The sequence below is a fragment of the Flavobacterium suzhouense genome (assembly GCF_042684765.1).
Classification (GTDB): Bacteria; Bacteroidota; Bacteroidia; order Flavobacteriales; family Flavobacteriaceae; genus Flavobacterium; species Flavobacterium suzhouense.
In genome coordinates this window covers 338,140-395,810 of the sequence record NZ_JBHUMD010000005.1, presented here as the reverse complement: position 1 = coordinate 395,810, position 57,671 = coordinate 338,140, and the positions used below count along the sequence as shown (strand labels likewise).

Here is a 57,671-nt window from a genome sequence, read left to right as displayed (position 1 = left end):
GAAGCGTTGATCTCGGTTTGTACTACAGCAGGATAGTTTAAAAATAATTCTTTCATTAGCGCCAGCTGCATATTGTCGTCATCTACGATCAGGATTTTCTTTCCTTTTAAGTGCGAATAATTATCATCTTCATCTTGTGATGCGTTTTCGCTGACAATGAAATTAGACTCAGAAGGCGTACACGGTATTATGATAGTAAATATTGAGCCCTGACCTTCCTCACTCTCAAGAGTAATTTGGCCGCCAAGAAGTTCAATTATTTTTTTAGAGATAGTAAGGCCTAATCCGGTACCTCCAAATTTCTTTTCTATACCGGAATGTGCCTGAGTAAACTCCTTGAAAACATCATCGTGTTTTTTTCTTGAGATTCCTATACCGGTGTCAATTACTGAAATAGTAATGTTTTCTCCGTCGATCTTAGCTGTAACTTCAACTGATCCTTCAGGGGTAAATTTAATAGCGTTGCTGACTAGATTGGTCAGTACCTGCTTAATGCGGTAAGGATCTGAAATAAAATTTGCATTTAGGTCTTCTGTAATGTCCCAGTTGAGCTCAATGCCTTTATTTGTAGCCATTGGTTCGAGGGTTTTACAGGTATTCTCTATAACATTTTTAATGTTAAAAGGTGTCTTTTCTATAGATATCCTGTTGTTTTCAAGTCTTGAAAAATCTAAAAGATCATTTACTAACTTAAGGATATAGTTTGCCGATTCATTAATGTTATTAAGATACTGCTTTTGTTTACCGGTTACTGCTGTGTCTTTAATAAGGTCATGGAAACCTATAATGCTGCCAAGAGGAGTTTGCAGGTCGTGCGTTACAGTAGCCATTAGCATGGTTTTGGTTCTCAGGAGTTCTTCATTTTCCTGGTTTAAAATCTCAAGTTGCCTTCTGTACTTTTGGTTTATACTCAAATCACGTATAATAATCCATGCAAACGTAATTAAAATGAGTAATGCCAAAGCTCCTATCCATGCAACGTTCTCAACCAGTTTTTGCATGCTTAACTGAGATTTTCTTATTTGCTGATATGACTTTTGCAGAAACTCTTCTTCAACTGATGTCAGGATTTTTCTTAACTGATCTGATATAATACGGTTTTCATCCAGTAAATGTTGTTCCTTCTCAAACATCATCCGGTCTTGTTCTTTCTCTTTTAAAATAAGGTCAATAAGTACTTTTGAGTATGCCATCGCCAGAGAATCATTCGGTACGGTAGGTTTGCTTAATGCTTCTCTCAAACGAGGAGAAAGAATAGCGTTTACGGATTGTTTACCCGGGTATGATTTCGTAGCCTCAATGGATTTTTTAGTATTTACAATCGAATCTTTAGTATGGTAAATACCTTCAATGGCCTGGCTGATATTTTTTTTTCTGCCGTATTGTTTATGGTAGGCTATAATCTCGCTGATACTGTTTCGCTTGCGGTCTATCAGTAATTTTATAGAATCAAATTTGGCTATCTGTACAGGGTCAACATCCTTTTTAATGGAGTCAATTTCAAGGTGTATGTTGTCTATAAGGATGCTGTAATTCTGAAAATCGGCCTTTTTCTCGGTAAGGATAGAATTTCGTCCAATTGCCTCAGAAGCATAAAGATTTGCTATTGTAGTACTGATACGAAGAATCTTTTGTTCTTCGTTAGTTTTTGCAGGGTTGGCAAGTTTAGAAATCTCTGTGTATACAAGCCAAACGGATAATACTGCCATTGCTAATAGCAGTACGTATCCGGTTATAATCTTATATTTTACAGCTTTTGGTTTTTGTACCATCAGATAAAAGTAGTAGTTTTTAATATCTTATAAAAACGGTACAAAAATATTTAAAGTATAATTTTTAGCCTTAGCTTTTTACCATTATCCTTAAAAAATTGATTTCATCTTTAAGGTGCTGAATCTCTGCTCTCAGGCTTTCAACAAGGATGTTGTAAACTTCTTTATTCGCGCCATTTAGCATTTGGCTGTCGTCAGAGTCAATTTCGGTAATAGTTTCGTTAAACATGTAAGAGATGTTTACGTTAAGTATCCTGGCTATTTTAAGAAGCTTTACAACGTTTAGCCTTCTGTCATCTTTTTCAAGACGGCCATAGTTACTTTGTGTAACATCAAGCTGTTGCGCCATAGTTTCCTGAGTTATGCCTTTATCTTCTCTTAGTTTTTTAATTCGTTGCCCAATAATGTTCATAAAAGTTATTTTTAAAGATGCTTAATAAGTAAGGTTTGACATAAAAGTAGAAAAGAAGAGTACGTCAGAAAAAGTATCGGACAAATATTCGATATAATGCACTTTTTTCCCCACGAACGGTAGATAAAAAATAATTATATATCTATTTTTTGATAGTTATAAATTAATTATTCTTCAAGGATTACATTTTATGAAGGTAATGTGTTGATGCTTTATTTGGGGAAAGAATATTTAGAGAATGATTTTTTTATCTCGTAAAAATTGTTGGTAAGTCTTTATTTTTAAGTCTTTACGGATGGGTGTTTCTGTGACTGGTTTCAGGCTTTGTATAATGGTGTGGAATGTTTATTGCTAAAGGGAGGTTGGCGTAATATAAAAAAGTGTATTTTTTTTAATATTTAATAAATGATTTTTTAACCGGTCTGTTTTAGATGAGACTGGTTATTTTTTTGCTTTATAGTAAGCATAAAAAAACCCGCATTTGCGGGTTTTTATTATTGTGCGATAATCGATCTTGAAATTACGATTTTCTGTATCTCAGATGTCCCTTCGTATATCTGTGTGATTTTTGCATCACGCATAAGTCGTTCTACGTGGTACTCTTTTACATATCCGTTACCTCCATGTATCTGTACGGCTTCGATGGTTGTATCCATAGCAACCTGAGAAGCGTATAGTTTAGCCATAGCGCCACTTAGATCGTAGTTATTGTGTTGGTCTTTGTCCCATGCAGCTTTAAGGCAAAGGTGGCGTGCAGCTTCGATAGAGACAGCCATGTCTGCAAGTTTGAAAGCGATTGCCTGGTGGTTGCAGATTTCTGTACCAAAAGCTTTACGCTCTTTAGAGTATTTTAAAGCTAACTCGTAAGCTCCTGAAGCAATACCCAAAGCCTGTGAAGCGATACCGATTCTACCGCCGGCTAATGTTTTCATTGCAAACTTGAAACCAAATCCTTCTTCACCAATCCTGTTTTCTTTAGGAACCTTTACGTCAGTAAACATTAACGAGTGAGTGTCAGATCCACGAATACCAAGTTTTTGTTCTTTCGGACCTATTTCAAATCCTGGCATGCCTTTTTCAACAATAAGTGCATTGATACCTTTATGTCTTTTGTCAATATCTGTCTGAGCGATTACAAGGTAAACATCTGCAGTACCACCATTAGTGATCCAGTTTTTAGTACCATTTAAAAGATAATGGTCTCCTTTATCAATTGCAGTTGTTTTTTGCGAAGTAGCATCACTACCTGCTTCCGGCTCAGAAAGACAGAAAGCACCAATTACTTCACCTGTAGCAAGTTTTGTAAGGTATTTTTGTTTTTGCTCTTCAGTACCAAACGTCTGAAGACCCCAGCAAACAAGAGAGTTGTTTACCGACATAACTACTGAAGCTGAAGCGTCAATTTTAGAGATTTCTTCCATTGCCAGTACATAAGAAATTGTATCAAGGCCGCTTCCCCCATATTTAGGGTCTACCATCATACCAAGAAATCCAAGTTCTCCCATTTTTTTAATTTGTTCAGTCGGGAAAATCTGTTTCTCGTCTCTTTCTATTACACCAGGAAGTAATTCGTTCTGTGCAAAATCACGCGCAGCTTGTTGAATCATCAGGTGCTCTTCAGTAAGTTTAAAATCCATAATAATTAAATTATATTTTTTGTTTTATTGCGTCCAAATGTAGCTATTAAATGTGAATTTTTCAATATGAATGCGTAATTTTAGCCTCGCGATGAAAGAAAACTATAACGTTATAGGAGTAATGTCAGGAACTTCGCTTGATGGCGTGGATTTGGCACATATTTTTTTTACCAATAATACAGGTAAATGGGAGTTTGCAATAGCGGAAACTATTACAGTTCCATATTCCGATCTATGGGTAAAACGCCTTAAAGAGGCTGTAGGGTATAGTGAAGATGAATTAACCCTTCTTAATAAAGAATATACTGCATTGCTTGGCGGTGTTATAAAGTCATTTATAGAGGGTAATGGAATTAATGATCTAGATGCTGTTTGTTCTCACGGTCATACTATATTACATCAGCCGCATAATGGTTTTACGTTGCAGATAGGTAATCTTCCTGAAATCGCTTCTATTATTGGAGTGAAGACTGTTTGCGATTTCAGGGTGCAGGATGTTCAGCTCGGGGGACAGGGTGCTCCATTGGTACCGATAGGAGACAGACTGCTTTTTTCCTCGTATCGCTATTGTCTTAACCTGGGCGGCTTTTCAAATATTTCCTTTGAAGAGAAGGGCCAACGTATTGCTTTTGATATCTGTCCGGTAAATACCGTTCTTAATTATTATGCTAACCAATTAGGTTTGGAGTATGATGACAGGGGATTGATAGCTGCAAAAGGGAAGATGTTGTTGCCGCTTCTTTCAGAATTGAACTCGCTTGAATTTTACAAACTTCCGTATCCCAAATCTTTAGGGTTTGAATTTGTTAAAGAAACAGTATTGCCCTTAATAGATAGCTATAATGCTTCTGCGGAGGATAAAATAGCAACTTTTACTGAGCACGTTGCCCAACAGATAGCTAATACAATTATGAGTATAGGTCCGGGAGAGCTTTTGGTAACGGGAGGAGGTGCCTATAATGATTTTTTAATCGGAAGGCTAAAACAATTGCTTCAGGATACAGTGATAGTTGTTCCGGATGATAAAACCATACAGTTTAAAGAGGCGCTTATTTTTGCGCTCCTAGGTGTATTAAAGTTGCGAGGTGATGTAAATGTCTTAAGTAGTGTAACAGGAGCGGCACACGATCACAGCTCTGGTTCTGTATATGAGTCTTAAAGTATTCCCATTTTCTTAATTGCCTCAATAAGTTCGTGGTCGTCACCGCCTTTTCCCTGAAGCAGCATGTTTTTCATTTGTGCTTTTCTTTTTTCAATAGCGCTTAAGGAAAGCGGTACATAATTAGGGATGTTTTTGGTTAAAATGCCTTCCGAAAGGCGCATAAGTATTTGCTTGTCGTAATTGTCAAGTTTGTAATTGTCAAATACTTTGTCCTTTAAAGACTTTACAATTTTATTGCTGAGATATGTGTCACCTCCATAGATTATCTTAAATGCATTTAGAAACTCATCTATATCAATGTCACTTTTGCATAATATTCCCTGAGGATTGATTTCTTTAATGAGTCTGTCCACCAGCGATGCTTCACTATGCATTGTTAATATAATTATGATACAGTCCGGAATTGTTTTTCGGATAAGTACTCCTAAATCAAGTCCTGAAAATATATTTTGCTCCGGATAAGGAGGAAGGCTAAGGTCTAGGTAAGCAACGTTAAATACCGTACCGCCGTTTTGAGATGCAGTAATAAGCTTGTAGGCCTGTTCACAATCTAGTGCTTTAGTGAAAATAAGATTGTGATCTTCGAACTCTTCGTCCGATAGTACATTTACATATCCGTTAACGGTCATTGGATGATCGTCAACAATTAAAATATTTAAATCTTCTCGCATAAGCTTCTCATGGTTCCAACAAAATTAACAAAAATTACGGGAAAACCGTAAAATTGTCAGGTCAAATGTTTTTAAATTGCGCAAAATTTTCTCTGTTAAGAAGTGCAATATTCATACCTGATAGTAGATGATAACAAAGATAATGCCAAGGAAACCTTAAGGAGATTTGAGGATTTCCCGGAATTCTATTGCGTTGGAGTTGCTGAAAACAGAGAGGATGCAATCAATAAAATTCTGGAGCTACAGCCGCAGTTGGTTTTTCTGGAAATCTGTCCTAAAAACAAGAAAAGTAACCTTTCTTTGGGTATCATATCTGAGTTGTACCGTTATATAGATAATGTTCCATACTTTATTGCTTTGACGGCTTCCCCGAAATATGCATTTGAAGCAATTCAGGCAGGGGTGTTCGATTATTTATTGACGCCACTAAATCAGTTCGATTTAAGAAAAAGCCTTTTGAAGTTCCAAAAGACAAACCCTGCTATAGCAAACAGTACTATTTGCATAAAATCATACGGAGATTATCAATTTGTTTCTTTGCACGATATAGTTTATTTGAAAGCTGATAATAACACCACTGATTTTCACCTTCAAAACGGGCGCAAACTTACGGCGTATAAAACCCTGAAACATTATGAGGCTAATTTGCCATTTTATTTTTTCAGGATTCACAATAGCTATATTGTGAACAGTAACTTCATTTCAAGAATTAATACCGGTAAATCATTATGCTACTTGAATAATAGTGATTTGTCTATCTCTTTCTCTAAAACTTTTAAAGATAATATTGATACTATTATCAGGAAGATAGCTCCCGATTATCTTTAAAGATTCAGCTTTCAAGAGTTTTAACTAAAAATTAGTACGTGTTTTTAACCTGTAATTTTTTTGTAGACTCTATTCATTTGTTTAGTAGTGTTTTGTGTTGATGTTTTAAATTGTGTTGTTTTTGTTAATTAACATTTTTTTTGGATTACAATTCTTCATTTACCCTTCAAATCGGTCGAGTTACTCGTGTATGGATGTGTTCTACTAAACCTGCTGTAAATCATTGTGTCAGTAAGGTTTTACTGAGTAGTTTTGCTTCAGAATCAAACGGGAAATACGAGGTTCTGAACAAAGAATTTAAAAAAATCATAACATCTAATAAAAACCTTACTATCATGAAAAAAATTATCCTTACACTTTGCTTAGTTGCTTTTGTTGGCTCATCTCTAGTTTCTTGTTCTGCTGATGACAGCGAAATCCAGGATACTAAAGCAGGATCTTTTGATATAACTCTCCCTATTGATAATGGTGATAAAGATCTTCCAAAACCTCCAATCAGAGCGTAACTATATAATATAAAAATCATTATTTTTGAGGCTGCAGTTTATAATAAACTGCAGCCTCAAAAATTATAATGATACGCCAACTTCAATTATTATTAATAGGGTTATTGCTTTTTGCCACTTCATGTAAAAAAGCAACTGTCCAGAATGGAAGCTCTGATAGCCATTTGGATAGTATGGTCATGTTGTCTCGCAGAGATGATATAGACAGGGAAAAAAGAGTAGCCTATGCTGATACGCTTTTTAATGCTGTTTCCGATAACAGAAATGATTCTCTTACCCGCTATTATATGAGGGAGGCGGTAGTGAGTTATTATAATCTTGATGAATATGATAAGTCAATACATGCCAGTAAAAAGGTTTATGACTTTGGTAAAAGAGCCAATGATACTTTATCGATGGCTAAAGGACTTCACTTTACAGGTGTTTCTTATTATGGAAAAGCAAATAACGATAGTGCTCTTTATTATTATAAAGATGCAGAAGATTTATATGTAAAGTTTAAAGGAGCAGAGGCCAGGTCGGTAGGCGAAACCATTTTGTATAAGGCTTATGTTTATTATGATGCAGGTTTGTTTGCAATGTGTGAATCAGAGGCTTTTAAGGCTCAAAAGTATTTACGTATTGACAATAAAGCTACAGATTTATACAATTGTTATAATCTTATTGCTTCTTCTCTGGATGGACAGGATGATAATGATGAAGCGATAAAATATTACGAGATGGCCTTTGATGTTATCGATGATTTTGAGAAAGAAGGATTTAGTGGTGGTCAGATTGCGTTAAACAAAGCTTCCTGTTTTAATAATATGGGAGGTGTTTATGTGAAAATGGGGCAAAACAAAAAGGCTATCGAAATTTATAACCAGGCGTTAACTATGCCGGGCGTTAAGGAGCAATCGGGGCTTTATGCAAAACTGCTTAATAATCTGGCAACAGCCAAATATAAATCTGGCGACAATTCTCAGCTTCCTGAACTTTTTTATGAATCGCTTGCGATACGTGAGGAGCTAGAAAAAGAAGCCGGGATTATCGCGAGTAATGTGAGTCTCGGTGAATATTTTTTATATAAAAAAGATACTGTAAAAGCAATCAGTTATCTTACAACAGCCTATGCTAAAGCGAAAGCTAATAAAAGTAATTCTGATATATTGTCAAGTCTTAAGCTTCTTACGGCTATAGATAAGGTTAATAATGATTATTACATGCGAAGGTACATAAAAGTGAATGACAGCCTTCAGAAGATTGCGCAGAATACCAGAGATAAATTCGCACGAATTGAGTTTGATACCGCCAGAATTACTGATGAAAAAGAGGCTCTGGCTAAAAAGAATAGCTTTATTATAGGAGTGTCTATTGTAGTTGTGTTATTTATTGCTGCGATATTTATAATCTATTACCTAAATTCAAAAAACAAAGAACTCTTGCTTGTTCAGGAGCAGCAAAAAGCAAACGAAGAGATTTACGAGCTTATGTTTGAGCAGCAGGGGAAAATAGAGTCGGCAAGAACTGAGGAGAAATCACGTATTGCTATGGAACTGCACGATGGTATTTTGAATAATATATATGCCGTCCGGCTGAACCTCGAATTTATCAATAAAAAAGCAGATGAAGAATCTGTTTTAATGCGAAAAGGATATATTAAAGAGTTACAATCTATTGAATCAGAGATACGGGGAGTTTCACACGACCTTAGCCGAAATGCACTTTTCAATCAGGAGCAAAGTTTTGAAAGTATGCTGGGCTTTATGATTACTTCACAAAAAAATACATTTGATACAGAATTTGAAGCCGACATTGATCCATCTATAGATTGGGAATTGATGACTAATATTTGTAAAGTAAATGTGTACAGAATAATCCAGGAGGCATTACAAAACATAAATAAATATTCGGGGGCAAGCCATGCAAAAGTAACGGTTAGTCATAAAGATAATAATGTTATTGTTACGGTTGCTGATAATGGAGTTGGTTTTGTTCCTGAAAAAGCTAAAGGAGGAATCGGTTTAAGAAATCTGAAGAAACGTGCCGATGCTCTTCAGGGAATATTGCAAATTAAATCGCAGCCAGGGAAAGGGGCGGTTGTTGAATTCTCATTTCCGGTTTAATTATTCTGTTTAAAATGAAGAATTCACATTTATATGTTTCATATATTTGTGCCGATTTATAAAAATACAAACAAATGAAAGATTTACTAAGTAAATTTGAAAATAAACAACCTGAAATAGTATTCAACTGGAAAGATTCTGAAACGGAAGCTGAAGGGTGGACAGTAATTAACTCTCTTAGGGGAGGTGCTGCTGGTGGTGGCACAAGAATGAGAAAAGGACTTGATATGAACGAAGTGCTTTCGCTTGCTAAAACAATGGAAGTGAAGTTCTCAGTTTCTGGTCCTGCAATCGGTGGAGCTAAATCGGGTATCAACTTCGATCCTGCCGATCCTCGTAAAGAAGGAGTTCTTAAAAGATGGTATAAAGCGGTTTCTCCACTACTAAAAAGCTATTACGGTACAGGTGGTGACCTTAATGTTGACGAGATACATGAGGTTATCCCAATGACTGAAGAATGTGGTGTTTGGCATCCGCAGGAAGGTGTTTTTAATGGACATTTCAAACCAACTGAAGCTGATAAAATCAACAGAATTGGGCAGCTGCGTCAGGGTGTTGTAAAAGTTATCGAAAACCCTGCCTTCTCTCCTGATGTAAACAGAAAATATACTGTAGCCGATATGATTACAGGTTATGGTGTAGCAGAGGCTGTTGGTCATTACTACAAAATTTACGGAGGTTCTATCGAAGGTAAAAAAGCAATCGTTCAGGGCTTTGGCAACGTAGGTTCTGCTGCGGCTTTCTACCTTGCTAAAATGGGTGCTAAAGTTGTAGGTATCATCGACCGTGATGGGGGTGTTATGAATAGCAACGGATTCACTTTCGAAGAAATCACTAAATTGTTCCTTAATAAAGATGGTAATAAGCTTGTAGCTGATAACATGGTTCCGTTTGAGACAATCAATGAGGAGATATGGAAAATGGGTGCTGAGATATTCGCTCCATGTGCTGCATCAAGACTTGTTACTAAAGAGCAGGTAGATAACATGATCGCTAACGGTCTTGAGGTTATCTCTTGTGGTGCTAACGTTCCGTTTGCTGATAAAGAGATCTTCTTTGGTCCAATTATGGAAGCTACAGATAGCAAAGTGAGCCTTATTCCTGACTTTATTTCCAACTGTGGTATGGCAAGGGTATTTGCTTACTTTATGGAGAAAAAAGTTAGCATGACTGATGAGGCTATCTTCTCAGATGCTTCAGAGATCATTGGTAAAGCAATTGCTAATGTACACGCTCTTAACTCATCTAAGCAAAACATAAGCCACACGGCATTTGAAATTGCACTTAAGCAGTTAGTATAAGCTATACGATAAATAAAAATAGTATTTTTGAATGACAGATTAACCTCTGTCATTTTTTTATTTATGACATACAAAGAAACTACAGAATGGATGTTTGCCCAGTTGCCAATGTACCAGCTACAGGGGGCATCAGCCTATAAAATAGACCTGACCAATACGCTTCTGCTGGCAGAGCATTTAGGGAATCCTGAAAAGGAAATTAAAACAATTCACATTGCGGGAACCAATGGAAAAGGCTCGGTGTCGAATATGCTGGCTTCGATATTACAGGAAGCCGGTTACAAAACAGGATTATATACTTCGCCGCATTTAAAGGATTTCAGGGAACGTATTAAGATTAATGGAGAGGATATCTCTGAAGCATTTGTTGTTGATTTTATAGCGGCTAATAAAACCTTTTTTGAAGCCAATCATCTTAGTTTTTTTGAGATGACTGTTGGTTTGGCTTTTGATTATTTCAGAACAGAAAAAGTTGATATAGCAATCATAGAGACAGGTCTTGGAGGAAGACTGGATTCTACGAATATAATTACGCCTTTAGTGTCGGTTATTACCAATATAGGTATGGATCATACACAGTTTTTAGGTAATACGATGACCGCAATTGCAGGTGAAAAGGCAGGCATTATAAAAAAAGGTATTCCTGCGGTTATAGGGGAGTATAATGATGAGACAAAACCTGTTTTTGTTGCTAAGGCTAAAGAATGTAATGCTCCGTTGTATTTTGCCTCTGATGAGGTTGTTCAGGATTACCCGTCAGATCTAATCGGTGATTACCAAAAACAGAACAGGAAGACGGTGCTAAAAACTATTGAGCTGTTACAGGACGAATTCCAGATTTCTGAAAACGCTGTAAAAGTGGGTTTGCTTCATGTTGCCCGAAATACAGGTTTTATGGGCAGATGGCAGCAACTGCATAATAAGCCTACAGTAATTGCCGATACGGCTCACAATAGTCATGGATTAAAAATTGTGATGTCGCAATTGCAAAAGCAGGAATACGAAACGTTACGCATTGTTTTTGGAGTTTTGAATGATAAAGACCTGACAGAAGTTTTGCCTTTAATGCCTAAACAGGCAGTTTATTATTTTTGCAGGCCGGATATACCACGTGGACTGGATGCAAAAAGTCTTAGTGATGCCGCCGCAGAATTTGGTTTAGAGGGTAAAATTTACGGTTCCGTAACCGAAGCATATCAAAAAGCACTGGAAGATTCGGCTGAAAACGACTTTATTTATGTTGGAGGCAGCACTTTTGTGGTAGCTGAGGTTCTATAGCTACTATGGTGATGAAAAAAAATGCTTTTTTTTCATTTCGTAATGTTTGTGCATTGTGTTTTGTAACAGAAAGTTATTGAAAGCTTAACGGATAAAGCGGGTTTGGATTGAAAAATAATTAATTTTTTTTCAAGATTATGTTTGCAAATATCAAAAACCGCCCTATATTTGCACTCGTAATAATGAAGCAAACATCGCGACAGAAATTACAAAATACGGGCGATTAGCTCAGTTGGTTCAGAGCATCTCGTTTACACCGAGAGGGTCGGGGGTTCGAATCCCTCATCGCCCACAAGAAAAGCTTCAGTGAAAACTGAAGCTTTTTTTTATTAATTACTTTCTACAAGCTCAATATCCATAGTTTTTATGAGTCCGTCTTCAAAGGTGTAAATGTGCTTTACAGTTCCGTCAAACATTAAATTTCCCTCAAGGTCTTTTACGTTCTGATGTACTCTCACTTCCACGCTTCCGTTTTCTCTTTCGGAAAAGCCGACAGTTTCAACTTTCGGGTTTATTTCTTTCCACTGCCTTGTCCAGTATTGTTTTATTTCCTCGTGGCCGCTAATATAACCACCTTCCCATGCTTTAGACCATTGAACGTCTTCCTGCATGGTTGCAAGTGCATTGTCAATGTTCCTTTCGTTAAATGCGGTATATGCTTTGTCAATGATGTCTTTAAATTTTGTCATTTTGATTGATTTTGATTTCTGCTAAGATAGGAATTATCCATTTTTGAATATGGGATCAGTGTATTGTTTATAATCATTTCCTCAGATTATTCCTATACGTATAAGTACGCGTTTTTGCTGTTGCGTACAAACCCCTGTTTTTAATCATGATGGTTTTAGGTAGGTTTTTTTATCATAAGTTTACCGTGGATTGGTAACGCTTTCCGGTATTCAACTAACTTTAAATTACTAATTTATGAAACAAAAAATTACTTTTCCAACTTCCTTTGTTGTGTTGGCAGCTATTGCATTTACTGTAAGTAGCTGTCGTAAAAATGACAATACTGAGGAAGGCAAAGAACTCACCGCTATGGCTGAAACTCCTGTTAGCGGTGCATTTCAAAACCACCGTGACTCAGTACCTACCAAGGAGCAGTATGGTAATCCTTTATTTGTTCTGAGCCATGATTATCCTACAGAGGTTAAAGATGTCATTAATCCTTCTTGGCAGCAGGCACTTAAAGGCAAGCCTATCTCCGAATCGAATGTGTTTGCGTATATGGATTCATTAAAAAGCTATATAGCTCCTAATGTCAAGCCATTTTTTACAGATAATAAGAATTGGACGTCGGCTAAATATGGTTGGTTTAATGAACCCTGGATTGGTTCTGAGAGAGAGGCTATTCTAGGGGCTTATCTAGGCAATGGGAATCCTGCGGGAATGTTTAAAAGCCTAAAAGAAGATGAGGCCGGGTATGCATTAGTGTTCTACGATTCTGTTGCCGCATATACTGTAGGTCAGCTATGGGGTAAAACAGGCGAGAAAGTTAATCTTACTAAAGAATCGGGGCAGTTTAAAGAAGGAAGTATTGTTGTGAAACTTGCTTTCTCAAATATTAATGCGCCTAACTGGCCTGTACTTAAAGGGGCTGAGACCTTAAGTGTTTATGATACTATTGCAACTGCTGAAAATCCTAAAAAAGGGTATCAGGTTCGCAAAGTGAGCTTCTTCCAGATGGATGTGATCGTTAAAGACAGTAAGACTGCACCTAAGACAGGTTGGGTTTACTCAACTTTTGTGTATGATATGGATGCCAAGGGTGATTTTTGGGATAAAATGGTGCCACTTGGCGCTATGTGGGGCGACGATCCGGATGTAAACAGTCCTATTACACCTCCGTATCCTAAACTATATGAAACGATAATCAATCCTAAAGCTCCTTTTTACAGCAAAGAAACACTGGGTTGGGGCGGAAGGTTAAGTGGTCCTAACGATGGTGCTGTAGCTTTGGAGGCAGTTGATGTAACAACGGGTAAAGTTTATAAGAATCTGGCATTGTCTTCTTGTATGAGTTGTCATAGCCCGGCTCAGGCAAAACTAAAATCGTTCCTGCTTCCAGGTCCTAAGCAAACTACCAATAACCTGATGGTATACACGCCTGGTAGTGCTGACTGGATGCTTTGGTTCAGGGATAATTATGGTGATGTTCCTTTTGATGAAGGCCAAATAGCACTGGATTATGATATGGCAATGGCTGCTAAATCTATCCCGGCTTATAATACTGCTATGGCGAAAACGGCAACGTCGGCAAAGAATGCTAAAGTTGTTGCTGTTGACAACGAGACAGCTGCTACCGTTAAGGCTTTTACAAAATACAGGCATCGTAATATGAAAAAATAGGTAGTGCCCTATTATTGGTTGTTTATTGATTAAAACTACCCTGACAATAATGTTAGGGTGGTTTTTTATTCTTGTCTTGTTTGTTAAAACTCCTCCATAGCTTCAAAAGTCATAGTTTTTCCTGTAACCGGATGCACAAACTCAAGATAGGCAGCATGCAGGTGCAGCCTGTTGGCAGCAGTGCCATACAGGTCATCGCCCACAATAGGTGCATTTAGTCCGAGTTCATGGGCAGCGTGCATGCGTAACTGATGGGTGCGTCCTGTATGTGGCCAAAAATGGACTTTTGTGGTTGTTTCTGTTCGCTCAATGGCTTTCCAGGTAGTGTGAGCCTTTTTTCCAAAGTCAAAGCACACCAACTGTCTTGGCCTGTTGTCAAGGTCGCCACGTAAAGGCAGTTTTATTTCTCCGCTATCTTCTGCAATAACTTTTGCGAGCACTGCAGAATAGCGTTTGTTTACGGTGCGTTTCAGGAATTGTTTCTGGATGTCTTTGTGTGCATCTTTCGTTTTTGCAACTACTAATAATCCAGAAGTTGCCTGATCCAGCCTGTGAATGATAAGCGGTTCGATACCGTTAAGTATATATTTTAATCGTGTATAAACCGAATCGTTTATCAATATACCCGGAACTGATAACAGATCGTCAGGTTTATTTACCACAACAAAACTGTCGTCTTCATAAATTATTTTGAGTTCTTTGCCTTCTCCAATGTTTATCAAAAACGGGTTTTCGTCGGTCTCTATGCCTTCGAGCATATGTTCTAATATAGGTTTGCATTTGCCGTTGCATGCCGGGTAGAACTGTTTGTGTTGTCTTATTTCCGATTTAGGAGGGGACCCCCACCAAAATTCCGCCATGGCTAAAGGTTTATAACCATGCAGGAATGCATATTGCAAAAGTTTTGGAGTGGCGCATTCACCTGCTCCTGCCGGTGGTTTTCCAAATACGGTATTCCCAAATATTGACTGAAGGCTTTTAGTTTTGCCGTCTTTGTTTAAGAAAGAATATTGTTCAAAGAGTTGTAGTTGTAGCGCTGCTGATTTCTCTTTGCGATCTTTTTTTAATGTTTCAATTCTATCCTGATATATTGAAAGTTTCTGCTGAACTTCTTCCAGTTTTAGTTTCCATTTTTCGGTCAGTAACCTGAACTGATGATTGTCGTAATGACTAAAACGTATAAGGTAGGCATCAAAACGATTATAGTCTTCTTCGCTGATAACATTCTTTCTCCGTTCACGTAAATCTTTACGATACGCTTTATTTATTTTGAGCTGTTTCTTAAAAGTTTCTGTCTCTTTAGCTGCCTGTAGGGTAAATGATTCTAAATCGGCTTTGAGTGACAGATACTGTTGATCCGCTTCAATTGTTTTTACTTCGTCATTAATGCTGTTTAGGATATATTGTTCTTTTAAGAAAAAACTATCTTCAAGAAGCATATCAAAAACAGGCGGGACAAACTTTGGGTGATCGTTAGAATCTGCAAGTTTTCCTGAGAAAGCTGACAAGTATCCTAATTTACCTTCGTCATCTTGAACAATCAAAACACCAAACATTTTGCCTATAACCAATCCTTCCTGATCTTCTTTAAGCCCAAAATTATGGTCAAGATCGGTAAGACTTTCCAGGTATTGCTGCAATTCTTCGGCGGCAATTTTAGTCAATGGATGAGGTTCGTAAAGAAACGGGAACGTAAAGCGTTCCGGTAAAGATATGCCTGTTATTGTTTCTTCGTTAAAATATGTAATCCTTTCGGAAGTGTTCCTGCTCAATGTGAGTATGTTTAGGCTGCGAAATTAATTTATCTGATTCATTAATTCAAATGGGTGGATTGTTTTAACAGGACTGTCTGACTTGTTCCGTTTATTTTGTCGTATTTTGCAGTAGTACCTGAATGATTTTATATGGATGATGAAAAATTCATTTTCTGCCTTGAAGCAGTTGATGATATTGAAAAAACCGGGGTTACTGAAGTGGTAACAATTCTCGAAAAACTTGCCTTTGAGCAGGGGATAGGGAGTATCTACAAGACCTGTGATACTATTGAAGGGCTTGAGGATAGCTTAAATGCACTTTTGTATGATGATCATAATTTTAAAAATTATGAGATCATCTATCTTGTAATGCCGGGAGAGCAGAATACAATTTGTCTTAATGGTTACTATTATAGTATTGAAGAAATTGCTGAATTATTTGAAGGAAAATTAAGAGGTAAGATCCTTCATTTCGCTAATGAAAAAGTTCTGGATTTAAGTTCTGAAGAAGCACAGTATTTTTTAGATATTACAAATGCAAAAGCAATATCGGGTTATGGTCATGCTTATGGTAAGCAAAGTAGCAGCGGTCTTGATCGTGCTTTCTTTGGATTGTTTGAAGATAGTGATGATGTAATCGAAATTGTAGAAGAGCTACATCAAAAATATTATGCGTTGTGCAAACTGCTTGATTTCAGATTGTATTATTAAAAGAAATGCTCCTTTTTTAGGAGCATTTCTTTTATATCAGTTCAAGTGTTCTCTCTAGAGCCATGCCTCGCGAGCCTTTGATAAGTATTGTTTTTTTCTCAGGTTTTAAATTGCTAAAGTTCTCCTTAAAGGTGTCAAAACTTTCAAAGAAATGCATGTGGGTTACCTGAGCCTTACTATTGTAAAAATCTTTGCCTACAAAATAAATTTCAATTCCTTCTTCATTCACAAGTGACTGAACAATTTTAGCGTGTTCTTCGTGACTTTCCTTGCCTAATTCAAACATGTCTCCCAGAACGGCGATTTTGTAGCTTTCTTCAGTGTCAAGCTGAAGGAAGTTGGCGATAGCGGCCTGCATACTGCTTGGGTTGGCATTATAGGCATCCAAAATGATATTGTTACTATTCTTTTCAAGTAATTGCGAACGGTTATTTGATGGAATATAACCTTCAATAGCATCTTTTATTTTTTCATCACTTACTTTAAAGTGATGTCCGATAGTAATGGCAGCGCTTATGTTTGTCGCGTTATAAATACCTATGAGGTGTGATTTTATATCCTGTCCGTTATATTTTATCGTAACCATTGGATTGGCTGATGCAGCATCAATTCTTACGTCGCAGTTGTAGTTATCTATTGCAAATGTATAACGCGACATATCTTTGGTTTTTTCACGCTGAATAGGGTCATCAAGATTTACAAAAGCAGTTTTGATGTTCTCCTTCAGATAATCATATAATTCGCTTTTGCCTTTAATAACGCCTTCATAACCTCCAAAACCTTCAAGGTGTGCTTTTCCAAAATTAGTTATATAGCCAAAGTTAGGTTCTGCTATAGAGCATAAGAAGGCAATTTCCCTTTGGTGATTAGCACCCATTTCTACGATACCTATTTCAGTTTCGTGGGTAAAGGATAGTAGGGTAAGAGGTACTCCGATATGGTTGTTAAGATTGCCAATTGTGGCAGTAGTATTGTATTTTTTTGAAAGAACAGCGTTGATAAGTTCTTTGGTGGTGGTTTTTCCGTTGCTGCCAGTTAAGGCTATTACCGGAAGGCCAAGTTCACGACGATGATGACGTGCAAGATTTTGTAATGCCGCAAGGCTATCAGGAACCAAAAGCATATTGTCGCCTGTTTTATAAGCAGGATTGTCAATCACTACATATTTTGCCCCTTTTGAGAGCGCTTCAGCAGCAAAGGTATTGGCATCAAAATTATCTCCCTTCAGGGCAAAGAATAACGAGTCCGGAGCTATTTTTCGGGTATCTGTTGCTATGCTTTTACATTGCAGGAAATAGCTGTAAAGTTCTTTGGTTTCCATGGAAAGTATATAAAAAAATAAAAGCCCTAAGATAGGGCTTTTATTGTATTTACATAAGATGAAACTTAATTAGTTTCTAGCTTTCTTTTTGCTTGATTTTGGACCTACTTTAGACATAGCACAACGGAATCCGATGTAGTCTGTAGCCATATCCTGTGGGAAGTATCTTCTTTGTGCAGGGTCTAGCCAGTAAGCTCTGTCTCTCCAAGATCCTCCTTTGTATACACGAACGTTATCGTTTACAAGAGTAGTTCTTTTTGAAGATTTGTCATACTCTCTTACCATGTTGCCAAGGCTATCTTTAGTTACAAGGTGTTTTGGAGAGTCATACATTCTTTCTGATTCTTTTTCAGTACCTTTTTCTTCATCAGTACCACTGAAATCGTAGTAACGTGTAGATTGTCTGTCACCATCTCTGAAGTTTCTGTTGTCACTTCTTGTATAGTTTTGTCTTAGGTAAGTATCGTCAGTTGTAATTTGCTCCTGAGAAATTTGACCAGGTAGGTTTCTGTATTGGATTTTACCATTAGCAAGTGTATCATACTGAATGTTGTCAGTAGTTACGATCTCAGCTCTTCCGTCTTCACCAATTTTGTTTTTCATATAAACGTTACCTCTGTAGTAGTTGAAGTCGTTAGCTTCGTCATCTACGATAGGACGATAAACGTCAGCTACCCATTCTGCAACGTTACCAGACATATCATACAGACCAAAGTCGTTTGGTGGGTAAGATTTAGCCGGAGCTGTGATATCAGCGTTGTCATCAGACCATCCTGCAATTCCTCCGTAATCACCTTTACCTTGTTTAAAGTTGGCAAGCTGATCACCTTTTGAAGTTCTTTTTCCACTACGAGTGTAAGAACCTTTCCAAGGGTATTTTTTATCTCCTCTGTAAAGGTTGTACTCACGGTTACCTACAAGAGCAACAGCAGCATATTCCCATTCAGCTTCAGTTGGAAGTCTGTATTCAGGAAGAATGATACCTGAAGTTCTTTGTGCGTATACGTTAGTAGCACCTTCTTTGTTTGCTAATTTGTTTCTTTGGCCTTTAAGAACGATTTCCTCGTTACCACCGTACGATTTAGTAGGGCTTTCTAGGTAAGCCTCAGTACTGAATGTAGTTTCAGCAGTTACGTCAAGTACTTTTGCGTCTCTTTTAAGGTATCCTTCTCTTTCAAGTACAGATTCGTTAACACGGTCTGTTCTCCATTTAGAGAATTCTACAGCCTGTATCCAGTTAACACCTACAACCGGGAAGTTAGAATATGCCGGGTGTCTTAGGTAGTTATTTGTCATTGTTTCATTGTAACCAAGAGCACTTCTCCATACAAGAGTGTCTGGTAAAGCACCAACATAAATGTTTTTATAGTTCTCTTCTGTTGGAGGGAAAACCCTTTTTAACCAGTCAAGATACTCCATGTACATTACGTTAGTAACCTCAGTTTCGTCCATAAAGAAAGACTGAACGTGTTGCTGTGTTGGAGTGTTGTTCCAATCGTGCATAACATCGTCCTGAACTTTACCCATAGTAAATGTTCCACCTTCTATCTCTACAAGCCCCGGAGCAGTTTCCTGCTTTTTGTACTTAGAGTTGTGTTGGAATCCACCTTTCTTGTCATTGATCTTCCAGCCTGTAGCAGTGGAATTACCATTTGACCCTTTTTTACTGCACGCAGTAAAACCAAATGCCATCGCAAACGCGAGAAGCAACTGTAAAGCCGTGATTTTGTTAACTTTCATCTTTCAGTAGGTAAATAAATTTCGTGGCGCAATATAATAATTAACCGTTAAACCGCAACACGTTTTTAAAATTTTTGTAAAAAATCTAAAATTATGTTAAATCTCTTATTCTATAACGCCTATTTTGAAGTAATATTGCAGGCGGGTAAAAGAAAAAATTTTCCTTTTGCTGTAATATATCTCGCATAGCTGCGTTCTCTCAATGATGAAAAACAGATTATTCTTTTTTACTCTACTATATTCAATTGTTTCTTTTGCGCAGCAAAGGGGTGAAATTGTTTTGAACTGGACAGACAATGTTAAGTCTTTTCTTGTAGAAGAGGCTTTAGTTTTGCCGGAATTTCAGGCTCAATATCTCGATTATGACGCGAATACAAAACAATTGTTTTTCTCTTATTCTTTTCCTGTTTCCGGTCCGGTAGATCAAAAATCATTGCAAATCACTAATGTGGTTTATGAAAGTATGACTTCGGATAAGTTGGGGACACTTTCTGCATCATCTGTCCCGTCGGCTATTAATGCTTCTATAGCTGCTTCGAAAGCAAGAGACAAATGGATGGCCGGGATTAGGCTGTCTCCTATTATAAAAGAAGGTGGAGGGTATAAAAGGATCAAATCGTTTACCTATAGTTATAATGCTTTTGCCGGAGAAACGGTTACCTATGGGGTTAATGATTTTAATGTTATTTCAAATTCAGTACTTTCTTCTGGAAGCTGGTTTCGTTTTTATGTAACCAAATCAGGGGTATATAAAATATCACGTGGTTTTCTGCAGCAATTAGGTTTGGATGTTAATGTAGATCCGCGTAATATTAAAATATATGGTAACGGCGGTAGAATGGCACCTCTTAGGAATAGTGTTGATTACCCTGCCGATCCGGAAGAAAATGCGATAACTTTTATTGGCGAAGAAGACGGTAAGTTTGATAGTGCTGACTATATTCTTTTTTATGCTGAAGGTGTTGATAACTGGAGTCAGGAAAACGGCTCGCACAATAATCTGTATGCGGATAAGTCATACTATTATGTTACATCGCAGGGTGGTCCGGGTAAGCGTATAACAACTATGGGGCAGCCTTCGGGAGCGCCTACACTTACTACGGCAGTGTTTGATGAATATCAATACTATGAAAAGGATCTTGTTAATATCGCGCGACTTGGACGTAAATGGCATGGAGATCCTTTTAATGTAAATAATGAACAGGAGTTTAAATTTACCATTCCTGATATAGAAGCTGTCGCAGCTACTGTAAAAGTTAGTGCGGCTGCAAATGCTCCTGTGCAAACCTCTATGGTAATAAAAGTAAATGGTCAGGATCTTGGTGCGCTTCGCTTTAAGGTGCCTGGTGAACATGATGCTGCTGATGACGGAGGTGTTACTGTTAATGTGGGTGATAATGGTCCGGTGTCTGTTTCGTTCACTCCCTCAGGAAATGATATAACTGTAGGGCTTACTTATAATAACAATGGTGCTCCGAGTGCTAATGCGTGGTTAGATTATGTTGTGGTTCAGGCTAAGAGAAAATTGCAGGGTAACGGGAAGCAGTTTCGTTTCCAGTATAATGATGCAGCGACCAATAATGGAGTAATACAGTATAATCTGTCTAATGCGACAGGAATAAATCAGGTTTGGGATATTACAGATATATATAATGTAGGTAAAATACAAAACGAGGGACTTCAGTCGCAATTTTCGTTTAAGTCTACATTAGGAGAGGTAAGGAAATATATTACGGTAGTTTCGTCAGATTACTATACGCCATTACGTGATAGTCAGACCCGTGTTGCTAATCAAAATATAAAGGGTACTATTTTTAATGGTTCTAACGGTCAGTTTCAGGATGTGGATTATCTTATTGTAACTCCTGCGAATCTTAATTCTTCTGCTGAAAACCTTGCTAATATTCATCGTAAGGAAGGAATGAATGTAAAAGTGGTTAATCTTGAAAATATATATACCGAGTTTTCTTCGGGAAAACAGGATATTGCTGCGATTCGAAATTTGGTTAAATATATTTATTTGAATGCATCGTCTCCGGACAAAAGAATAAAATATGTAAATCTTTTCGGCGATGCGTCATTTGATTATAAGAACAGGATTCCGAATAATACTAATGTAGTGCCTATAATGCAGGGGTATGATCCAATTCCGGCTTTTAATAGTTATAGTACGGTAACAACATTTACTACGGATGATTTTTATGGCCTCATGGATCCGGAAGAGGGTGCTATGCTTGATTCCGGGAGCGAAGGGCTTGATGTCGCTGTTGGAAGGATGCTTGTGAATGATAAAAAGCAGGCGGATGAGATGGTGAATAAGGTTGCGGAATATAAAGCGTCTGAGGCGTATGGCAGATGGCGTAATGATTTTATTGTTATTGCCGACGATCTTGATGGTAGCGGTTCTTTAGGTTTTGTGGATACGCTGGATGATATGACGAATGAGCTTATTGCGGCAAGGCCTTTTGTGAATGTCAGGAAAATATATACAGATTCTTATGTGCAGGAGTCTTCGGCGGGAGGGCAGCGCTATCCTCAGGCTAAAGAGGAATTGATAAGGGCGATTAATTATGGTGCTCTTATTGTTAACTATTTAGGGCATGGTGGAGAAGATGGCATGGCAGGAGAGCGTATCTATGAAAAAAAAGATGCTGATAATCTTACTAATAAACATAAGTACCCTGTTTTTATAACGGCTAGTTGTGAAATAACCAAATTCGATAATCCTTACAGGCCTACAGTAGGGGAATATACTTATTGGAATGCTCAAGGTGGTGCTATAGGTTTGATAAGTACTACAAGAGCGTTATATATTACTGTTGCTGAAAACTTTACGCCGTTGATGGTGAAAAATCTTTATGCTTACGGACAGGATGAGTTTCCTTCGGTAGCGGAAGCGCTTCGTGTTTCTAAGGTAACTATGAATAACAAAAATATCAGGATGGTGTGTTTTATTGGGGATCCGGCGCTTAAGCTGGCTATTCCTAAGCCTGAGATAGTTCTGACGGAAATAAATGATATTCCCGTAGCAGATTTTACGGGAGCTCTTAATTCCTTAGCTTATGTAAAGTTGGAAGGTAAAGTAGTGAATGGCTCGGCGACGGCAACCAATTATAATGGAGAGCTTGAGGTAACTGTTTTTGATAAAAATATTAACAGGCAAACGCTTGATAATGATCATATGGGCAAAGTGATTCCGTTCTCTACGCTTGGTGAGACAATATTTAGGGGTAATGCATCGGTTACTAATGGTTTGTTTGAGTTTGGGTTTGTGGTTCCGCGTGATATTAAGATACCTGTTGCAGAGGGGAGAGTGAGTTTGTATGCTTCACGAACAACAAAAACAGATGACAGGCAGGGGTATAGTACTACTGTAAAAGTGGGAGGTGTAAATCCTAATCCGGAAGCAGATACGACAGGCCCAAAAGTAAGGCTGTATATGAATGATGAGTCATTTGTTTCAGGGGGTATTACAAATGCTTCACCAATATTTCTTGCTTTTCTTGAAGATGAGCATGGTATTAATACAGCGAGTGGTATTGGACATGATATTGTTGGGATTCTCGATGGAGATGAAAACAATCCTTATATTATGAATGATTATTATGAGGCGGAAAAAGATAACTACCAAAGAGGTTCGTTGCGTTTTCCGTTTAGTAATCTCGAAAAAGGACTGCATACCATAACGCTTAAGGCGTGGGATGTGTATAATAATCTTGTTACTGCTGAAATCCAGTTTGTAGTTGTAGGTGATGAAGGGCTTACGCTGGATAAGGTGCTTAATTACCCTAACCCTTTTGTGAGCTATACCGAATTTTGGTTTAACCACAACAGGCCTTTTGAGCCTCTTGATGTACAGGTTCAGATATTTACCGTGACAGGTAAGGTGGTTAAAACAATAAACCAATCTGTTACTACCGATGGGTTTTTGTGCCGCGATATAAAATGGGATGGAAAAGATGATTTTGGCGATCGGATAGGTAAAGGAGTTTATGTGTATAAGCTCACTGTAAGGTCGACTGTTACTAATAAAACAGCAGAAAAGTACGAAAAGCTTGTATTGCTGTAAAAAACATTATATTTGTGACCCTTTAAATTTTTAAAATAAGAATGAAAAAGATTGTATTAATAGCGCTGTGCCTTTTAGGAGTGCAGTTTGCCAAAGCCCAGGTGACTGATAGTAGAGTGATTACTACAGCAGTTCCTTTTTTAACAATAGCCGCTGATGCCCGTGCTGCCGGTATGGCAGATAACGGTGTTGCAACGTCTTCGGATGTTTATTCACAACAGTGGAACCCGGCAAAATATGCATTTGCTTTAAAAGAGCATGGTCTATCATTTAGTTACACTCCTTATCTGACAGATATCGCTAATGATATATCTTTGGGTCAGGTGACTTATTATAACAGATTTAATGAAAGAAGTGCCTTTGCGGGTAGTCTTCGTTACTTTGGTTTGGGTGATATTGAACTTCGTCAGAATCCTGATGATCCTGCAGTAGTTAGGTCTCCAAATGAGCTTGCTGTAGACTTGTCGTATTCACTTAAGCTTGATGAGCAGTTTTCAATGGCTATAGCCGGACGTTTTATAAGCTCTAACTTAAAAATACCTGAATCGGCAGGAGGGGGTGATGCCAGTGCAGCTACAACTTTTGCTTTTGATGTTGCTGGTTTCTACCAGTCTGAAGAAATTGCTTTTTCTGATTTCAATGGACGTTGGAGAGCAGGTTTTAATTTTCAGAACCTTGGTCCTAAATTAAGCTATGATAACGATCCGGAAATGAGTGCAAACTTTTTGCCTTCTACAATGAAGCTTGGCGGTGGGTTTGATTTTATTTTCGATGAGTATAATAAGTTAGGTGTTAATCTTGAGCTGGCAAAACTTTTAGTACCTACCCCTAAGGAGGTAACTGATAGAAATGGCGATGGCAATATTAATGCAGACGATCAGGCAATTGTTAACGAGGAATACAATGATATAGGCTGGGTTTCAGGTATCTTTAAATCATTCGGCGATGCGCCGGGAGGTTTTAGCGAAGAACTTAAAGAGGTTACTTATTCAGTAGGTGCTGAGTATTCTTATCAGGATGCCTTTATGTTCCGTTTGGGTTATTTTAACGAGAACGAACTAAAAGGGGCTCGTAAGTTTTTCTCTCTTGGTGCCGGATTCAGATATACCGTAGTTAAGATTGACGTGTCTTACCTGTTCTCTGCTTCTCAGGTTAGAAATCCTCTTGAAAACACATTACGTTTCTCACTTAGCTTCAACTTCGGAGACGACTGGGACGAATATTAGTATAATATATAAAATAAGGGATTCATTTGAATCCCTTATTTTTTGTTTAATAACAAAGGCTTTTGAGTTACCCCAAAAAATAAACAAAATACTTAGCTTATTTTTTTTTGTTATTGATGGGAAGTAGTATTTTTGCCTTTCGCAAATTTGTGTGAGGAAACTATTTGCGGTCACAGAAAACATTTTTTATAAAATCACATCAGCAACAATAATTTAGCCCAATGAAAGAAATAACAAAAGAGGTTTATCTGAAGTGGTATGAGGATATGCAGTTTTGGAGAAAATTTGAAGACAAACTTGCAGCTTTATACATTCAGCAAAAAGTTAGAGGTTTCCTTCACTTATATAACGGACAGGAAGCTGTCCTTGCAGGAGCATTGCATGCAATGGATCTTTCAAAAGATAAAATGATCACAGCTTACCGTAACCACGTTCAGCCAATAGGTATGGGAGTGGATCCTAAGAAAGTTATGGCAGAGCTTTTAGGTAAAGCAACAGGTACTTCACAAGGTCTTGGAGGGTCGATGCACATTTTCTCAAAAGAGCATGGATTCTACGGAGGTCACGGTATCGTAGGTGCTCAGATACCTGTAGGTGCAGGTATGGCATTTGCCGATAAATATTTTAATACAGGTGGTGTAACCCTTACTTATTTTGGTGATGGTGCTGCACGTCAGGGATCGCTTCACGAAGCTTTCAATATGGCGATGCTTTGGAAACTTCCTGTAGTTTTTATTGTAGAGAATAACGGTTATGCAATGGGTACTTCTGTTGAGCGTACTGCTAACCACACAGATATCTGGAAACTTGGTCTTGGGTATGAAATGCCATGTGGACCTGTTGACGGAATGAACCCTATTAAAGTTGCTGAGGCAATGCACGAGGCAATGGAAAGAGCAAGAAGAGGAGACGGACCAACGTTCCTTGAAATGAAAACATACCGTTATCGTGGTCACTCAATGAGTGATGCACAGCACTATAGAACTAAAGAGGAGGTTGAAGAGTACAAAAAAATCGACCCTATTACTCAGGTTCTAGATATTATTAAAGAAAACAACTATGCAACAGAGGCGGAGATCGAGGCAATTGATCAGAGAGTAAAAGAGCTTGTAGAGGAGTGTGAAAAATTCGCTGAAGAGTCTCCATATCCGGACTTAAGCGTAATGTACGACGTTGTTTACGATCAAAAAGATTATCCATTCTTACCACATAAACTATAATTACCATGGCAAAAATCATTACAATGCCGCGCCTTAGCGACACAATGACCGAAGGTACTGTGGCTACGTGGCTTAAGAAAGTTGGAGACGTTATTAAAGAAGGCGATATCCTTGCTGAGATTGAGACTGATAAAGCTACTATGGAATTTGAGGCTTTTGATGCAGGTACGCTTTTACATATTGGAATTAATGAGGGCGAAACTGCACCTGTAGATTCAGTTCTTGCTATCATCGGAGAGACCGGAGAAGATATTTCAGGTCTTCTTAACGGTAATGCAGCTCCTGCTGCTGAGGCTAAAAAAGAAGAGGCCGCTGCTCCAAAAGCTGAAGTTGCTGCTGAAACTGCAGCTCCTGCTGCATCGGCGGAACTGCCTAAAGGTGTTACTGTGGTAACAATGCCTCGTCTAAGTGATACAATGACTGAAGGTACTGTTGCAACATGGCTTAAAAAAGAAGGCGATACCGTAAAAGAAGGTGATATTCTTGCTGAGATTGAAACTGATAAAGCAACAATGGAGTTTGAATCATTCCATTCAGGTGTGCTTCTTAAAATAGGAATTCAGGAAGGTCAAACAGCATCTGTAGATAGTATGCTTGCTATCATCGGGCCTGCAGGAACAGATGTTTCAGGTATTGATGCTAATGCTTCTGCACCGGCTCCTGCAAAATCTGAAGCTGCACCGGTTGCTGAAACTAAGAAAGAAGAAGCTGCTGCTCCACAAGCAGAAGCTGCTCCTGCAACTAATGATGGTGGAAGAGTATTTGCTTCTCCGCTTGCCCGTAAAATTGCCGAGGATAAAGGTGTTAATCTGAATCAGGTAAAAGGTTCCGGAGAAAACGGACGTATCGTTAAGAAAGATATTGAAAACTTTACTCCTGCTGCTGCCCAGTCTGCTGCTTCTGCCGCTCCGGCACAATCGGCTGCTGCTCCTGCTGCTGTAGCTTACACGCCTGTAGGTGAAGTGGCTACCGAAGAAGTGAAAAACAACCAAATGCGTAAAACTATTGCGCGTCGTCTTGCTGAATCTAAATTCACTGCTCCGGAGTATAGCTTAACTATTGAGCTTGATATGGATAATGCTATTGCAAGCCGTAATGTTATCAACGCTGTTCCTGATACTAAAGTATCATTCAACGATATGGTTATCAAGGCTAGTGCTATGGCGTTACGTAAGCATCCGCAAATTAATACACACTGGAAAGATGATGTTACTGTTTACAACAAACATATCAGTATAGGTGTAGCTGTAGCTGTTGAAGACGGTCTTGTGGTTCCGGTACTTAAATTTACTGACATGATGAGCCTTTCTCAAATTGGTTCGGGTGTAAAAGATCTTGCCGGTAAAGCAAGAAATAAAAAACTTACTCCTGCCGAAATGGACGGAAGTACATTTACAGTTTCTAACTTAGGTATGTTTGGTATCCAGGAGTTTACATCTATTATTAACCAGCCGAATTCAGCTATCCTTTCAGTAGGTGCTATCGTTCAGAAGCCGGTTGTTAAGAATGGACAGATTGTAGTAGGGAACACTATGACAGTAACGCTGACTTGTGATCACCGTACAATTGATGGTGCTACGGGAGCTCAGTTCCTGCAAACCCTGAAACAATATATCGAGAATCCGGTTACTATGCTGGCGTAAGCTTGCAGTAATCAAAATATATATACCCGTTCTGGATTCAGGATGGGTATTTTTTTTGTAGAATTGTTTATGGGGAAATTAAGGGAATTGCTTTTTGGCGAATATAATAGCTTGGAAAGGGCGCTTAAAAATCCTAATAGGGTTAAGAGGCTTAGACTGCATTTTACTGCAAATATTGATGATTTTGCTGAAGATTTTTTAAAGTTCAGTAAATTAAGTTCTTTATATGTTTTAGTGGGAGGTGGTTATTCAAAGCTTCTTCCTGAACAAATAGGAGAGTTGAAAACATTAACTGAATTAGCGATAATTAATGTGCCGTTTAAGGAGTTTCCTTTATGGATTACGAGATTATATAGATTGAAGCGTTTGTATTTAAGAGGGTTTGATTTTTTAGAGCTTCATCCTGATGTAAAAAAAATGGATAATCTGAAGGAGCTGAGTCTTGAGAATTGTGATTTTACAATAATTCCTGAAGATATAAGGGATCTTGAAAATCTACGAATGTTGAGTTTTAATGCCGACTGGTTGTTAAAGGTTGAGGAGAATCGACTTCCTGAAAAGCTTGAAGAGCTAAATGTTTTCCGTCATCAGATAGACGATAAGGTATTGAAAGAGTTAAAAGAAAAGAGACCGTTGCTAAAGATTAATTTTTATGATAGATGACATACTCAAAATGAAATTGAGCTTTTGATTTCTAAACGTAACCTTATTTTTGAATCTTAAATCAACTTGTAAATTTTTCTTATTTTAGCTGAATACAAAAAACAAAACATGAAAAAACTTATATATGTTTCCCTTTTATCTTTGGGATGCGTAGGGATGATTTCTGCCCAGAAAAAGAAGGCTGTACAGGCTCCTTATAAGGTAGAAGAGGCATCAGTAATAACAACGCTTAAATTTCTTGCGTCTGATGATTTGAAAGGCCGTGAGCCTGGCACGCCGGAAATGGAAATGGCTGCTCGTTATCTGGAGGATGTGCTTCAAAAGAATGGAATAAAACCTTATTTTTCAACATACAGGGATACACTTTCCAATATGACTGTGCCGGCTTATAATATTGTTGGTGTTCTCGAAGGAACTGATCCTAAATTGAAAAAAGAGTTTGTTGTAATTGGGGCGCATTATGATCACATCGGGCTTGCAAAAGAAACTGTAAATGGTGACAATATTTATAATGGGGCCGATGATAACGCAACAGGTACTACAACCGTTGCAGAACTGGTTAATTATTATGGCAAGGTAAAATCGAATAAGCGCAGTATTTTGTTCTGCTTTTTCTCGGGTGAAGAAAAAGGCCTTTTGGGGTCAAAGCATCTTGCTGCTAAGCTGAAAGAACAGAACTTTCCTGTTTACACCATGTTGAATTTTGAAATGACAGGTGTGCCGTTAGGGGATGGTTTGTTAGCTTACTTAACAGGTTATGGGCGTAGTAATATGGCAGACAAGTTAAATGAGTATGCCGGTAAAAAGATAATTGGCTCAAATGCTTTTGAGATGCAATACCAGTTGTTTAGGGCATCGGATAATTACCCGTTTTGGCAGGAATTTAATATTCCTGCACATACATTGTGTACTACTGAGATGACGGCTTTTAAATATTACCATCAGCTAGGTGATGAATTTGATGTTATGGATACTAAGCATATGACTGATTTTATACAACAGATGATACCAGTGGTAGAAAAAACAGTAAATGCGCCAAGTAAAGAAATTGTATTGAAAAAATAATGAAAAATATAATTATAACAGGTACAAGCAGAGGGATAGGATATGAGTTGGCTCTTCAGTTTGCAAAAGCGGGTCATAATGTACTTGCAATTTCCAGAAAAATACCTGAAGCCCTAATTGAAAATCGAAATATCTCATGTTTGAAAATAGATCTTGCTTCAGGAGAAGGGTTAGAGCGTATTTCAGACTTTGTTGAAAAAACATGGAAAACGGTAGATATTCTAATCCATAATGCAGGGGCTTTGATATTGAAACCATTTGCTCAAATATCTGCTGAAGAATTTGAGTATATCTATAAAGTAAATGTTTTTGGAGTAGCTGCCCTTAACAGAGTTGTGTTGCCTTATATGCCTAAAGGCAGCCACGTGGTTACCGTAAGCAGTATGGGAGGAGTTCAGGGTACAATGAAGTTTGCCGGACTTGCCGCTTATAGTTCCAGTAAAGGAGCTGTGATTACGCTTAGTGAACTTTTGGCGGAAGAATACCGTGAACAGGGAATCTCGTTTAATGTACTGGCTCTCGGCGCTGTAAATACCGAGATGTTGCAGGAAGCTTTTCCGGGGTATGAAGCGCCGCTTTCTCCTAAACAAATGAGTGATTATATTTATAATTTTGCGCTAACCGGCAATACTTATTTTAATGGTAAAGTACTGCAGGTGTCAAGTACTACGCCTTAATACGTGAAACATATACTTTCCCCTTATTTGCCGGAACATGCTACAGATGCAGCTTTTGAGCTGATAAAACATTATGGGGTTAACCTGAAAATAGTAAATGAAAGGGTAACGCGTCATGGTGATTACAGGCGCGATCATAACGGATTACATCAGATAACTGTGAATGCCAGTCTGAATAAATACCGTTTCTTGATTACGCTTATACATGAAATTGCTCATTTAGCTGCTTTTGAGAAATATGGAAGAAATATTAAGCCTCATGGAGATGAGTGGAAAAGTACTTTTCAGAAGCTAATGGTGCCTTTTATTCGTCCTGAGATATTCCCGAATCAGTTATTGCCATTACTTGCCAGGCACTTTAGAAATCCGAAAGCAAGCAGTGATACCGATGCTACTCTTGCAATTGCTTTAAAACAATTTGATGATAGGTCGGAAAAGAATTATATATTTGAACTTCCTTACGGAAGCCATTTTAGAATACACAATGGCAAGATTTTCAAAAAGGGAGCCCAAAGGGTTAAAAGATTTGAATGTCTTGAGATTAGTACCGGCAGAGTATATCTTTTTAATCCTAATGCCGAAGTTGAGCTTGTGCCTTAATGTGTTAAATGAAAATTAAACGGCTTTGTTTTTTACTTATTAAGTAGAAACTTTACTTAAGGAATTAAAACCAAAAGAATGAACACAAACTATTATGCGGTATTGATGGCTGGCGGTGTTGGCTCTCGTTTTTGGCCTGTAAGCACTACACAGTTTCCTAAACAGTTTCATGATATGCTGGGTACGGGAGAAACCCTTATTCAAAAGACATATAGCAGACTTACTAAACTTATACCGCAGGAAAATATACTTGTACTTACTAACGAAATCTATAATGATATCGTGTTGGAGCAATTGCCGGAGCTTACTCCTGATCAGATTGTTCTAGAACCGGCAATGCGCAATACTGCTCCCTGTATACTTTATGCTACGCTGAAGATAAAGAAACTAAATCCTGATGCCTTAATGGTTGTTGCGCCAACAGATCATTGGATTGAAGATGAAGATGCTTTTCTTCAAAATCTTCAAAGCGCATTTGATTGTGCCGGAAAAGAAGAGGTGCTAATGACTCTTGGTATAAAGCCTACTTTTCCAAATACAGGATATGGTTATATAGAATATGATTTCAAAACGGACAGGCAAATTAAAAAAGTAGAGCAGTTTAGAGAAAAACCTGATTATGCTACCGCGAAATCTTTTTTAGCGCAAGGGAATTTTCTTTGGAATGCCGGTATTTTTATTTGGGGTGTTAAAGCTGTAACTAATGCTTTTCTTGAGTTTCAGCCGGATATGTATGAGCTTTTCATGGCAGGCTATGAGAGTTATAATACTTCAGGGGAAAAGGAATTTATTGGTGCCAATTATATTAAAAGCAATAATATTTCTATTGACTACGCTGTAATGGAAAAAGCATCTAATGTTTATGTGCTTCCCGCAGATTTTGACTGGAATGATCTTGGCACATGGGGGTCTTTGCATGATAAACTTGACAAGGATGAAAATAACAATGCTGTAGTTAATGCCAGGGTATTTATTGAAAACGCAACCAACAATATAATTAGGACGGATAAAGGTAAAACAGTTATTGTTGACGGCCTTAATAACTATATTGTAGTAGATAAAGAAGATATATTACTGATTTATCCTAAGGAAAAAGAACATGAAATAAAAAAGATAACTGAAATTGTTACATCAGCTGCTAAAAAGGTAGAGTAAATGTAAGTTTTTATGTTAAATTTTGTAGGTTTTGTTTAGGTGTCTGAAGAAATCAATATCTTTAGAGTGCTTAAACTAAACCAACCATGACTGAAAAATTACCTTCTTACAGGTTATTACTCAATGTAATAATCCTGTTTTTCTCATTGAGTGCATTTGCGCAACTCCCCGCATTTAATTTTACTGTTACAAAGACTGATGAGACGTGCTTAAATAACGGAGTGCTTAATTTTGCCGTTTCAGGACTTCAACCCGGAGCTACAGTAACCTATAAAGTATATCTGCTTCCGGATACGGTTAACGATGTGATTACCACAACCAGTACTACTGTCCCGGGACGTACTTCGGGTAATTATACAATAGTTGCGACTCAGTCTCTTAATGGACAAACAAGTACAAATACTCAAAGTATTACTATTAATAATCTGATCGTACCACTTACTTATGGTTTTACTGTTACAAATTCACGTTGTGGTAACGATGGTGCTATTACTCTGACAGCTACCTCTGGTTATCCTTCTACCTATGAAATTATAGCAGGGCCGGTTATTAAACCTCCTCAGGCCTCAAATGTTTTGACGGGGCTTCCGGCCGGTTTATATTCTGTAAGGGTGACAGACACTTGTGGCGAAGCAGTAGTGGTAAGTATTACCGTTACTCAGTCTACGACCGGTATAATTATTTTAGATCCTGATTTTAGTGATATTCCTGAATTGCCGGGTTGTAATACTATTACAGTATTAAATCATATAGGGGCGAGTCAGCCTAATATCATATTCTTTCCTATTACAGTCCAGTATACTGTTTATCCTCCGGGAGGTGGTACACCTATCGTTACAACTTTATCAAATGTAATGACAAGTGATCTGAGTTTTGATATGCCTTTTTACAATAATCAGCAATACTCTTATAGCATAAAAATAACTGATGCCTGTGGAAATATATTTACCAAAAATTTGATGGCGATTAATCAACAGTATTCAGTTCAGGTTTTGGATGAAGTTGAAGGGTGTGGTAATAATTTCTTCAGTTTACAGGTAGCTAACTTTGTTGGACCTGTAAATGTAACTTTTACCAGTTCACCAGCCGGATTTACCCCGTCAGCTCTCAATATAAATCATCCTAACTTTGATGTGCCTGTGATAGAGTATGGCGGAGACGGAGCTTATGCTCCGGAGGGAGATTATACGGCAGTAGTTGTAGACGCTTGCGGTAGGTCGGTTACGTTAAATTTTACACTTAACGATGATGATTTAGATGAGCCGCAGGTAACCGGAGATATGGCCGCTTGCGGTGGAGATGGTTCGATAGGGATATCATTTCCGGATCGTGAAGTAGATAGCGTTATTCTTACATCGGCTCCGGCAGGATACCCGGGACCTTTCCCTTTAGATGTAAGCGCGGGTATTGATGCTGATGGTTTTTTTAACATGGTAGATATTCCTCCCGGCACTTATGTTTTTGTAGTAACGGATGAATGTGGGAATGAATATGATGTAGTGAGGGAAGTTACATCGGGTGCATCTTCGGATAATCTAACGGTGCTTCATCGTGCTGGCTGTGCTTTAGGATACGGATCGGTTAGAATTGCAAGTTCATTGGGGTTGACGGGGCTTGTTATTACTGCTGCACCTACTTCATTTGGACAGACTCTTCCTTATAATGCTTCAGTTAATGTGGCTTCCGATGGTAGATTTTACATGAACTCATTACCGGCAGGGAATTATACTGTGCAGGGTACTAATATTTGTGGACAGGTACTTACTTTAAATTTTGTGGTTTCGGGATATGGAATGTCGGTCAATACTGTTGATGTGGCTAAGCATTGTGGATCTTTTGACCTCTTTTTACAACATGTGAGCAATGGTAATTATGTTCCGGGCTATTTCCTTCAAAGATTAGACCCCGTTACAGGCCATTGGGAACATCCTGATACAGGTGTAGATTTTGTTGAAGGAACCGCTGTAAATTCATTAAATTCTTTACCATTAGGAAATAACCAAACGGCTTTAAGTCTTGTTTATACGGGTGAATTTAGGGTGATAAAAACATTCTTTGTTTATGACAATGGTAGTATTGCTAACATTCGTTGTTATCATGTGCTACATACATTTAATTTTGGAGGTGGTCCTGAGATAATTGATGCGTATAGTTTTCCTTGTGCTAATGGTTTGACTGAAGTTGCAGTTATAGCAGATGGTATACCTCCATTAACTTATAGCATAACGACTAAGGACGGACAACCATTTACTGTAAACAATGGTCAGTCTAACCTCTTTACCGGATTAGAAAGCGCAACATATAATTTTAGACTAACTGATGTTTGTGGAAATATCAGGAATATTTTACTGGATATTGATGCACTTGATCCTATTACTATTCAGGCTGAAGGATTTTGTGAAGGAGAAGATAGTAAACTTTTTGTGCCTGAATTTACTTTTCTTGATTATAAATGGTTTAAAGAAGGTGCTCCCGGAGTTGTGCTGAGTACAACAGGTACGCTTAACTTCCCGGATTATGAATCGGCAACCGATGGAGGGGTTTACCATCTTAGCGTTACAAGCGATAATCCTTTGTCGTGTATGAATCAGGAGTTGAGTTTTTCATTGTTGGAAAACACATTGCCAAATGCAGGCCAGGATACAACTACCCAGTTTTGTAATAATGGTGAACCAACAGATCTTAGGAGTTTCTTAGAAGGCGGGATTGTTACAAATGGCGACTGGGAAGATGTGAATAATACGGGTATGCTGACAAATCATACATTAACTACTGCAGGATTGCCTGAAGGGACATATCAGTTTAGGTATATAGTGTCAGGGTTGTGTAATTTGTCTGATGATGCCATACTTACCCTTGAAGTAAAAGATATTCCTCAGGCTCCCTCAATCAATATGGTTTCACCGATTTGTGAAGGAGGTAATTTACAATTGGGAACTACAGCGGTTGCAGGCGCTACTTATCAATGGAATGGTCCCAATGGATTTACGTCTGCTCTTGAAACGGTTTTAATAAATGCGGTTTCCCTTGATAATGCAGGGACTTACACCCTAAGCGCTACAATCAATGGATGTACTTCTGCAGTGAGTAGTGTAGATGTCGTTATTAATCCTTTGCCAAAAGCAGGAGATGACGCTACTGTGCCTCTTTGTAATGAAGGTAATGCGGTAGATCTTGTGTCTTATTTATCAGGTTCATTTGATGGGAATGGTGTTTGGGAAGACGTTAACGGAACAGGTGCATTAACAGGAAGTAATTTTGCAACTACAGAAATTACTGAAGGGACATATCAGTTCAGGTATGTTGTTACCAATGTTTGTAATGATACTGATGATGCAATAATCGAGATACAACTTAAAAACATTCCGGATGCTCCCGTGCTAAATCCTGTGGCTCCGGTATGTGAGGGTACAGATATTCAGCTTTCTGCCGATACGGTTGCTAATGCTGTATATCAATGGACAGGCCCTAACGGATTTACTTCTGCTGAACAAAACCCGCTTATTGCAGCGGCTGGTATTCAGGCAAGTGGAGATTATTCTTTGAGTGTTTTAGTGAATGGCTGTGCCTCAGATGTTACTATAGTGCCAGTTACTGTAAATCCTACTCCACAATTTATGATTGAAGGTAATACGGAATTATGCGAAGGGCAGACATCTCTTCTTACAGTTATGCCCGCTAATTTTAACGGCACAACAGCTTCTTATCAATGGTATCTGGAAGGAAATCTTCTGGGTGAAACTTCTGCTAATCTGTCAATATCCCAAATAGGTAATTATGAGGTGATTGTTGATAATGCTACTTGTACAGCGAGCCGTGAAATAGCTGTTGTAGTAAATGATAATCCGTTTGAGTTAGAACTGGGTTCGGGTTGTATGAATTATGATTACATGCTTTGGGTAGAAAATATAAGCGATATTAATGGTGCTACGGTTGTGTGGACCGGTCCCCAGAATTTTAATTTCATTGGCTTGCAGGCAAATATTACCAATAAGCCCGAGGGTGATTATACGGCAATAGTTACCAATGATGAAGGTTGTACTGCTACTGCTACTATAACTATTGATAATACCTCATGTATCATTCCTAAGGGGGTTTCTCCTAATGGTGATGGCCTGAACGATACTTTCGATCTCTCTAACCTTGATGTTGTTGAACTGAAAATATTCAACAGGTACGGACTTAAAGTATATGAAGCCCATAACTACCTTAATGAATGGCATGGGCAGTCGGATAAAGGTACACTGCCTACAGGTACATATTATTATATGATAACCCTTTCCGCTGGAAAACAGGTAACGGGCTGGGTTTACCTTCAGAGGGAGGAATAATAACAACAAAAAGCGCTTAGATTATCTAAGCGCTTTTTTTATTTTTTATCGTCATGACTTTGTCCAAGATGTGGATGATGACCTTCATCTTCTTCGGCTTCAGCTAACAGGCTTTCGCGTACTTTTTTGAAAAGGTCAGATGAATAAACAAATTCAACTATAGATTTGTTTCTTGTTTCAAGTATCTGTTCGTTGTTTCCTTCCCATTCCTTGATTCCGTTTTTCAGGAAAACAATCTTTTCTCCAATCTGTAATACCGAGTTCATATCGTGAGTATTAATTACTGTAGTGATGTTGTACTCTTTGGTAATTTCCTGGATCAACTCATCAATAACGATAGATGTTTCCGGGTCAAGACCTGAATTGGGTTCATCACAAAACAGGTATTTTGGGTTGTTTACGATTGCTCTGGCAATGGCAACCCTTTTTTGCATACCTCCTGAAATCTCGTTAGGAAATTTTTTATTGGCATCCTTAAGGTTAACCCTGTCCAGTACCTGATTTACCCTTTCTTTTATCTCACGACTTCTCATGTTGGTAAACATCTTAAGCGGAAATGCCACGTTATCCTCCACATTCATGGAGTCAAATAGAGCACTTCCCTGAAATACCATTCCTATCTCTGTACGAAGTGTCCTTTTCTCGTCAGGAGTAAGTTCAGAGTATATCCTTCCATCAAAAGAGATGGTGCCTGAGTCAGGTGTATGAATGCCTAAAAGTGTTTTTAGCATAACGGTTTTTCCCGATCCGCTTCGCCCTATGATTAGGTTTGTTTTTCCTGTGTCAAATGTTGTTGAGATGCCTTTTAATACTTTAGACTCCCCAAACGCTTTCTCTATGTCTTTAACTTCAATCATGAGCTTAAAAGTAATTGGGTTACTATATAGTTAACCAAAATGATTACAACACTGGTCCATACAAACGATGTTGTGCTTGCCTTTCCTACCTCCAGTGCTCCGCCTTTCATATAGTATCCATGGAACGAAGGTATAGTTGCCAAAAGGAATCCAAATATGAATGTTTTAAAGAATGCATAGAAAATGTGGAAAGGAATAAAGTCCTGTTGTAATCCCTGAAGGAACTGATCGCTGCCTACAAATCCGCCATACACACCAGCCAGCCATCCGCCAAGAATACCAAGGAACATAGAAACTGCAATGACAAACGGATATAAAAGGAAAGCGATGATTTTAGGGAATACAAGATAGTTTAGTGAGTTTACCCCCATTACTTCAAGGGCATCTATCTGTTCGGTTACCCGCATAGTACCTATACTCGAAGTAATGTATGAACCTGCACGTCCGGCCATAATGATGGAGATGAACGTTGGTGCAAATTCCAGGATAACAGATTGTCTTGTTGCGAATGCGATAAGCATTTTTGGAATAAGAGGGTTAGTAAGGTTAAGTGCAGTTTGTATTGCAACAACCCCACCAATAAAGAAAGAAATAAAGGATACAATTCCCATCGAACCTATAATAAGGTCGTCTATTTCTTTAAAAATCAAAGGCTTCATTACCGTCCACTTTGTAGGCTTATTAAAAACCTCCTTCAGCATCAGGAAATAGCGCCCTATCTGGTGTATTGCTTTTATCATTTAGAGTATGAAAATAAATGGCTAAAATACCGAATTGTAGCCAGTAATCAGTATTAGTTAATAGTTTTTTAATACTCCCGTGTTTAGAATAGTTTTTCTTTTATCTTCTTCCACCTGTAACTGCGGATGTATTTTGCCTGCTCTTCGCTAACCAGTAATGCTTTGCCTTCTTTTTTGGCTTTCAGAAAACCATTAATGTAATCGATGAAAAGAAAAGGTTTCTTTTTGCGTATGGCCAGTTTTGCTCCGGCAATAGCGGTTATTGTAAATCCGTAGCCCAGTGTGTAAAAAGCTTCACCTTGTTTGTAACGTGCTGCTTTGTTGTAGTTGGCTCCGGTAGGTTTAAGGTGCTTTACTTTAAGCCTTTCGATAGTTATTACTTTCCAGCCGTAGAATTTTGCCAATAACTCGTCAACGGTGTCCCATCCCATTGCAGGACGAAGTCCGCCCATTTGGATGAAAAGTTCTTTACGGTATGCTTTAAATGCTCCACGGATGTGGTCTTTATCGGTCAGGTTTTCCAGTATCCATTCGCCGTTTTTTTCTATGTAGGCAAATCCTCCTGCCATACCTACTTTTTCATCGTTTTTAAAGGCTTCTAAAACCGTTTCAAAATAGTCAGAAGGAAGGATGAGGTCAGCGTCCAGTTTTACGATGATATCATAATTGTTATCAATTGTTGCCTGTCCGGCATGAAAAGCCTGTATTACTTTGCTTCCCGGCATGTGTACAGCATCTGATTGTTTGTTTACCAAAGTGATCCACGGATGCTTTTCGGCAAACTCAGTAACTATCGCAGCTGTTTTATCAGTAGAATTATCATTTACCACAACAACTTTGGCCGGTAGTACAGTTTGCGCTGCAAGCGATTGCAGGGTCAGTCCCATAAAGGCTTCTTCGTTGTGGGCAGGTATGATTGCGTAATATCTCATTATGAATTATTTTGCCCTTTCGGCATAAACAATATAATATCTTGGGGTTATCGAGCGTAGCAGTGGTCGGATACCCAGTTTTTTTGCAGGGTTAGTCCATTTTTTACGGTCTTTAATCACCCATCCTGTTTTTTCCAGAAGCCAGTCCAGTTGCCAGTCTTCAAACTCATGGTAGTGCCTGTCCCACATGTCTGTCTTACTGCGATATGCCGGACTAAACCAAAGACGTAACGGAACAGAAATAATAAGCTTATCGCTTTTTACATTCTGTAATACCGTAAAAGGATTCAGCAGGTGTTCAAAAATCTCGAATGCCGTAAATACATCATAACCACCTTTTGCCAACGCGCTTTGGTCCACATCAACATCTTCGCCTGTAGTATTGGCAACAGTATAGCCTTCCTTCTTCATAATTTCAGAGAAAGGATTTTGTACACCAAGATCCAGTATGGAATTGTTTACAGGGATATGTTTTTTGAGGAATTCAAGCGTTAACGCATAGCGTTTATGGGGAAAGGTATTTTCGTACATCGCGACAATTATATTGAAGGTCAAAAATATGAAAAAGTATAGTCTTATTTGATAATTGCAGCCTATATTTGTTATTGGCTTATATCACACCCTTCACTATTGAAAAGCAAAACGTTACATAAGCAGGTTGTTTACTTTGCTATTATCAACTACCTCGGTACTGCCATAGGTATTATTTCGGCACTATTTATCTATCCGTTGGATTTTACTTTTTCGGGAACGATTAAGTTTGTTGATAATATGGCTCAGATGCTTTATCCTATTATGGTGCTTGGAGCTTCTCATGCCCTCATAAAATTTTATCCCGAGCTTAATGATGAGAAAAGAAAACAACTGTTCAATTACAGTATGCTTTCAGTAGCGACAGTAAGCGTACTTGTACTTTTTGGAATTTTCGTTTTTAACACAGTTGCAGATTATAAAGATGCCGCGCTGATTTATTTTGCGTTTCCGGTAGGTTTGGCATTGGCGTATATCGATCTTTTCAGGAAACAGGCGCAGGATCTGCAAAGACTTGCTGTACCTACGCTTTTCGAAAAAATTATACCTAAGGTTGTGCTTCCGGTATTGTTTCTTTTGGTTATAAAGAACATAGCAGGTGTAAACGAATCCCTCTTTATTTATGCAATTTCTTTTGTGCTGATAGGTGTGTTTATTGGAGTATACCTTTTCAGGCACTTTAAGCCGGGCTTCAATTATAGGTTCAAGACGTTGTTCGGAGAAATTTCCAGGAAAGATTATTTCAAATACAGCCTTTTTTCCTTTACGGCAAGTTTAGGCTCGTTGTTAGCATTCAGGATTGACGGTATAATTATCTATAACTGGATATCCGAAGAAGCAAATGGTATTTTCAGTAACGGAGCTACACTGGCCTCTACATTACAAATTCCTGCGGTGGGAATGTTTGCCCTATATGCACCATTAATCTCTAATTACCTTAAAGATGGTAATCTTACCGAGCTGAATGTGAAATACAAAGAAGTAGCCCGCTTGCTTTTCTTTATAGGAGCAGTATTGTACAGCTGTATAGTTTTGGGTATAGATGATCTTTTCAGTCTGTTGCCTACGGGTCCGGCATTAAAACAAACCACATCCATAATTTATATTTTAGGGTTTAGTGTGCTTATCAATATGGCGACTGGTTTTAATACCGAGATCATTACCTATTCAAAATACTACAGGTTCAACATGATTGCTATCTGTTGTCTGATATTTGTAAATATCGGGCTTAATGTATTCTTTTTGGGTTGCACTGAATTAGGTATAATAGGAGTGGCCTATGCTTCATTTATATCGGTAACGCTGTTTAATATCCTTAAGCTGCTGTTTCTTTATAAGAAATTTGGGCTTTTGCCTTTTGATGTTAAATTCGCAAAGATGATGTTGCTTTTTGCCCTGAGCGGAGTTTTGGTTTACATTTTACCTGATTCAGAATACCATTTGCTGAACCTGGTCTATAAAACAGGACTTTCCCTGCTTATAAATGTAATAGCTGTATATAAATTAAGGCTCGTCTATCAGGTAAATGTTACCATAGACAAAGCCTTAAATAAATTGTTCAGAAAGTAAATCCTTAAATCTGATATACAAAAGCGTTGATGTTCATTCCTGCGCCTACTGATGCAAAGATAACCACATCGCCTTTGTTTAGTTCCTGGTCTTCAAGTTGTCCTTTAATCAATAGGTCGTATAAAGTAGGGATGGTGGCTACACTGCTATTGCCTAAAGTGTGAATGCTCATTGGCATAACGCCTGCAGGAGGGGTTTTGCCATATAGCTTAAAGAATCGATGGATGATAGCCTCGTCCATTTTTTCGTTTGCCTGATGTATCAGTACTTTTTTTACATTCTCTACTGGTATACCGGTTTTCTCAAGGCATTCTTTCATGGCTTGGGGAACGCGGCTTAAAGCAAACTCATATATTTTACGACCGTACATTTTAATGTAACGTACATCCGGGTCATGGTCTTTGTTGAATGAATTTCCAAAGAAAAGAAAATAGGCTTCTTCAAAAGTGTAGGATGCTGTTTCGTGAGCAAGGATTCCGCCTTCTTCTTCGGTAGCTTCAATGATACTGGCACCGGCACCGTCTGAATAGATCATGCTGTCCCTGTCGTGCGGGTCAACTACTCTCGAAAGTGTTTCTGCACCAATTACAAGGCATCTTTTGGCCATGCCGGCCTTGATATACGCCTGTGCCTGAATCACACCTTCAACCCAGCCCGGACAGCCAAACAGGATGTCATAAGCAACACACTTAGGATTTTTAATTTTAAGGCTGTGTTTTACGCGTGAGGCTAGGCTTGGCAGTATGTCCGTTTGTATAGCACCGTCTTTTACATTTCCAAAGTTGTGTGCAAAGATGATGTAATCTAATGTTTCAGGGTCTATTTTTGCATCTTCAATAGCTTTTTGAGCCGCAAAATAAGCAATATCAGAAGTTAGCAGGTTTTCCTCTACATAGCGGCGTTCTTCAATGCCGGTAATCTGTTTGAATTTTTCGGTTACTACTTCGTTGGTATATGAAAGTGGCGTTCCGTCATCGTCTAAAAACAGATGTTTTGCAAAGTCAGCGTTGGTTACAACGCGGTTTGGGATATAACTCCCGGATCCTGTTATCCTGATATTCATAGTATAGCATGTTTGTTTAAGGCTAAGTTAACCAAATATACCATACGAAAAGGTTAAAAGTAATATGCTTGCATATTATTTTAAAGAATAGTTATTTTTTTGTTATAAAAATTAGTCAGTCAATAATTTAGAGTGCAGAAACCTTTATTTTCATAATTGTAGCTATTGAAAGAGCGCGTGTTTTTATCTTTTCTGCATTTGCACCTTCAAACAATTCATCTACAGTATCATTAAAATGACCCAACCATACGTCAAAGTGTTCGTTTGTAAGCTGTTCTTTATCGTTTAGTTCCATGTGCACATGCATTGGGTTGTTGTGATATGGACCTGTATGAAACATACTTAGTTCCCAAAAGTCTGTAATTTTAGGCAAATGACTTTCCACGTCTATTTTAGCTACATCAGTAAATATATAATTAACTCTCTCGTCGTTTAGTAAGCGTGTGTAAAATGCTCTTGTAAACACTTCAAGGTCGGTTCTTGATTCTATGTCTTTCATTTCAAATTCTTTTCAGCAAATGTAGTCAATGACTTTATTCGTTTTTATGACATAAGTCAATAACTGGTAAAAGAAAAGGGCTGCAATCGCAGCCCTTTATATTAGTTTTCCATGTAAGCCTCAATTGGCGCACAAGAACAAACAAGGTTCCTGTCTCCGTAGGCATCATCAACACGACGAACACCAGGCCAGAATTTATTCTCGTGTAGGTACTCAAGCGGGAATGCCGCTTTTTCTCTTGTATAAGGGAAATCCCAGTTGTCTGTAGTAAGCATTGCTAATGTGTGTGGAGAGTTCTTCAGTACGTTGTTTTTGTCGTCTGCTGAAGCCTCTTCAATTTCTTTACGGATAGCGATCATCGCATCACAGAAACGGTCAAGTTCCTCAAGGTTCTCACTCTCGGTAGGCTCGATCATTAATGTTCCTGCTACAGGGAATGATACTGTTGGCGCGTGGAAACCGTAGTCCATTAAACGCTTAGCAATATCAGTAACCTCGATACCGTTAGCTTTAAATGGACGGCATTCGATGATCATTTCGTGAGCAGCACGGCCCATTTCTCCTGTATAAAGCGTGTCGTAGTGTCCTGCTAATCTCTCTTTAATGTAGTTTGCATTAAGGATAGCATTGTGTGTAGAGCTTGTTAGTCCTTCAGCGCCCAGCATAGTGATGTAGCCGTAAGAGATAAGGCATACAAGTGCAGAACCCCATGGTGCAGCCGATACAGCAGTAATAGCATTGCTTCCTCCTGTAGGGATTACAGGGTTTGTTGGAAGGAATGGCACAAGGTGTTCGGCAACACAGATAGGTCCAACACCAGGTCCACCACCACCGTGAGGGATAGCAAACGTTTTGTGAAGGTTAAGGTGACATACGTCAGCACCAATAGTTGCAGGGTTAGTAAGACCAACCTGAGCATTCATGTTAGCACCATCCATATATACCTGACCACCATTTTCGTGGATTATGTTTGTAAGCTCGATGATAGAAGCCTCGTATACACCATGTGTAGATGGGTAAGTAACCATCAAACATGCAAGGTTGTCCTTGTGAAGGATAGCTTTTGCTTTAAGGTCTTCTACGTCGATGTTTCCGTTCTCAGAAGTTTTGGTAACCACAACCTCCATACCTGCCATGTGAGCAGTTGCAGGGTTGGTTCCGTGAGCCGATGCAGGGATAAGTGCAATGTTTCTGTGGCCTTCACCTCTTGACTGGTGGTAAGCACGGATAACCATTAGTCCTGCATATTCTCCCTGAGCACCAGAGTTAGGCTGTAGCGTAGTACCGGCAAAACCGGTAATTACGTTAAGCTGCTCTTCAAGTTTTTTAAGCATCTCCTGGTATCCCTGAGCCTGTTCAACAGGAGCAAACGGGTGAATGTTGTTCCAGTTTGGCATACTTAGCGGAAGCATCTCTGATGCTGCGTTAAGTTTCATGGTACAAGATCCAAGAGAGATCATAGAGTGGTTAAGGGCAAGGTCAAGACGCTCCAGTTTTTTGATGTAGCGCATGATAGCCGTTTCACTGTGGTATTTGTTGAATACATCGTGAGTAAGGAACTCGCTTGTCCTGTTTAATGAACCAGGGATAGCAACAGTTTCAGTAAGGGCAGTTACCTTATCAGCAGTTTTTCCTGCAGCTTCAGCAAATATGCTTACGATGTCGTTAATGTCGTTTAGAGAAGTTGTCTCGTTGAAAGCAACTGCTACAGTGTCGTTAGACGGGTAGTAGAAGTTGATCTCTTTTTTCTCGGCAGCAGCCTTAACTTTATCAGCATCCGCTTTTACAAGAATGGTGTCAAAGAAAGAAGTGTTTACCTGCTCAATACCAAGTTTAGCAAGAGCCTCTACAGTTGTAGCAGCAGATGCGTGAACTTTATCAGCAATATACTGAAGACCTTTTGGTCCGTGGTACACAGCATACATACCTGCCATTACAGCAAGAAGTACCTGAGCTGTACAGATGTTAGATGTAGCTTTTTCACGTTTGATGTGTTGCTCACGAGTCTGTAGTGCCATACGTAAAGCACGGTTACCGTTAGTGTCGATAGTAACACCAATGATACGTCCCGGCATGCTACGCTTGTATTCTTCTTTAGTAGCGAAGAAAGCAGCGTGAGGACCACCATAACCCAGAGGAATACCAAAACGCTGAGTAGTACCTACTGCAACGTCAGCTCCCATTTCACCCGGTGAAGTAAGTTTCACAAGGCTTAATATATCAGCAGCAACAGCTGTTTTGATGTCGTTAGATTTTGCTCTTGAAATAAAAGCAGCATAATCGTAAACCTGACCATGTTTACCAGGGTATTGAAGCATAGCTCCGAAGAAATCGTCGCTGAATTCAAATGTTTCGTGGTTGCCTATTACAAGCTCAACACCAATTGGAGTTGAACGTGTTTGTAATACAGAAAGGGTTTGAGGAAGAATTTCTTCAGAAACGAAGAATTTGTTAGCGTTAGCTTTTTTCTTCTCGCGAGAACGCACGTCAAATAAAAGTGCCATAGCCTCAGCAGCTGCTGTACCTTCATCAAGAAGTGATGCGTTTGCGATTTCCATACCTGTAAGTTCAATTACAGTAGTCTGGTAGTTAAGCAAAGCTTCAAGACGTCCCTGAGCAATCTCTGCCTGGTATGGTGTATAAGCAGTATACCATCCCGGGTTCTCAAAAATGTTTCTTTGGATAGGAGCCGGAACAATAGCAGGGTGGTAACCTAAACCGATATAAGACCTGAAGATCTTATTTTTGTTTCCTAACTGCTGAATGTGGCTGCTGTATTCATATTCCGTCATTGCCGGCTCAAGGTTCAGAGGAGCCTTAAGGCGAATGTCATCCGGTAGTGTTTCGTAGATTAATTGGTCAATAGATTCGACACCAATGGTCTTAAACATATGTTTCAGATCATTCTCCCTAGGGCCAATGTGTCTTAAAGCAAAAGCATCTGTTTTCATTATTTTCTTATGCGTTGTTTTTAGAGGCACAAAATTAGTTATTTATATTCAATTTTTAATGCCTTTTTGCGACCGAATTTTGTGATTTTTTCATTGTAAATATGTTACTGTTAGGATATTGATTAATTTTGTAAGATGAGTGTTATAAAAAAGCTTTTCTGGCTCTATGTCTATGGTAGTATGCACGTTGGTGCATCGGTGCTTGCACTGATACTGATGACCAACCATATGTTTCATATTCCCTTTAACTGGGCAGTAGCGGTTTTTGGATTCTGCGGAACCATGTTCAGTTATAATTTCATGAAGTATGACGGCCTTTTCCGCGTAAAAAAAACCGCTGGCAGAAGGGTGAAATTTGTAGTTTTTCTCAGTACGCTCGCGCTGATTGCAGCCGGAGTAAGCTTCTTGTTTCTGGAACGCATAACCCAAATTACAGCAATAGTATTCCTGGTACTGACTGCCCTTTATACTGTTCCGTTTTTTCCGAATACCCAAAACCTGCGCAACTGGAGTGGGGTAAAAATATATATTGTGGCATTTTGCTGGGCAGGTATCACTACAGTTGTGCCTATATTAAATGCGCACGCACCCATAAACAGTGATATCTTCCTGAAATTTACCCAAAGGTTTATGCTGGTGATTATGCTGATACTAATTTTTGAGATCATCGACCTTAAGGAGGATGACCCGCACCTTAAAACCATACCGCAGCAGATAGGAGTGAGGCGTACTAAAATACTGAACCTTATTTTTTTAGTGCCGTTCTTCTTTTTAGAATTTCTAAAGATCCATGTTGATTATCGCCAGATAGCGGCGAACCTCATCATGGTTATTACCACGGCATTATTTACGGTTTACGCTACGCCTCAACGCCCAAAATACTATACGTTATTTTGGGTGGAGAGTATACCGATCTTTTGGTTGGGACTGGTTTTACTGATAAGTAGTTTATAACCTCATCAACGCCTTTTCCAAATCCCCATAAATAAATTTAAATCCGCTTTCCTGTAATCGCTTCGGGATAACATTTCGGCTTTTCAGTACGAGTTCGGTCTCTGTGCCAATGATTTTTGCACCAATTTTTAGCAATAGTCTTCCAATCGGAATACCGAACGTTATATTTTTTACTTCCCTCAGCGTCCTCATGAAGTCAGTATTACCGATAGGGGTAGGAGAAACCACATTTACTACGCCCTCGATTTCTTTATCAAGAATAAAAGCTACGGCACGGGCAAAATCTTTTTCGTGTATCCAGCTTACAAATTGCTTTCCGTTGCCTTGCTTTCCACCAAAACCAAGGTAAGCCAGTCTTTTCAGTGGTATATAAGCCCCTCCTTTTTTACCAAGCACTATTGAGGTTCGCAATGCTGTTTTTTTGGTTTGCAATGTTTCTGTCTGAAAGAATGCTTTTTCCCACATATGCGCTACATTCATAGAGAAGTCAAATCCAATCTCGCCGTTAACCTCATCCATCTGTTTGTCTTCGCTGTGCCTGTAAATGGTAGCGGTAGAACTGTTGAGCCAATGCTTTGGCGGATTAGCGCATTGCAATACTGCCTTATTGAGAACAGCAGTACTGTCTATCCTTGATGCCATGATCTCACTTTTGTTCCTTGGCGTATACCGGCAGTCTACTGATTTTCCGGCAAGGTTAATAAGAACATCGGCAGTTTCGAGTTCGCTTTCCCAGCCGGTCATGGTTTTTGCATCCCAGTGAATATACCGAACGGTATTTTTTATTCCTGATTTTCCGCGGGTCAGTACCACAATTTCTTCGGCTTTGGTTTTAAAATGGTCAACCAATACCTGACCGAGAAATCCGGTACCTGCTGCGATGATTAATTTTTTCATTTTCTACTGTTTTTATAGATGTAATTGGTGAGATAAAGGAAATAGAAGGCTATGAATCCCGGAAAAAGAAAATAGAATAGTATTCCCGGTAAATCAAATAAATCATATTCGAGACAGCGTGTTAAGGCTATGAAGATAAAATCGATACCTACAAATAACCAATAGCGATTGAGCAGTTGTTTTTCCTTTTTATTTAGGGTTGCCCAATAAAAAGTTAATGTTAATGCCAGTACAATCTGAATTGTGCCAAGCAACATCATTAAAAGCATTCCTACAGGTGGAACCATAAAAAGAAAAACATTACAAAAAACAGCCCCTGTGTTTATGTTGTGTATTGTTTTCATTTTGTTGATAACGTTAAGTTTATCAATTGACATTATTTACTGCCCTTTATAAACTATTCTTTCGGGGCTTTGACTTTCTTTAGCTTTTCTTTTCCCTCTGAAAAAGAAATAAAGGTTTAGGAACAACATGATACCAAGATAAATTGCGAATCCGCCTATCTTATAACTCAGTTCTTCAACCAGTGTTTGGTAAGTATTGTCGTAAACACTCATTTGAAGAATCATTAGGGCAAACCCAACATTCAATAAATAAAATCCCGTTTCAAAAAGATGATTGGTGGCATTGGCAATGTCTTCACGGCCTTTAAAAATGTCGAGCATGAATATCTTTCCGTTTTTAAAGAGTGTTTTTGAAACTATGAATGTAAGTGTAAGCGCAACAGGTAAGTAAATGGCATAACCGATAAGAATTTTTGAAGTTTCCATAATATTGAATTTGTTAGATTAATTTTTTAACGTAATTGGTAAGAACGAATATGTTGGTATAATGTAATACTGAGAGTATACAGATTATTGTTGCTGTTTTTGTAGCTATCATTTCTATAAGTTGAGGGACTGATACAATGGTTTGCCAACTGATTAAAGTCATGGCAGCATAACCAATGTTTATCAGATAATACCCTACAAGCAATATTTTATTTATTCTGACACACAGGTCTTCATGACCTGGTATAAGGCTCAATACATATACATTACCATTGCGGTAGCAAATTTGGCCTACTATAATGATAATGTAAACGACTATTGTTATAAAGATTCCATATGCAAATATGTTGAGGTTCATAAAATTGATTTTTTATATTCTTCATGTATAATATAGGTAAGATATACTGCCAGTATTGGAGGGAGGGCAAACAGCCAATATTCAACATCAAATATTTTCCATAAGACAAAAAAGGATATCGTAAGGACACAATAAAGGTAAAGGTGACTATTGTTTGATGTTATCAGTAATAAGATCAAAGCGATGATGACCTGTAATGCTCCTGTTATCATTGTTGAAAGCAGGGCGAATATCAAAAGATTGACATCAAATATGGCGGGTAGTGCCAATGCAAATGGAAGGGCAAGCGCAAAATAATTGAGGTAGAGTAACTTTTTCATAATACTATAAATTTTAAACTTTCAGAAAAAAATGAAACATTTTTTGATAAAAAAAGCTAACGCATTAGCTTCATGACAAGTCCGGCAAGCCAGTTGTCTTTATATTCAGTTGCTTTTTCGAGCATGTTATCTGCTTTTAGCACAAAGTCATACAGCTTTTCTGTCTGATCGGTAAAATGTTTTGCCTCGGCAGATTTATCATCTTTTACTCCGGTAGAAACTTCTTTTAGTACTTTAAGGGCAGGTTTAATTTCTCTTTTACTACGTTCCTGTGCAATTTTTACGGCCAGCTCATCAAGGTCTTTTTCGGCAGTAAAGAATTCACGGCGCTCTCCCTGTTTGAATTCTTTATACACAATGCCCCAATCCATAAGGGCACGTAGATTCATGCTGGCATTACCGCGTGATATCTGCAGTTCCTCCATAATGTCTTCCATAGAAAGCGGTTCGTGAGAAATCATGAGCAGGGCATGAATTTGTGCCATGGTCTTATTGATTCCCCACTGAGAGCCTAAGGCTCCCCAGGTTTGTACGAACTTATTTTTTGCTTCTTTGAATTCCATACCTCAAATGTATAAATTTATTTTCAAACTTTCAAAAATATTTGAAAGTTATTTATTCGATGAATTCCCCATAGGTAAAAACCTATTCCTTTTCAGTTATATACAGAAGCAATTCAAAAAAGGTAATAGTGAATTTTGAGGTATCATAAATAACCTTAAAATATACTATTATGAAAACAAAAATTACAATACTGATGCTGCTTTTATGTGCAGCAATACAGGCGCAAACCGTAAAAGTGAGCGCTTCTGAACCTGATGCGAATATTATAGTTAACGGACAGCAGGTTGCTGTAGGGACCTATAAACTAAAGATCGATAAAGACGAATGCTACAAAGTGAAAGTTGAAAAACCAGGGTTTCTTAAATATGAATCAACCGTATGTGGGAAAAAAGCGGGTCCGGAAGCGCCTAAAAGCGTTTATTTTGAAATGAAAAGAGATGATGCTGAAGAAGCTTCCATTAAAACTGACCATGCTAATGTTGATTTTTCTATTGAAGTAAATAAGGACCTGAATATTAATGAGGCATGGAAGCTTACTTCGCAAATTGTTACCGATTATTTTGATGCTATCGAAGTTAGCGACAAAGAGACTTCATACCTGCGTACGGCATGGAGCGTGCAGTCGTTTCAACAGAATACTATAAGAACACGTCTTATAATAAAATTGTCTAAATCGGAACCACTTACATTTAAAGTGAAACTGGTGAGCGAATCATCAGGGGCAAGCGGTACAAGTGTTAAGGCTGATGAACAGTTTCACGACTGGGACAGGGTACTTCGCAAATACCAGAACGTTATCTCCGATTTCTCAACCCGTCTTGCAAAAAAATAATTATTAAAACATGGTTATTTTATGATAGGTGCCTGTCGTTTATTGGCTGGTTTGGCACCGGTAATTATGTGTAGCCCTGCGGATTCATCCCGGGGCTATTTTTTTGTTTCTGAGAGGTTTGAAAATCAGGTAAAAACACCTATTTCAGGAATTGGATTTATGTTGAGATTTGTATCCACACATTAACCTATTTAAATTTATGACACCACAACAGATTATAGAAAAAATTTTACTGGGAGGTCTTCTGGGTCTTCTGGGACAGGGTATTAGAATGGCTATCGGACTAAAGAAACTATCTGATGCCAATGCACAAGTCAGCAACAAGGAGGATCTTAATGGGGGCCGACTTATGGTTAGCCTTTTTATTGGATTTTTAGCCGGTGCGCTATATGTTTTGGTAAATGGTTTTTCAGATCAGCCGGATGTACAAAATGGCGAATATATAGGGAATCAGTTTGTTTTTACTGTAATTGCGGCCGGTTATGCGGGTAGCGATTTTATTGAAGGCTTATTCAGTACTTATATTGCCAAAATGCCAATGGCAAACTCAGGAAGTGGAGGTGCTGCGGTAGCAACAACAAGTCCTGTTGTTGTAACGCCAGTTACTCCGCCCGATACACCGGCTGTAGTCAGTCCGCCATCATCGGAAAATACACCGCCTGTAACTGACGCACAGGTAAATGAACCACATGACGAATCAGGTCTTGCGCCAAATCCGGCCTAAAAAATAAACCCCAAAGTCGAATGCTTCGGGGTTTTTTGTTATTAGATTTTAGGATAATCTATAATAATCCTGCTCTTTTTAATAAAGCCTCAGGTCTTGGTTCATGACCTCGGAAACGTTTGTAAAGTATCATAGGGTGTTCTGTTCCTCCTTTAGAAAGAACATTGTCTTTGAATTTATTAGCGGTCTCCCTGTCAAAGATGCCTTTCTCCTGAAAATATTCAAAAGCATCTGCATCAAGAACCTCAGCCCATTTATAGCTGTAGTAACCTGATGAATATCCTCCCTGGAAAATATGAGAGAAAGCAGTACTCATTGCGTTTTCCTTTACATCAGGATAAAGCTGGGTAGGGGCAAACTGTTCGGTTTCAAAAGCTTTAAGGTCGGTAATGCCGCCTGGATCGGCGCTATGCCATCCCATATCCAATAATCCGAAGCTTAACTGGCGCATTGTAGCCATTCCTTCCTGAAAACTTGCACTTTCTTTTATCTTATTAATATATTCCATTGGAATAACTTCACCTGTTTGGTAGTGGTGAGCAAACAAGGCCAAAGCTTGCGGCTCATAACACCAGTTTTCCATTACCTGGCTTGGTAGTTCTACAAAGTCCCAGTATACACTCGTTCCACTCAGGCTTGGATAAATAGTGTCGGCAAGCATACCGTGTAGGGCATGCCCAAATTCATGGAACAAAGTGGTAACTTCGTTAAATGTAAGTAGCGAAGGTTTTGTTTCAGTTGGCTTTGTAAAGTTGCAAACTATAGAAACATGAGGTCTTTCGTTTACACCCTCTTTTACATATTGCGATTTGAACGATGTCATCCAGGCACCGTTGCGTTTCCCTTTGCGTGGGAAGAAATCAGCATAGAAGATTGCGACAAGATTACCGTTTTCGTCTTTTACTTCATAGGTAGTAACATCTTTATGGTATTTATCGATATCCTGTACTTCTTCAAATGTAAGGCCGTATAATTTACCGGCAATGGTAAAGGCGCCGTTAAGCACGTTTTCCAGCTTGAAGTATGGTTTTAGTTTCTCGTCGTCAAGATTGAATAATTTCTGTTTCAGCTTTTCGGAATAATAGGCGCCATCCCATTTCTCCAGATGATCAATGCCGTCAGTTTCCTTAGCAAAAGCTGTCAGTTCGGCAAATTCTTTTTGAGCAGCCGGTTTAGCTTTTGCTAATAGGTCGTTCAGGAAAGATTTTACTTTTTCAGGGCTTTCAGCCATGCGTTCTTCCAATACAAAATTGGCATGGGAGGCATAGCCTAAAAGTTCGGCGCGCTGATGGCGTAGTTTTGCTATTTTTAAAACAATTTCCTGGTTGTCGAATTCATTCTTCTGAAAACCTTTGGCACCAAAAGCAATAGCCAGTTCCTTACGCAATTCACGGTTATCGGCATACGTCATAAAAGGAACATAGCTAGGGTAATCAAGTGTGAATATCCAGCCTTCTTTTTCAAGCGATGCTGCCAGTTCACGCGCTGCTTCTATAGTTCCTTCAGGCAAACCTGAAAGATCAGCTTCGTTAGTTATGTGTAATTGGTAGGCATTGGTTTCTGCCAATACGTTTTCCCCAAACTGAAGGCTAATCTTAGAAAGCTCCATGTCTATTTCACGAAGTTTGTTCTTTTTGTCTTCCGGTAGGTTGGCTCCGTTACGGGCAAAGCTTTTATATTGTTTGTCAAGCAATGTTTTTTGCTCTTCAGTAAGGTTCAGGCTGTCTTTTTGGTTGTAAACCGCTTTTACACGTTCAAAAAGTGCCGAATTCAGTCTTACGTCATTACCGAATTCTGATAACAGGGGAGAAACCTCCATGGCGATCTTCTGTATTTCATCATTAGTTTCTGCTGAATGCAGATTAAAGAAAATACTTGAAGCACGCTCTAAGATCTCACCGCCAAAGGTCATGGCCTCAATGGTGTTTTCAAAAGTAGGTGCATCAGGATTAGCAACTATCGCGTCAATTTCTTTACGTGCTGCATCAATGCCTTGTTTTATGGCAGGTAAAAAGTCTTCATTCTTTATACTGCTGAATGGTGCAGTATCATGTATGGTGGTGAATTTTTTAGTAAGTACGTTCATTTTATAATAAATTAAAAATGCCCTGAAGATGCTCCTGTTTTAGATAGCACCTTCAAGGCATTTAGTATGTTGTTGTTTTATTTTTCCGGTTCATGCATCATAGCATTACCAAAGTTACAAAACTATTTTCTATTCTTCAATTCTTCAGACGCCTTGTTTACCGCTTCTTTAAGGCTTAATTTATAAGCGATCATTTTTGCCTGTACAAGCTTGTCTTGGCTGCCTAATATCTGCGCTGCAAGTATACCTGCATTTTTAGCTCCGTTAAGAGCTACTGTTGCTACAGGTACGCCTCCAGGCATTTGAAGAATTGAAAGCACGCTGTCCCATCCGTCAATAGAGTTGCTTGATTTTACAGGTACGCCAATTACCGGAAGCGGACTCATACTCGCTACCATTCCCGGTAGGTGGGCTGCTCCACCTGCACCTGCAATAATTACGTTTACACCACGGGTATGTGCTGTGGTGCTGTATTCAAAAAGTTTTTCGGGTGTACGGTGAGCCGAAACGATATCTACTTCTGTTTCGATTCCAAATTCTTTTAATATATCTATGGCATCCTGCATTACCGGCATATCCGATATAGAGCCCATTATAATTCCTACTTTCATTTTCTATTGTTGTTAGTTGATGGTTGTCAGTTGTCGGAAATTCTGAAGACTGCGACTGTGACTGTGACTGAAAACTATTAAGCTATTACTCGTATTGTGTTTTTTACTTCGGCTGCAATTCTGCGTGCTTCGGCAATGTCTTCATTTACTATGGTAACGTGTCCCATTTTACGGAAAGGCCTTGTTTGTTTCTTTCCATAGATGTGAGGGGTTACGCCATCCATACCAATTATCTTTTCGATGTTTTCGTAAACAACATTTCCCGAAAAGCCTTCCGCTCCCACAAGATTTACCATGATCCCGGCTACTTTACTGTCTGTGTTTCCAAGTGGCAGGTCAAGTATAGCACGGATGTGTTGTTCAAATTGTGATGTATAGCTGGCTTCAATAGAGTAATGTCCGCTATTGTGTGGTCTTGGAGCTACCTCGTTTACTAAAATCTGGTCATCTTCCGTCTGGAACATTTCTACTGCCAAAAGGCCTACGTGGTTAAAATGCTCAGACACTTTAAGGGCAATGGCACGTGCTTTATTAGCAACGGCATCGTCAATACGGGCAGGGCATATAACATATTCCACCTGATTGGCCTCTGGGTGGAATTCCATTTCTACAACCGGGTAAGTCTTTATCTCGCCTGAAGGATTTCTGGCAACAATAACAGCAAGCTCGTTTTTGAAAGGTATCATAACCTCAGCAATGCACTGTACATTTGGCATTCCGTTAAAGCTTTCTGCAGAGCGTATTACTTTAACGCCATTTCCGTCATAACCACCTTCGGTGCTTTTCCATATAAAAGGAAAAGAAAACGCTCCATTAGCAACAGCCTCTTTTAGTGCGTCAAGATTGTCAAATCTTTTATATTCGGCAGTTGGTATATTATGTTGTGCGTAAAAATCTTTTTGAGTTCCCTTATTCTGTATAAGGTTAAGGGTTTTTGGTGAAGGATATACTTTAATACCTTCTGCTTCCAGTTTTTCAAGAGCCGGAATATTTACCAGTTCAATTTCAAAAGTCAGGACATCAACCTGTTTTCCAAAGTTATATACAGTATCAAAATCCATAAGATCGCCCTTAAAGAATTTGTTGCTTCCTATCTTGCAGGGAGCTTCATCACTAGGGTCCAGTACATACGTTTGAATGTCAAATTTACGGGTATCGGTTAGCATCATTTTGCCAAGCTGTCCGCCCCCTAAAATGCCTAACTTAAAATCAGAAGAAAAATAATTCATTTATCAGCTTTTATTTTGCAACCGCAAAGATACTTAAAACTATTGTGAATTTTACATTTCGCTATCATTACTCCTGGCTTCTTTATGTAGTTTTCGTGTAGTATTTTACCTTAACTTTAGCATTTTAGCCCGATATTGATATAAATTATATTCGTATTTTAGAGGTTCACAAAATCTGCCCCCTTTAGCAGATATAAATACTATCCTTATGAGACTGACGATTGAAAGGAAACCCGTTAAGGTGTCGCCGGATGCTACCCGTGTTATAGCTCGTTATTTTTTTAATGGAGAAGAGCGCGCTGTTGAGCTGATTCGAAAAATACTGGTGTTGGATAAAGATGAGGTTTTTGCATTGGTATCACCACTGTTGCAGGATTTCTCCAAACGGCACAGGAATATTACCCGCAAACTCTTGCGCAATTGCGAGCGCGTAAAACGCTATATTGATATTGCCGGAGGTGATTTTGAGAAAATGGATGAGTTTTGCAAACTGCTTATAGGATCTTACTTTACCCATGAGTATTCTATTGAGTCGGCAGCATTCTTTAATCCGTCTGTTATTCCGGATCCCGACCAAACCAATCTTGAGGAAGGACAGTTACGTGTTATTATAAGCTTCAGGGCGGTTGGGGAAGGACACGTTTCGTCAGTAGCATTCCGTAGGGCGATCATTGACAGGAATAATGATATTACCGTAATTCCGGCCAGTAACTACATAGATGAGGCTGAAAAGATACATAATGTAATTTATCAGAAACACCTGTTTCTTAAAAAGGCACAGGAGGCCGATATAAATGAAGGATTCCTTAATGATGTTACCGAAAAGCTAGATGACCGTTTTGATTATGAACAACTGAAGGGGCTGGTGGTAGAAGCAAAGGGCAGAACGTCTGATGCTAAAATCATAAGGCAGTATAATCTTGTGTTGGCATTGTCCGATAGTTACCGAAGAATATCTTTTTCTAAAGATACCGACATTAGCGACAGAGTTATCTTTCCAATTTCTGATTTTGAAAGCAAGGGTATTGAAGATGCCCGTTTTGTTAAGTTTACCGATGATAACGGAAAGATATACTACTATGCGACTTATACCGCTTATGATGGTGTACATATTATGCCTAAACTTTTAAAGACGAGTGATTTTTATGAGTTCAAGACTAGTCCGCTAAATGGGGCAGGAGCAAAAAATAAGAATCTGGCTTTGTTTCCAAGAAAGATAAATGGAAAATATGCAATGCTTTCTCGTATTGATGGCTGGAACAATTACCTGATGTATAGCAACAATATTAACGAATGGGATGATCCTGTAAAGATACAGGAACCAAAATATCCATGGGAGTTTGTTCAGTTAGGAAACTGTGGTTCACCAATTGAAACAGAGGCCGGATGGCTTGTTCTTACCCATGCCGTAGGCTCAATGCGGAGGTACAGTATTGCAGCTTCTTTGTTGGATATAAATGATCCCTCTATAGAGATCGGAAGACTGCAAGATCCGTTGATTGTGCCTAATCCTGATGAGAGAGAAGGTTATGTGCCTAATGTAGTGTATTCCTGCGGAGGAATAATACATAATGGTGAACTGATTATTCCTTATGGATTGTCAGACCACAGTTCGGGTTTTGCTACGGTAAATCTTGATACATTGCTTGACAGATTGAAAAACGGGGGCTAATTTAGTTTGCAGTATTCAGTCGCAGTGTTCAGTTATAAAGTATATTTGTTTTCAGAATAACCAATACAGTGTAACACATTGGAAAATGAATTGCCTGAAGAATCAGGAACCGGATTTTGGGCTAAGAACCCATCGTTAAAGATAAAAGAATTCCAGTCATTTCTCAGCATACGTTTTGGGCTCATTTTTGCCCTTAATATGCAAATTACCATTATCTATTACTGGGTTTATCATATCACTAATGATAAGCTTTCTTTAGGTTTGGTTGGTCTGGCTGAGGTAATTCCTGCTATAGGCTGTTCCCTTTTTTCAGGACATTTCGTAGACCTTAACGAAAAACGGAAGATGGTGCTCTTTTGCATTGTTTCCTATGCTATTATTGCGGTGTGTCTTTTTACGCTTACTACTCCTTTTTCACTTAATGAACTAGGTGTAAATACAACATTGTATTTTATTTATTTCCTTGTTTTTTGTGGAGGTATAGTTCGTTCGTTTATGGGGGCTTCTGTTTTTTCATTGTTCGCTTTGATAGTGCCAAGAAAGAATTTTGCCAATGCTACAAGCTGGGGTAGTATGGCCTGGCAAACAGGATCTATGCTGGGACCCTTGGCAGCAGGACTTGCTATAGCTTTAGATGGTGTGTTAGCAGGAATGTTTACGGTGGTTATCATTCTTTTGCTACTGCTTATTCCTATTCTTTCAATAAAAACGAAACCTATACTGAAAAAGGAAAAAGAACCTATGCTGCAAAGTCTTACCCAGGGTATTCGCTTTGTACTTAAAACTCCTGTGTTGCTTGGTGCCCAGCTGCTTGATATGTTTTCGGTTTTATTTGGTGGGGCGGTAGCGTTACTGCCGGTATATCAAAAAGAAATATTACATGTAGACGAGGTAGGTTTCGGATTACTGCGATCAGCACCGGGTGTAGGTGCTATGCTTACACTGGCTATACTGGCCTTTTTGCCGTTGAAAACTTATCCCGGGCGTAAACTGTTCGTCGCTGTGACCGGATTTGCACTTTGTATTATAGGTTTTGGACTATCTACTAATTTTATACTCTCCTTTGCGTTCTTACTGTTTTCGGGAATGTTTGATGCAGTAAGCGTTGTGATAAGAAGCACTATACTACAGTTGGTAACACCGGATGACATGCGTGGCCGTGTTGGAGCAGTTAATACCATTTTTGTAAGCTCGTCTAATGAGCTTGGTGATTTCGAAAGTGGTGTTATGGCGCATTGGTTAGGCACGGTTCGGGCAGTTGTAGCAGGCGGTTGCCTCACACTGGGGGTAATTGCTATAACATTCTTCAGTGCACC

48 protein-coding genes and 1 tRNA gene (2 of these 49 only partly in view) are annotated in these 57,671 nt (G+C 38.7%); 25 read left to right on the top strand and 24 right to left on the bottom strand.

Annotated elements, in window-relative coordinates:
* From ACFSR3_RS04805 to ACFSR3_RS04795, 3 genes are all read right to left on the bottom strand, one after another.
* On the bottom strand, positions 1 to 1,772 hold the 5' portion of the coding sequence (locus ACFSR3_RS04805) for an ATP-binding protein (RefSeq protein WP_379819949.1). It extends 658 nt beyond the left edge of the window; 1,772 of the gene's 2,430 nt are visible here — the first part of the coding sequence; the start codon lies at positions 1,770 to 1,772; its stop codon lies beyond the left edge, outside the window.
* A gap of 70 nt (positions 1,773 to 1,842) precedes the next feature.
* Positions 1,843 to 2,184: a helix-turn-helix domain-containing protein gene (locus ACFSR3_RS04800; RefSeq protein ID WP_114757542.1), complete on the bottom strand. Its 342-nt coding sequence runs from the start codon at positions 2,182 to 2,184 to the stop codon at positions 1,843 to 1,845.
* Between the two features lie 494 nt (positions 2,185 to 2,678).
* A complete protein-coding gene (locus tag ACFSR3_RS04795; RefSeq protein WP_379819948.1) occupies positions 2,679 to 3,821 on the bottom strand; it encodes an acyl-CoA dehydrogenase in 1,143 nt (380 codons plus the stop codon).
* Between the two features lie 91 nt (positions 3,822 to 3,912).
* Here ACFSR3_RS04795 and ACFSR3_RS04790 point away from each other — a divergent pair, with 91 nt between their 5' ends.
* On the top strand, positions 3,913 to 4,980 hold the full coding sequence (locus tag ACFSR3_RS04790) for an anhydro-N-acetylmuramic acid kinase (RefSeq protein ID WP_379819947.1): 1,068 nt from the start codon (positions 3,913 to 3,915) through the stop codon (positions 4,978 to 4,980).
* Here ACFSR3_RS04790 and ACFSR3_RS04785 read toward each other — a convergent pair.
* Complete coding sequence (locus ACFSR3_RS04785; RefSeq protein WP_379819946.1) at positions 4,977 to 5,654, bottom strand: response regulator; 678 nt, start codon at positions 5,652 to 5,654, stop codon at positions 4,977 to 4,979. The two genes, ACFSR3_RS04790 and ACFSR3_RS04785, sit on opposite strands and share 4 nt — an antisense overlap.
* A 102-nt stretch (positions 5,655 to 5,756) precedes the next feature.
* Here ACFSR3_RS04785 and ACFSR3_RS04780 point away from each other — a divergent pair, with 102 nt between their 5' ends.
* The 6 genes from ACFSR3_RS04780 to ACFSR3_RS04755 all read left to right on the top strand — a co-directional run bounded on the left by ACFSR3_RS04780 (position 5,757) and on the right by ACFSR3_RS04755 (position 11,964).
* Positions 5,757 to 6,482, top strand: a complete 726-nt coding sequence (locus ACFSR3_RS04780; RefSeq protein WP_379819945.1) for a LytR/AlgR family response regulator transcription factor — start codon at positions 5,757 to 5,759, stop codon at positions 6,480 to 6,482.
* Between the two features lie 335 nt (positions 6,483 to 6,817).
* On the top strand, positions 6,818 to 6,988 hold the full coding sequence (locus ACFSR3_RS04775; RefSeq protein WP_158537859.1) for a hypothetical protein: 171 nt from the start codon (positions 6,818 to 6,820) through the stop codon (positions 6,986 to 6,988).
* 68 nt (positions 6,989 to 7,056) lie between these two features.
* On the top strand, positions 7,057 to 9,093 hold the full coding sequence (locus tag ACFSR3_RS04770) for a tetratricopeptide repeat-containing sensor histidine kinase (protein ID WP_379819944.1): 2,037 nt from the start codon (positions 7,057 to 7,059) through the stop codon (positions 9,091 to 9,093).
* 74 nt (positions 9,094 to 9,167) lie between these two features.
* A complete protein-coding gene (locus ACFSR3_RS04765) occupies positions 9,168 to 10,394 on the top strand; it encodes a Glu/Leu/Phe/Val dehydrogenase dimerization domain-containing protein (protein ID WP_379819942.1) in 1,227 nt (408 codons plus the stop codon).
* 63 nt (positions 10,395 to 10,457) lie between these two features.
* Positions 10,458 to 11,672 carry a bifunctional folylpolyglutamate synthase/dihydrofolate synthase gene (locus ACFSR3_RS04760; RefSeq protein WP_379819941.1) on the top strand — a complete coding sequence of 405 codons (1,215 nt, stop codon included), beginning with the start codon at positions 10,458 to 10,460 and terminating at the stop codon, positions 11,670 to 11,672.
* A 217-nt stretch (positions 11,673 to 11,889) separates the two neighbouring features.
* A tRNA-Val gene (locus ACFSR3_RS04755) sits at positions 11,890 to 11,964 on the top strand.
* A gap of 37 nt (positions 11,965 to 12,001) precedes the next feature.
* Here ACFSR3_RS04755 and ACFSR3_RS04750 read toward each other — a convergent pair.
* Positions 12,002 to 12,361, bottom strand: coding sequence for a nuclear transport factor 2 family protein (locus tag ACFSR3_RS04750; protein ID WP_379819940.1), 360 nt, complete (start codon positions 12,359 to 12,361; stop codon positions 12,002 to 12,004).
* Between the two features lie 235 nt (positions 12,362 to 12,596).
* Here ACFSR3_RS04750 and ACFSR3_RS04745 point away from each other — a divergent pair, with 235 nt between their 5' ends.
* Positions 12,597 to 14,021, top strand: a complete 1,425-nt coding sequence (locus ACFSR3_RS04745; protein WP_379819939.1) for a hypothetical protein — start codon at positions 12,597 to 12,599, stop codon at positions 14,019 to 14,021.
* Positions 14,022 to 14,104: 83 nt separating this feature from the next.
* On the opposite strand, the gene ACFSR3_RS04740 is transcribed toward ACFSR3_RS04745, so the two are convergent.
* On the bottom strand, positions 14,105 to 15,793 hold the full coding sequence (locus ACFSR3_RS04740) for an RluA family pseudouridine synthase (protein WP_379819938.1): 1,689 nt from the start codon (positions 15,791 to 15,793) through the stop codon (positions 14,105 to 14,107).
* A gap of 132 nt (positions 15,794 to 15,925) precedes the next feature.
* Here ACFSR3_RS04740 and ACFSR3_RS04735 point away from each other — a divergent pair, with 132 nt between their 5' ends.
* Positions 15,926 to 16,486 (top strand): DUF6642 family protein, encoded by a 561-nt coding sequence (locus ACFSR3_RS04735; protein ID WP_379819937.1) that lies wholly within the window; start codon positions 15,926 to 15,928, stop codon positions 16,484 to 16,486.
* 31 nt (positions 16,487 to 16,517) lie between these two features.
* Here the strand turns inward: ACFSR3_RS04735 and ACFSR3_RS04730 are convergent, their stop codons facing one another.
* Positions 16,518 to 17,807: a UDP-N-acetylmuramoyl-tripeptide--D-alanyl-D-alanine ligase gene (locus ACFSR3_RS04730; protein ID WP_379819936.1), complete on the bottom strand. Its 1,290-nt coding sequence runs from the start codon at positions 17,805 to 17,807 to the stop codon at positions 16,518 to 16,520.
* Between the two features lie 69 nt (positions 17,808 to 17,876).
* Entirely contained in the window at positions 17,877 to 19,547 is a 1,671-nt protein-coding gene (gldJ, locus tag ACFSR3_RS04725) for a gliding motility lipoprotein GldJ (protein WP_379819935.1), read from the bottom strand.
* Positions 19,548 to 19,749: 202 nt separating this feature from the next.
* Here gldJ and porU point away from each other — a divergent pair, with 202 nt between their 5' ends.
* The 10 genes from porU to ACFSR3_RS04675 all read left to right on the top strand — a co-directional run bounded on the left by porU (position 19,750) and on the right by ACFSR3_RS04675 (position 36,196).
* Entirely contained in the window at positions 19,750 to 23,616 is a 3,867-nt protein-coding gene (porU, locus tag ACFSR3_RS04720; protein ID WP_379819934.1) for a type IX secretion system sortase PorU, read from the top strand.
* A 41-nt stretch (positions 23,617 to 23,657) separates the two neighbouring features.
* A complete protein-coding gene (gene porV, locus ACFSR3_RS04715; protein WP_114757529.1) occupies positions 23,658 to 24,842 on the top strand; it encodes a type IX secretion system outer membrane channel protein PorV in 1,185 nt (394 codons plus the stop codon).
* Between the two features lie 221 nt (positions 24,843 to 25,063).
* Positions 25,064 to 26,062, top strand: coding sequence for a pyruvate dehydrogenase (acetyl-transferring) E1 component subunit alpha (pdhA, locus tag ACFSR3_RS04710; RefSeq protein ID WP_379819933.1), 999 nt, complete (start codon positions 25,064 to 25,066; stop codon positions 26,060 to 26,062).
* Positions 26,063 to 26,067: 5 nt separating this feature from the next.
* Complete coding sequence (locus tag ACFSR3_RS04705; RefSeq protein WP_379819932.1) at positions 26,068 to 27,705, top strand: pyruvate dehydrogenase complex dihydrolipoamide acetyltransferase; 1,638 nt, start codon at positions 26,068 to 26,070, stop codon at positions 27,703 to 27,705.
* A gap of 69 nt (positions 27,706 to 27,774) precedes the next feature.
* On the top strand, positions 27,775 to 28,368 hold the full coding sequence (locus ACFSR3_RS04700; protein ID WP_379819931.1) for a leucine-rich repeat domain-containing protein: 594 nt from the start codon (positions 27,775 to 27,777) through the stop codon (positions 28,366 to 28,368).
* Between the two features lie 108 nt (positions 28,369 to 28,476).
* A complete protein-coding gene (locus tag ACFSR3_RS04695; RefSeq protein ID WP_379819930.1) occupies positions 28,477 to 29,433 on the top strand; it encodes a M28 family peptidase in 957 nt (318 codons plus the stop codon).
* On the top strand, positions 29,433 to 30,110 hold the full coding sequence (locus ACFSR3_RS04690; protein ID WP_379819929.1) for an SDR family NAD(P)-dependent oxidoreductase: 678 nt from the start codon (positions 29,433 to 29,435) through the stop codon (positions 30,108 to 30,110). Before ACFSR3_RS04695 ends, ACFSR3_RS04690 begins: the two co-directional genes overlap by 1 nt.
* 3 nt (positions 30,111 to 30,113) lie before the next feature.
* Complete coding sequence (locus ACFSR3_RS04685) at positions 30,114 to 30,710, top strand: SprT-like domain-containing protein (protein ID WP_114757522.1); 597 nt, start codon at positions 30,114 to 30,116, stop codon at positions 30,708 to 30,710.
* Positions 30,711 to 30,788: 78 nt separating this feature from the next.
* Positions 30,789 to 31,865 carry a mannose-1-phosphate guanylyltransferase gene (locus tag ACFSR3_RS04680; protein WP_379819928.1) on the top strand — a complete coding sequence of 359 codons (1,077 nt, stop codon included), beginning with the start codon at positions 30,789 to 30,791 and terminating at the stop codon, positions 31,863 to 31,865.
* 86 nt (positions 31,866 to 31,951) lie between these two features.
* Entirely contained in the window at positions 31,952 to 36,196 is a 4,245-nt protein-coding gene (locus ACFSR3_RS04675) for a gliding motility-associated C-terminal domain-containing protein (protein ID WP_379819927.1), read from the top strand.
* Positions 36,197 to 36,234: 38 nt separating this feature from the next.
* On the opposite strand, the gene ACFSR3_RS04670 is transcribed toward ACFSR3_RS04675, so the two are convergent.
* From ACFSR3_RS04670 to ACFSR3_RS04655, 4 genes are all read right to left on the bottom strand, one after another.
* Complete coding sequence (locus tag ACFSR3_RS04670) at positions 36,235 to 37,053, bottom strand: ABC transporter ATP-binding protein (RefSeq protein WP_379819926.1); 819 nt, start codon at positions 37,051 to 37,053, stop codon at positions 36,235 to 36,237.
* Positions 37,050 to 37,793 carry an MlaE family ABC transporter permease gene (locus ACFSR3_RS04665; protein WP_169520278.1) on the bottom strand — a complete coding sequence of 248 codons (744 nt, stop codon included), beginning with the start codon at positions 37,791 to 37,793 and terminating at the stop codon, positions 37,050 to 37,052. Before ACFSR3_RS04665 ends, ACFSR3_RS04670 begins: the two co-directional genes overlap by 4 nt.
* A gap of 83 nt (positions 37,794 to 37,876) precedes the next feature.
* A complete protein-coding gene (locus ACFSR3_RS04660; protein WP_379819925.1) occupies positions 37,877 to 38,725 on the bottom strand; it encodes a glycosyltransferase in 849 nt (282 codons plus the stop codon).
* Between the two features lie 6 nt (positions 38,726 to 38,731).
* A complete protein-coding gene (locus ACFSR3_RS04655) occupies positions 38,732 to 39,256 on the bottom strand; it encodes a methyltransferase (protein WP_114757515.1) in 525 nt (174 codons plus the stop codon).
* Between the two features lie 99 nt (positions 39,257 to 39,355).
* On the opposite strand from ACFSR3_RS04655, the gene ACFSR3_RS04650 reads away from it, so the two are divergent.
* Positions 39,356 to 40,825, top strand: a complete 1,470-nt coding sequence (locus ACFSR3_RS04650) for a lipopolysaccharide biosynthesis protein (protein ID WP_379819924.1) — start codon at positions 39,356 to 39,358, stop codon at positions 40,823 to 40,825.
* Positions 40,826 to 40,829: 4 nt separating this feature from the next.
* Here ACFSR3_RS04650 and ACFSR3_RS04645 read toward each other — a convergent pair whose 3' ends face one another.
* The 3 genes from ACFSR3_RS04645 to gcvP all read right to left on the bottom strand — a co-directional run bounded on the left by ACFSR3_RS04645 (position 40,830) and on the right by gcvP (position 45,338).
* A complete protein-coding gene (locus tag ACFSR3_RS04645; RefSeq protein WP_379819923.1) occupies positions 40,830 to 41,888 on the bottom strand; it encodes a 3-oxoacyl-ACP synthase III family protein in 1,059 nt (352 codons plus the stop codon).
* Between the two features lie 127 nt (positions 41,889 to 42,015).
* Positions 42,016 to 42,387 carry a group III truncated hemoglobin gene (locus ACFSR3_RS04640; RefSeq protein ID WP_379819922.1) on the bottom strand — a complete coding sequence of 124 codons (372 nt, stop codon included), beginning with the start codon at positions 42,385 to 42,387 and terminating at the stop codon, positions 42,016 to 42,018.
* Between the two features lie 101 nt (positions 42,388 to 42,488).
* Complete coding sequence (gcvP, locus tag ACFSR3_RS04635; protein ID WP_379819921.1) at positions 42,489 to 45,338, bottom strand: aminomethyl-transferring glycine dehydrogenase; 2,850 nt, start codon at positions 45,336 to 45,338, stop codon at positions 42,489 to 42,491.
* A gap of 135 nt (positions 45,339 to 45,473) precedes the next feature.
* Here gcvP and ACFSR3_RS04630 point away from each other — a divergent pair, with 135 nt between their 5' ends.
* Positions 45,474 to 46,292 carry a hypothetical protein gene (locus ACFSR3_RS04630; protein ID WP_379819920.1) on the top strand — a complete coding sequence of 273 codons (819 nt, stop codon included), beginning with the start codon at positions 45,474 to 45,476 and terminating at the stop codon, positions 46,290 to 46,292.
* Here the strand turns inward: ACFSR3_RS04630 and ACFSR3_RS04625 are convergent.
* From ACFSR3_RS04625 to ACFSR3_RS04600, 6 genes are read right to left on the bottom strand one after another with little or no spacing between them, the layout of a single operon-like run.
* Positions 46,287 to 47,189, bottom strand: a complete 903-nt coding sequence (locus tag ACFSR3_RS04625; RefSeq protein ID WP_379819919.1) for a TIGR01777 family oxidoreductase — start codon at positions 47,187 to 47,189, stop codon at positions 46,287 to 46,289. The two genes, ACFSR3_RS04630 and ACFSR3_RS04625, sit on opposite strands and share 6 nt — an antisense overlap.
* Positions 47,186 to 47,533, bottom strand: a complete 348-nt coding sequence (locus tag ACFSR3_RS04620) for a hypothetical protein (RefSeq protein WP_379819918.1) — start codon at positions 47,531 to 47,533, stop codon at positions 47,186 to 47,188. The genes ACFSR3_RS04625 and ACFSR3_RS04620 overlap by 4 nt, the downstream gene beginning before the upstream one ends.
* 36 nt (positions 47,534 to 47,569) lie before the next feature.
* Complete coding sequence (locus tag ACFSR3_RS04615) at positions 47,570 to 47,959, bottom strand: hypothetical protein (RefSeq protein WP_379819917.1); 390 nt, start codon at positions 47,957 to 47,959, stop codon at positions 47,570 to 47,572.
* A gap of 13 nt (positions 47,960 to 47,972) precedes the next feature.
* Positions 47,973 to 48,317 (bottom strand): hypothetical protein, encoded by a 345-nt coding sequence (locus ACFSR3_RS04610; protein ID WP_379819916.1) that lies wholly within the window; start codon positions 48,315 to 48,317, stop codon positions 47,973 to 47,975.
* On the bottom strand, positions 48,314 to 48,637 hold the full coding sequence (locus tag ACFSR3_RS04605) for a hypothetical protein (protein WP_379819915.1): 324 nt from the start codon (positions 48,635 to 48,637) through the stop codon (positions 48,314 to 48,316). Before ACFSR3_RS04605 ends, ACFSR3_RS04610 begins: the two co-directional genes overlap by 4 nt.
* 56 nt (positions 48,638 to 48,693) lie before the next feature.
* Complete coding sequence (locus ACFSR3_RS04600) at positions 48,694 to 49,200, bottom strand: GbsR/MarR family transcriptional regulator (RefSeq protein WP_379819914.1); 507 nt, start codon at positions 49,198 to 49,200, stop codon at positions 48,694 to 48,696.
* A gap of 170 nt (positions 49,201 to 49,370) precedes the next feature.
* On the opposite strand from ACFSR3_RS04600, the gene ACFSR3_RS04595 reads away from it, so the two are divergent.
* Positions 49,371 to 50,033 carry a hypothetical protein gene (locus tag ACFSR3_RS04595; RefSeq protein WP_379819913.1) on the top strand — a complete coding sequence of 221 codons (663 nt, stop codon included), beginning with the start codon at positions 49,371 to 49,373 and terminating at the stop codon, positions 50,031 to 50,033.
* 199 nt (positions 50,034 to 50,232) lie between these two features.
* Positions 50,233 to 50,757 (top strand): hypothetical protein, encoded by a 525-nt coding sequence (locus ACFSR3_RS04590; protein ID WP_379819912.1) that lies wholly within the window; start codon positions 50,233 to 50,235, stop codon positions 50,755 to 50,757.
* Between the two features lie 58 nt (positions 50,758 to 50,815).
* Here ACFSR3_RS04590 and ACFSR3_RS04585 read toward each other — a convergent pair whose 3' ends face one another.
* From ACFSR3_RS04585 to ACFSR3_RS04575, 3 genes are all read right to left on the bottom strand, one after another.
* The gene (locus tag ACFSR3_RS04585) at positions 50,816 to 52,843 is read right to left on the bottom strand and encodes a M3 family metallopeptidase (RefSeq protein WP_379819911.1); all 2,028 of its coding nucleotides are present in this window, start codon (positions 52,841 to 52,843) and stop codon (positions 50,816 to 50,818) included.
* 122 nt (positions 52,844 to 52,965) lie between these two features.
* Positions 52,966 to 53,454 (bottom strand): 5-(carboxyamino)imidazole ribonucleotide mutase, encoded by a 489-nt coding sequence (purE, locus tag ACFSR3_RS04580; RefSeq protein WP_379819910.1) that lies wholly within the window; start codon positions 53,452 to 53,454, stop codon positions 52,966 to 52,968.
* Between the two features lie 77 nt (positions 53,455 to 53,531).
* On the bottom strand, positions 53,532 to 54,683 hold the full coding sequence (locus tag ACFSR3_RS04575; protein ID WP_379819909.1) for a 5-(carboxyamino)imidazole ribonucleotide synthase: 1,152 nt from the start codon (positions 54,681 to 54,683) through the stop codon (positions 53,532 to 53,534).
* Between the two features lie 208 nt (positions 54,684 to 54,891).
* Between ACFSR3_RS04575 and ACFSR3_RS04570 the strand changes: the two genes are divergently transcribed.
* On the top strand, positions 54,892 to 56,355 hold the full coding sequence (locus ACFSR3_RS04570; RefSeq protein WP_379819908.1) for a glycoside hydrolase family 130 protein: 1,464 nt from the start codon (positions 54,892 to 54,894) through the stop codon (positions 56,353 to 56,355).
* A gap of 78 nt (positions 56,356 to 56,433) precedes the next feature.
* Positions 56,434 to 57,671, top strand: the 5' portion of a protein-coding gene (locus ACFSR3_RS04565) for an MFS transporter (protein ID WP_379819907.1). The gene runs 46 nt beyond the window's last position; the window shows 1,238 of its 1,284 coding nt (coding positions 1-1,238); its start codon is at positions 56,434 to 56,436; the stop codon falls past the right edge of the window.

What these genes read in the sequence shown, in the direction of transcription:
- ACFSR3_RS04800 (WP_114757542.1), bottom strand. Translation starts at nt 2,184, where the DNA reads ATGAACATTATTGGGCAACGAATTAAAAAACTAAGAGAAGATAAAGGC.
- ACFSR3_RS04795 (WP_379819948.1), bottom strand. Translation starts at nt 3,821, where the DNA reads ATGGATTTTAAACTTACTGAAGAGCACCTGATGATTCAACAAGCTGCG.
- ACFSR3_RS04790 (WP_379819947.1), top strand. Translation starts at nt 3,913, where the DNA reads ATGAAAGAAAACTATAACGTTATAGGAGTAATGTCAGGAACTTCGCTT.
- ACFSR3_RS04785 (WP_379819946.1), bottom strand. Translation starts at nt 5,654, where the DNA reads ATGCGAGAAGATTTAAATATTTTAATTGTTGACGATCATCCAATGACC.
- ACFSR3_RS04775 (WP_158537859.1), top strand. Translation starts at nt 6,818, where the DNA reads ATGAAAAAAATTATCCTTACACTTTGCTTAGTTGCTTTTGTTGGCTCA.
- ACFSR3_RS04770 (WP_379819944.1), top strand. Translation starts at nt 7,057, where the DNA reads ATGATACGCCAACTTCAATTATTATTAATAGGGTTATTGCTTTTTGCC.
- ACFSR3_RS04765 (WP_379819942.1), top strand. Translation starts at nt 9,168, where the DNA reads ATGAAAGATTTACTAAGTAAATTTGAAAATAAACAACCTGAAATAGTA.
- ACFSR3_RS04760 (WP_379819941.1), top strand. Translation starts at nt 10,458, where the DNA reads ATGACATACAAAGAAACTACAGAATGGATGTTTGCCCAGTTGCCAATG.
- ACFSR3_RS04750 (WP_379819940.1), bottom strand. Translation starts at nt 12,361, where the DNA reads ATGACAAAATTTAAAGACATCATTGACAAAGCATATACCGCATTTAAC.
- ACFSR3_RS04745 (WP_379819939.1), top strand. Translation starts at nt 12,597, where the DNA reads ATGAAACAAAAAATTACTTTTCCAACTTCCTTTGTTGTGTTGGCAGCT.
- ACFSR3_RS04735 (WP_379819937.1), top strand. Translation starts at nt 15,926, where the DNA reads ATGGATGATGAAAAATTCATTTTCTGCCTTGAAGCAGTTGATGATATT.
- ACFSR3_RS04730 (WP_379819936.1), bottom strand. Translation starts at nt 17,807, where the DNA reads ATGGAAACCAAAGAACTTTACAGCTATTTCCTGCAATGTAAAAGCATA.
- gldJ (WP_379819935.1), bottom strand. Translation starts at nt 19,547, where the DNA reads ATGAAAGTTAACAAAATCACGGCTTTACAGTTGCTTCTCGCGTTTGCG.
- porU (WP_379819934.1), top strand. Translation starts at nt 19,750, where the DNA reads ATGATGAAAAACAGATTATTCTTTTTTACTCTACTATATTCAATTGTT.
- porV (WP_114757529.1), top strand. Translation starts at nt 23,658, where the DNA reads ATGAAAAAGATTGTATTAATAGCGCTGTGCCTTTTAGGAGTGCAGTTT.
- pdhA (WP_379819933.1), top strand. Translation starts at nt 25,064, where the DNA reads ATGAAAGAAATAACAAAAGAGGTTTATCTGAAGTGGTATGAGGATATG.
- ACFSR3_RS04705 (WP_379819932.1), top strand. Translation starts at nt 26,068, where the DNA reads ATGGCAAAAATCATTACAATGCCGCGCCTTAGCGACACAATGACCGAA.
- ACFSR3_RS04700 (WP_379819931.1), top strand. Translation starts at nt 27,775, where the DNA reads ATGGGGAAATTAAGGGAATTGCTTTTTGGCGAATATAATAGCTTGGAA.
- ACFSR3_RS04695 (WP_379819930.1), top strand. Translation starts at nt 28,477, where the DNA reads ATGAAAAAACTTATATATGTTTCCCTTTTATCTTTGGGATGCGTAGGG.
- ACFSR3_RS04690 (WP_379819929.1), top strand. Translation starts at nt 29,433, where the DNA reads ATGAAAAATATAATTATAACAGGTACAAGCAGAGGGATAGGATATGAG.
- ACFSR3_RS04680 (WP_379819928.1), top strand. Translation starts at nt 30,789, where the DNA reads ATGAACACAAACTATTATGCGGTATTGATGGCTGGCGGTGTTGGCTCT.
- ACFSR3_RS04675 (WP_379819927.1), top strand. Translation starts at nt 31,952, where the DNA reads ATGACTGAAAAATTACCTTCTTACAGGTTATTACTCAATGTAATAATC.
- ACFSR3_RS04670 (WP_379819926.1), bottom strand. Translation starts at nt 37,053, where the DNA reads ATGATTGAAGTTAAAGACATAGAGAAAGCGTTTGGGGAGTCTAAAGTA.
- ACFSR3_RS04665 (WP_169520278.1), bottom strand. Translation starts at nt 37,793, where the DNA reads ATGATAAAAGCAATACACCAGATAGGGCGCTATTTCCTGATGCTGAAG.
- ACFSR3_RS04660 (WP_379819925.1), bottom strand. Translation starts at nt 38,725, where the DNA reads ATGAGATATTACGCAATCATACCTGCCCACAACGAAGAAGCCTTTATG.
- ACFSR3_RS04655 (WP_114757515.1), bottom strand. Translation starts at nt 39,256, where the DNA reads ATGTACGAAAATACCTTTCCCCATAAACGCTATGCGTTAACGCTTGAA.
- ACFSR3_RS04645 (WP_379819923.1), bottom strand. Translation starts at nt 41,888, where the DNA reads ATGAATATCAGGATAACAGGATCCGGGAGTTATATCCCAAACCGCGTT.
- ACFSR3_RS04640 (WP_379819922.1), bottom strand. Translation starts at nt 42,387, where the DNA reads ATGAAAGACATAGAATCAAGAACCGACCTTGAAGTGTTTACAAGAGCA.
- gcvP (WP_379819921.1), bottom strand. Translation starts at nt 45,338, where the DNA reads ATGAAAACAGATGCTTTTGCTTTAAGACACATTGGCCCTAGGGAGAAT.
- ACFSR3_RS04630 (WP_379819920.1), top strand. Translation starts at nt 45,474, where the DNA reads ATGAGTGTTATAAAAAAGCTTTTCTGGCTCTATGTCTATGGTAGTATG.
- ACFSR3_RS04625 (WP_379819919.1), bottom strand. Translation starts at nt 47,189, where the DNA reads ATGAAAAAATTAATCATCGCAGCAGGTACCGGATTTCTCGGTCAGGTA.
- ACFSR3_RS04620 (WP_379819918.1), bottom strand. Translation starts at nt 47,533, where the DNA reads ATGAAAACAATACACAACATAAACACAGGGGCTGTTTTTTGTAATGTT.
- ACFSR3_RS04615 (WP_379819917.1), bottom strand. Translation starts at nt 47,959, where the DNA reads ATGGAAACTTCAAAAATTCTTATCGGTTATGCCATTTACTTACCTGTT.
- ACFSR3_RS04610 (WP_379819916.1), bottom strand. Translation starts at nt 48,317, where the DNA reads ATGAACCTCAACATATTTGCATATGGAATCTTTATAACAATAGTCGTT.
- ACFSR3_RS04605 (WP_379819915.1), bottom strand. Translation starts at nt 48,637, where the DNA reads ATGAAAAAGTTACTCTACCTCAATTATTTTGCGCTTGCCCTTCCATTT.
- ACFSR3_RS04600 (WP_379819914.1), bottom strand. Translation starts at nt 49,200, where the DNA reads ATGGAATTCAAAGAAGCAAAAAATAAGTTCGTACAAACCTGGGGAGCC.
- ACFSR3_RS04595 (WP_379819913.1), top strand. Translation starts at nt 49,371, where the DNA reads ATGAAAACAAAAATTACAATACTGATGCTGCTTTTATGTGCAGCAATA.
- ACFSR3_RS04590 (WP_379819912.1), top strand. Translation starts at nt 50,233, where the DNA reads ATGACACCACAACAGATTATAGAAAAAATTTTACTGGGAGGTCTTCTG.
- ACFSR3_RS04585 (WP_379819911.1), bottom strand. Translation starts at nt 52,843, where the DNA reads ATGAACGTACTTACTAAAAAATTCACCACCATACATGATACTGCACCA.
- purE (WP_379819910.1), bottom strand. Translation starts at nt 53,454, where the DNA reads ATGAAAGTAGGAATTATAATGGGCTCTATATCGGATATGCCGGTAATG.
- ACFSR3_RS04575 (WP_379819909.1), bottom strand. Translation starts at nt 54,683, where the DNA reads ATGAATTATTTTTCTTCTGATTTTAAGTTAGGCATTTTAGGGGGCGGA.
- ACFSR3_RS04570 (WP_379819908.1), top strand. Translation starts at nt 54,892, where the DNA reads ATGAGACTGACGATTGAAAGGAAACCCGTTAAGGTGTCGCCGGATGCT.